Raw genomic sequence first — 46,348 nt, 5'->3', positions numbered from 1 at the left:
CCGTATTGACCACTCACAGGTTGGTCGTGATGGAGACGATCAAGCAAGACGCCACGGACCTCTTGCCGAAGATCGTTGGCGTTGCGCTGGACGTCGGAAAGCAATGTGTAGAGGTTCACGAGTGTCGGCACGTCTAGTTCGGTGAGTGACGTCACATCGTGCTGCTCGAGCGCGTCGATCAACAGGAGGGCGTCTGCGTACACAGGGATATCGGGCTCTTCTCGTGGGCCATTGTCGTGTTCGATTGTGTGCGCATCGACGAGCAGCGACGGTGTTGGCGTCTCGCTTTCGGAGAGCGTGCCGTCCCGGTCGTCGATCGTGAATCGCGGATGTAGACTCATCACGGTGGCATACGGTTCAGCTCCGGGTGGGAGGCGGTCGAGATCGAACGACCCAGTCGCATCGTCAACGCGCTCAAACAGCGTCTCGAACTGCTCTCGCTGGAGCGGGACGGTCTCACTGTCGGCCTGATACTCGATCAGCACTCGGTGTTGCTGGACGTCGGTGATCTGAAACGGCTTCTGAGAGAGCGGAGTGAGGAGTGTAGCGTCTGCTGGAAGTTCCTCCACGTTGTCGAGGAGATTGTCCCACGTCACTCGAAACGACATACTGGCGATTCAGTACTGCGAGACAAAAGCATACGGGCGTACGTGATGGAGCTCACAGTAATTAACCAACAGACAGCAGCAGCAGCGCCAGTTTGTTGGTTAATTCATCGATTGAGTCAGGAGTCAAAACCTGGTCATGACAGCCTTGACTCGTCTCACCCGAAAAGCGTGCCACCGCGCTGTTCATCCAATTCGGTTATTGTATCATCCTCGGTGAGACCGTCAACGATCATTTCAGGGCGTGCTGCGAGCGAGTAGCGGTAGTGGCGACCACCGCGCTGGCCGCGGTTGATCTCTTCCATCTTCGCGACGCCGTTGATCACGAGGTCATTCAATAGATCGCGGACCGTCCGTGCGGTGACCGTATCAGTCTCTGCGAGCCGTGCAGCGTGCTCGTACCACGCGTAGAAGGCGTCCATCTTCGCTGGTAGTTCGCCTTCATTATCGAGTGCAAGCAGGGTGTACGCAACGAGTTTGCCTTGAGGCGATAATGATGCAATTTCGCTCACAATCGCGCCCTGCTGGATCTCCTCTTCGGCCTGCCGGACGTGCTGTTCAGTAACGATATCGTCGTCGCTGGTGCGCGCCAGGTCGCCGGCCGTATACAACAGATCGAGTGCTGTCCGGGCATATCCAGAGCGCTTCGCGGCGAACGCGGCCGTTATCGGAACCACATCGTCAGTCAGCACACCATCATGAAACGCGTCGGCGGCACGATCTTTGAGGATCGTTCGCAGTTCGTTCGCATCATACGGTGGGAAATGAATCTCGTGTTCACAGAGCGTCGATTTGACTCGTGGATCCAGCGAGTCGCGGAACGTCGAGTCGTTCGTGATTCCGATGAGTCCGACTTTCGTATCGTCGGGATCGACAAATTTCGCAGAATTACGATTGTTACACCGCCCGAGCTTGTACAGGACGTTATCACTCGTACCGATATTGTCAATTTCGTCTAGTGCGATCAGAACGTGCGTGGTATCGGCTTTGCGTAACTCGTCGAACAGCATGTCGTACACGTCCCCCTCGGGGTAGCCTGTCGTCGAGATACTCGATCGAGGCGTCGACTCCCGGAGGACGTTCACGAGATTCACAGCGACCTGATAGCTCGTATTGAGGTCACGACATTCCATTTGGACGGCCGTCACGTCGACATCGTCGACGCCATCGGCGTCCTCGCGAACACGATCGAGCACGAGATGGGTGCCAACAGTCTTGCCGACACCGGTCGGTCCGTAGACGAACACGTTACGCGGTCGCTTTCCACGAATCACTTCGGAGAACATCTGGAGGTAGCGATTCAACACCTCATCGCGTTCGAGGATGCGGGACGGATCGTAATCGTCCCGGAGCACGTCTTCATCGAGGAAGATTTCATCCTCGGGCGTGAGGTGACCGAGATTGTCCATATCGGTTCCATACACAGATACCATATAAAACCGGGGCTTCAACTGTTTCGACTGACCTACACAGACACTCCACCGTTTCGAGTGTTCCAGGTGGAACGAGTAGGGGGTCAGTTTCGGATGGATATTCGAGACCCTGTACGACGCTAACATTTATCACAAATGTCTGCGTACCATACCCGCAAACCATTTTTTGTGAGTGTAGTAGAATAAGAGAAGACGTAATAGAGACTCGATCAGCTGAAATCGTACGTAGCACTCGTCACTGTCTACTTGAACACTTGAAATAGTGGAGTGTGGGTGGTCCCGACTGGTGTCTCGTTTGTTCGACGCACTGTCCTGACGACGAACTGGCCTCGACAGGACCGACAGCAGATTGTACGCAATCGCGTCGGTGGTTATAGTTGAACACTTGAACGGGTGGTGTGTAAGGTCGACAATTAGAACGGCTGTTTGGTCATCGGAGACACTTGAAGACGTGGTGTGTGTGAGATCGGCTGGGATTTCAGCGTCGATCGCTGTCGGCGTACAGCTCGAAACACTCGAAGCGCCGGAGGGTGAGGACAGAGACAAGCGAGGTGCCGTCGCGGAGGCCGGTGATCTACTCCTCTCCTCCCGGTGGTTGAACAATATCTCCGAGGGATCGAACCAATTGGATCCCGTTCTCGTAGTCAGTCGTCACCCGATACCCTTCTTCATCCTGCTCGACGGCACCTACGCTGGGATGCGCAAGAAGTTGGAGGGCGGATCGAACCTCTTCGGTGGTTGGGATATCGTTCGAGTCCTCCATGCCCACGACGATCCACCGGACGTCCTCCGCTGTCTCTACGGCTCCGTCGGCACGCTCGAGAGCTCGGATGATCGCAAGCAGGGTCTCTCCAGCATCGATACGGTCCTGGATGTACTCATCGAGGAGGTCGAGCCTGTCGTCCTGGAAGGCTCCTGAGCGTGTCAAGAGGGCCAGTATCTCCTCGGGTGGGACGGCATACTCGTCCCGGCGATTGAGGAGTTCGACGAGGTCGTCAACGGCGATGGTCGTTAGCTCGGTCGTCTCGGCGTTATCGATCACTTTCGGGGCGAAGCCTGGGGCGACCACGATGGCGTGATCGGCTCCACGCTGGCGTCGGTGTTTGTCCACGTTGGTGACCTCTAGAGAGTTGACTCGCCCGTTCCCTCGGGCCTTCACTTCGACAACGACGTGTTCGGGGGATCGGATCTCCACGTCGGTGTCACCCCCTCCCTCGATCCAGTCCGCGGCACAGCCCAGCCGAGAGAAGGCCTTCGCAACGAGTTTCTCGAACTCCTCGTGGGCGTTCCCGTCCGTGCTGGCCGCCCGGAGTTGGTCGGCGAGGTCGGGAGCTGGTTCGTCGTCTTCGTCGTCGACCGGGTGAACACGTTCGCCGGCATTGGTCAGGTCGGCAATGGCGGTCTCGACTGATTCCTCGCCAGAGAGTTGGTTGAGGCGCTTGTCAGCGACCCGGGTGAATCCCTGCGGGCGATAGGTCTCGTCATAGCCAACAAGCTCGTTGAATTCCTCAATGTCGACGTCGACTTCCTCAACATCGGTGAGGAAAGTCATGTACTCCCAGGGGCTTTCTTTGTTCCAACGACCGTGTTCAACGTTCTCTTTCCAGAGATACTCCGCAAGGTCGGGGTCGTGTCGGAGTTGGAGGACTTGACCTCTCGCGACGAACGCGCCATCGTGGTAGACGAGTGCGATGTCGTTACGCTCGACATTCCGCCACGTCCCGTCTACTGAGGTCCCCCAGACGTGGACGAGATCGTCGTCAGATGTCTTCCGAAACAGTTCGAGGTCTTCGTCATTGAGGTAGGACTCAATATCCTCAATTGGGTGCCCATCTCGGATGAACTGTTTGTAGTCCTCAAACGCGTCGTCGCGACCAGCGGGGAGGATCACGATTCCGGTCATGGTTGAGTGGAAATCATTAGTGGGAAGCAAATAATTGGCTACAACTGGCTCTATTGAGATTCTTCAGATCTGATAGGGTCGGCGTACGAGATACAGATGCTCCTACTCCTTCGAGCGCTATTATTGTTAGAAAACCTTCACACCGTAGGTGGAATATGTGTGTCCCAATTAATCATCGTCAGTAAAAATCCCCTTTTCGAATTCATCATCGGACTCGCGGAGAAGTCGGTCAGTTCCCTCATGCTCGGCGAGTGTCCCCTGATCAAGGTCGTTAGCTTGCTCAATAACGTCAGTAGTGACCTTTTCGGTTACTTCGAAATTCTCGACTGGGCTAACGACACCCCAGAGTGCTCCGACTGAGTGGAGGACAACTGCCAACGGTGTGAGAATCAGGAATACTGGCCACAGAATCGGATGCTTCCGATAGGCAACCACGCCAAACAACATATACACGAACAGGATCCCCAAAAGAGCTGTAGAGAGCAGCGAATACAGACCGAGCCCAGGGGCTGTCCCGGGTAACAGGTACGATGCGATAGCCAACAACGGCACAAAGGGTGAGAACGCCCACGCAATGACCCGAGTGAAATATAGTGGCCGGTATAGTGGTGGAAGTAAGTAATCGTCACCGACTGTGCCGGACATCCACCGCCGCCGTTGTTTGATCATCGACTTAAGCGATGGCGGAGCCTGATTCCGAAATCGAGCATCGACTAATTGGTAGGTCAGATCGCGGTTTTTTGCTGCCCGCCAGATCAGATTCGTGTCTTCGGTGATCGTGGCTACATCCCAGCCGACGTCTTGTTCAATCTCACGGCGGATTGCGAAGCCTCCACCCCACGCGTATAGCGGATACGAGAGGCGATGAAATCCGAGCTGTTCAAATTGATACCCCGTACGAAACACTTCACAGAGATACGTGAGTCGTGAACCAGTGTAGATTGGCTTCTCTGTGAACTGAATGAAATCAGCATCCGGAAGACCAGTGAGCCCCGTAACGAGCGTATCTTCGTCTAGATAGAGGAGATATTCCTTATCAGCATCGACGTTCCTTCGTGCCCATTCGACGGCCCGACCTTTGTTAGTCGCGTTACAATCAAATTCATCGGGAACAACATGGACTTGAGCACCGTCGATATTGATGTCTGCTTCGGCGATAACACGTACATCTGCGATATCGTCGGGGAGTGCGTTGACGGTCTGTTGGACAACAGGCCCAGCATCAATCGTCAGTACGCGAACTTGGATGTCATCAAGTCCCCAAACGTTCTCACTATTTTGCTCCCATCCACGTGAAAGCACAGTCACCTCAACGACCCACCACAGCGACGAGAGACCGTAGACGAGCAGTGCTGCCCACAAGAATATGGCTAACAGCCCCTGTAGCGATACCAAGCTGGTCACATTACGTGATTACGACAGAATCTATTAAGCGCGTGGTAATTACTCCGTTACTATCCCACAATGGACTGCTACTACCGTGGGCTAGTTCACCTAACCAGTTTATGGCCGATTCGCGCTGTGTATTCAGCATAGCCTCTCCAAACTATCAGCATCTGAGGTTTTAACAGAGACTCTATGATCGATGGCGACTGTGACGAGTGCTCTAGAGGTATTGATAGAGAGCAAGACAGCGGATCACCCGCCGAGATCGGGTGGCTATAGTAGCCGCTCAACACCCTCGTAATTCCTTATGTAACTCCTGATTTCCGGTATTATCCGTATGTTACATAATGTATTGATAACCGACGTCGTGTGAACGAACCGAAAAATGGCCGTTGCGGGTCTGATATGATATCGAGTGGCGGGGATTAGCGCAATAATCAGGACCACAGATGCTACTCGATAGCTGCTTCTTCGGCTCTGTTGAAATCCTCAGAGAGTTACATGTTCGCCGTGTAATTCGATGAGATGAAGGCCCTCCCGAAGTCGCAGATTCTCCGGTTTACTGAGAAGGCGATCCATCTGGCACGGCGAGCTGTCTCCCAGTATTCCTCGAAATTCTCTAAACACCGCTATACACTTCCGCAACACGTTGTTTTGCTGTGTCTCAAAGTTCGGAAAAACACGACCTATCGTGGTCTACTTGATGAATTAATCGAGATGCCCCGCATTCGTCGAGTTCTTGGATTAGCCGAACTTCCCACGCCATCAACGCTCTGTAAAGCGTTCAATCGACTTGATATGGCTGTATGGCGTGCGATGTTGACTCTCTCAGCGACGCTACTTCCGACGAGCGGTGTCGTTGGTGTTGATGCGTCAGGGTTTGACCGCAGTCACGCTTCGAAACACTACACGAAACGCACCGAACTCACGATTCAGCAGCTCAAGGTGACGTTGCTGGTCGATGAGAAAATAAATGCGATTCTTGATTTACACGTGACGACGACTTGAAAACACGATAGTCAGATTGCTCCGTCGTTGATCAAGCGCAACCCCGAGAATATTGACATTCTACTCGGTGACAAAGGGTACGACGACCAGAAAATCAGACGACTTGCCCGTCAACATGAGGTTCGTCCATTGATCAAGCATCGTGAGTTCACGCCACTCCACAAGGCATGGAACGCGGGCTTAGACGCTGATTTCTACGGCCAGCGGAGTCAATCCGAGACTGTCAACTCAACCCTCAAGCGGAAGTACGGTGCGTTTGTTCGCTCACGACGCTGGTGGAAACAGTTCCGTGAACTCACGATCGCCTGCCTCATTCATAATGTAGACCGATCACTCTGAGCGGTCAATACACAGTTCTCACCGACGGGCTGTTTCTGGCGAAAATATGTCTGAATAATAGGGCTTCAACAGAGCCGATTTCGACAAATCTGCAGTGCCCTATTTTTCCGTAGATGCTACTGAAGATCGGCCCGGGACATACCGACGTAACACATACGCAATAGTAGATGTTGTAACCCCTATTGGTACACCATACAGTATTGCTGTCCCCACACCGGTTAACAGTCCATAGTCAGGTTGGGGGTGATTAAGCGAGATGACACCATACAGAGTAGAGCCGCTCATGATGATCACAGCGATGGCGATACTCAGCAGTATTCCATCGTTGCGATATGTGTGTATCCCTGCCAGAATAATCGCTGACACTGTAACTCCAAGTGGACTCATAAGCAAACCAGATGAGTTCCCCATCTCAGAATTTCCAACAAGATAGAGTTGACCGAAGAACAAGGCCATGAGAATGACGGAGTACCCGAGATACCGGAGCGATAGGTTCGACGACTTCCCCAGAAGGAGCGATTCTAACCGCGAGTCCATATATATTGACGGATCACTTTTCATTGGTTCAGAATGACTTGACTGAGAACAAGTGCTTTGGGGTGAAATAAAATCCCAAAACGAGCAGATACTCTATGACCGAGTTCAATAAGCAGGCACATTCTCTCGGTTGGTTCAGGATCTATGTGGAGAAAATAACGTAGTTCCCGTGCTGACTACAGCCTCTATATTCAGCACGCGGCTTGGGATATATCAGCGTCGAAGGATTTCAACAGAGCCGCTTCTTCCTTTATTTCGATCTCCTCGTCAGTGAGCCCGTACAACTCGTAGACGATCTCGCCGATCAGGTCGTCGATTTTCTCGATCTTCTCATCGAGCTCCTCAGCGCGCTCGACCGTCCGAAGGTAGTTCCCTAGGTCGTCGACCACGTCGTTGACATCGGGCAACTCGATCTCTTCATCCGGTCGACGAGCGAGTTCGTCTTCGTCGCTGTCTCGCAGAAGTTCGCAAAGCCGCCCGCCTCGCCGACGGCCAGAACTGATCCAGCGGCGCAGACTTAGTCGCCAGCTAGCGTTTGTCGATCAGGTCTGTTGGACTTTCCCTGACGTAATTGTGGTCGGATACGACTACGACTGAACGTTGATGTTACTGTAGTACCAGCCTGATCCTTCCTGCTCAATTCCGTGGAAGATGTCCCGCAACGGAATTTCGTCATTTCCGTCGCGAAATACAGGTTCATCCCAGTATTCGAGATCATCGACCACAAATTGGACTCGGGGGTTTTCCGTCAGTAAGAAATTGGCGTGGTCACGGAGCACGTTGTGGATGTACTCGCACGCATCACGTGGGCTATTGGCACCACAAATGAAGTCTTCAAGACCATAGACCGTAACGTCATACGGAAGACTGTTCATCCGGGTGACGCGCCGGAGGAACTCGATGACGCTCATCTCATCGTCGAACGTTCCATGTCGTTCGACTGCCTCCTCCGAGTGTACGTGGAAGCCGAGGTCCATGCTCATTCGCTTACGTCATACTGGTGACGCCTTCCTATATAAACATCAGCACACATAGGGATCCGCATCCGCATCGTTATGAGAAGTCCTCCAGATCCAGCTGGGTGTCTGTTCGATCCTCAACGTACTCCGCGATGTCGACATACTCGTCGTCGTTCTCGACCTCCGCGAGCCGGCGGAGAGCGGCAATAGCCCCTTCATCGGTCCACTTCCCGAACTTCTGAGCTAACTGATCTGTCTCATAGAGATATCGGAGGTAGTGTGCCTTGTCTACTGCGAGGTGATTCTTTTTGTGCTCAAGATCCTCGGCGCGATCAAGTGGGCCACGAACGTTCAGGCTGTCACCCTCCTGTTCCAGTAGCCGTTCGTTGACGAGTTCCGCGACATCGACACCCCGCTGACGGAGATCTTTGTTCAGTGCGTTGTAGGAGACCGTCCCGCCACGTCCGAGCACGTAAGTAAGGTAGATGGCGCTGAGGGTGTCCATCTCGTCACCCATGGTCTGGACCCGTTCCTCCATTAGCTGCTCATCGACGATGTCGCGGATCGTCCCCACGGCGTCGTTGACGGACATCTGTTCGTCTTCGTGGGTGACGTTCGGGAAGTGACGCGAGTACACTTCGAGACACTTGCCCATCGTGACTGCGAAGATGTCTCCCTGCGTGAGCCGGGAGCCGCTCTCTTCAAGCCGGTCGATCTCCTCCTGCGCTCGGAAGTAAATCTCGTCTTCAAGAGATCGCCAACTGACGGTCTCTGGATCTTCCTCACGACTGCGACAGACGACGATCATGTCGTACTCGATGTTGGCCTTGTCGTGGATGTGTGTGGACCCTCGCATCTCTCCCCGGATAGGGTACAGCGAAGTAACGTAGAACCCCGCTTCGAGAACAGACTTCAAGACCGTACTCCACCCTTCGGTCTCCTTGTGGTGGAAGGTGAAGGCCATGATGCCTTCGTCTTTGAGTTTCTGATTGGCTTGGTCGAAGACGTTCGTCAGCCCCGTAACGAAGTGATCCTCATCGCGGTAGGTATCGACACTATCCTCACCAGCAGGGTCACTTACGACTTCACTGGCCTTCGGAGTGAGTTCAGCACTAAAGTGGTCATACTCGTCTTCAAGCACTTGCTTCAGCCAGACGTAATAGAAGTCCGCCGTCTCCGAATACATCACGTTGTCAAAGTACGGCGGATCTGTGATGACAGCGTCAACGCTGTTGTCGTCTATCGGGATATACTCGGAAGTGCCGCAGCGGAGATGGACATTGTAGGTTGCATCTTCCTTCCCCTCAACGGGCTCCCCGATCTTATCGGGGTCGTCAGTGACGTATCCTTCTATTTTCCCGACGCCGTCCCGTTGTTTTGTCTCTCCATCTTCGACGTACTTTTCGTACGGGTTTATACAGAATTCCTTACCCGCCCGCATCTTATCAAACTCGCCTGAGAAGGTACCACGACCGTATTCCGTCCCCCAAATGTTGTTCTCAACGGGGGTATGCCGAGCAGTTATGGTATGTCGCTTATAGATCCCCTCAAGCTTGTTTGCAGACCTATTGTACTCACATAGGATGTTGTTGAACTCCAGTGAACTGGAAAAAGCAAGCAAGAGGAATTCTTTGACATTTTGATCTTCGATACTACGAATCTCATCCAATAGCTTCGAGAGACAGAGTAACTGACGTTCGTTGAACATCTGATCGTAGGTTTCAAATCCATGGTTTCGCACACGATCAGAGCTTCCTCTATATCGTTCTGTGGTAGGGAAAGGTAGCCGGTCACGGTTCTCCTCAAGCTCTGCTTCTGCCTCTCCAAACAGTTCACGATCAAAGTCAGTAGCCGATTTATAGCCCTTCTCACTTGTTTTGGGGCAATAGTACTCAACAGCATAGAGCGACTGTTCTGCTTTCCCGAATCGGTCTATACTTTCAATGATCGACATTTCAGGATGCTCGTCGCAATGGGGGCAAGTGTAGCTCCCCCGAGAGACATTCCCCGCTTCCTTTGGAACATACCCGTGAGAACACTCGGGACAGGTCGTATCTGTACGATAATCATCGGCTTCAAAGACATTCCAGCACTCGGGGCAGACAACATTATTGTGGTCGTCTTTTGAAGAACGAGCGCTGGACAGGCGATAGTCTTTGAACAGAGCGACACTTTCCCCGCAGTTTCGACACGGTAACTCATTTGCCCAGAACGAGTACATCACGTCAGCGTGGTGGTCCTCGCAATGCGGGCACTCCGTACGATAATACTCCTGTATTTCCTCTCCGACACTCTCTTTTATCTCCTCAAATGCGGCATCCAGTTCGTCCAAATCAACGGGCTCAACTTCCTTCTTGACGACGAACCATGCTACAGGATTCAGTTCACTCCCGATAGCGTTACAGCCCATACGGAGCGACTCGACAATGCTCGTTCCACCACCCATGAAGGGATCGAGCACGGTTTTATCTCCGAAGTCGATATCTTCGAGGTAGTAATCCCAGAGAGCGTCAGGGTTCTCCCAGTCGACTTCCGGGAGTCCATCGATGGTTGATTGTCTATCGGTATCGACCGACATTTCTCCGTCGGCGAGCGAGTAGAGTAACATCGTTCGGAAAACCGAACCCAGTCGTCGTGCCCACCACTTGTGCATGGTGTATACAGGGCGGTAGTATCGTTTGGCGTGAGCCTCTTTTTCCGCGATTTCATTCACTTGGTCGATGGGGAACGAGATCTCGATAGGTCGACGACGTGGTTTCTGATCCTGACTCATGGTTAGAGGGTTACCTCAATGCGGGGGGTGATACACTCCAGTAGACTGAGTCCCCCGTGTTGGAACGTACTGTACTTGCCTCGGGCGGGCCACGTGTATCTGCCGATAGGCATATAGTAGCCGTCCGCCTCGACGACGAGTCCCGCGTCGACAAGATGGCTCGCATCGACTTCTCCGACGCTCTCAAACCGTCCGCTGAACGTCTCTTGGAGAGCGGACTTCTCGCCGTCGCTGATCTGGAAAGTGTGCCCAGCGTCGAGACGCGCGTAGCCGTGGTCCGAGCCGATGACTATGCGGTCGGTATCGAGTTGATCGAGGATCGCTCGTAGTGCCGTCTCGGTCTTCTCGTACATCTCCTCGATGGAGGACAGCTTCGTCTTCCCTTCCTGAATGTTTTCGAGGAGTGCATCGGGGTAGCGGCACCAGATGATCTCCTCGTCACCGTCGAGAGTCGGGTCTTGACTCTTGACATCCGCAGTCTTGTGGTTCCTCTTGAGTTCCGAGTAGTTGACGCGGTCTCGGTAGAACTTCGTCTCTGACGGCACGGAGGAAAACGAAAATCCCGTCTCAGGTTCGTACCCTTCCTCTTGGAGCATGTCGACGAACATCGACGCCTCGCGGACGCTCATCGCGTCCATCACAACAAACGTCCCGTCTTCGGGAACGTTGAGGGACGCCTCGTTGACACACTTGTGAGGTAAGACATCGGTGAAGAACTCCTGATAGACATCCAGCAGGAGACGCTCGTAGCTCACGCTCTCAGTCTCCCGTCTGTAGTGCTCGCTGACATCGTCACCAGTGGGGTACCAGATGTCCCAGAGGGTATCCCATACTGCTGGCACGGGATCGTCATTCTCGACCAGTTGGGTGAGTAGTTCAGTTCTCATCTTCACGCTCAACAGTCAATGTTGCGTCAATGTGTTTCCCGCTCGGGAGCTGTTCAAGGAACTCGACCAACTCGTCCTTCGAGAGGTTGTCAACATCGTAGGACAGATCGATATGGGTCGTTTCGTCTTTCTCTCCATTTATCCGCGAGTCTGCCATGCTCCGCAGTACACGAGCATTGTTTCCTTCGAGTTTGATAACCTCCGTGGAGACCGTGACAGAGTCTGTACTGTCGGGCTTAGAAGAGACAGCTTTCGTTTCGGGTTTCTGTGTGAGAGCCGTCGTATCGTTGTTCTCACTACTGCTCTCACCCTCACCTTCGTTTTCGCTACTAGGTTCTGGCTCAGGCTCTTCCTCGAAGATCGAGTCATCGAGGTTGTCGGGATGATGGATCGTCAGATCGTCGGTGAGATCAGGCAGCGCGTCGCTCTTCTGAGGGACATAGAAGTTCGCTCGATCTCCTTCAAGTACGACCTTTTCGTCGCGGTATAGCTGGCTGACTGCCGAGTAGAACACCTCGTCGGAGAGGAGTATGGGCATCCGACGGAACTGCTTGAAGTCGTTGAGCATCGACGCAATTGCGATGCCGTTCTCAGCATCCGCGACTTCCTCGCGGATCTTCTCCCCGACGTAGGTCTTGTCTCGACCCACCTTGTCCTTCACGTCGTCGACATCTGCCGTGACGTCGATCCGACGCATCCGAATACCGTCACCGTTTGGTCCTTCGCTCCACTTCACCCACTTCCCAAATCGGTCTTCGAGTTCGTTCCGAAGTTCTCGCCGCTCGTCGCGGATGATCGACGCAAGTTCGCCACCGTCGTCGACGTTCCCGCGGAGGTTTTCGGCTCCAAGAACACGAGCAGCCTTGCCGATGATCTCACTATCGTCGCGGATCTCTTTCTTGGGAGTAACAAACAGTACTGTGTTCTGGTAGGTCCGTCCCCCGAAGAAGTCGTCAAGCTTCCCGCGGAGCGCCCCGTTAGAGAGATAATCGAGCATCACCACCGTGGTCAGTTCTTTCCTGTCGGGGACATCCTCGTCGGGGTAGACATACACATCGTCACTCCAGACATCGTTACGGACGACGTCAACGAGCGTCTCTTCGATACTGCCACGGTCGTCTTCAAGTACTCGCTCCTGCTCACGGGTCACCAGGGCCGTGAGTTTCGGATCTTCCGTGAGGTAGTAGTTCTCTTTCTGCGAGTCACGATCGAGATAGTGAGCAACCCCGTAAAGTCCCTCCAACGACATGTGGAGCTTGTCAACCGTCGTTTTTTGCGGTTTAAACGTTCCGAGGAGGCACTCGGTCACCGACGCCCGTTGTTCCCGTTCCTCGATAGTGTAGAGGAAGATCGTCCGAAGTAGGTCCTCGCCAAAGTCGATGTCGTCGACGGCGTCCTTGTCGGAGACGTAGCGGTTGAATAGCGTCTGGTTGATCCCTCGGAAGGCGCTCGGTTCAATGTCACACGTGATGAGGAGATCAGTTTCGTTGTACTTACGGCGGACTGTATCAGCAAGGACGTTCATGACACCGCGGACACTCTGTCGCTCCCGACCTGCGTCATAGACATCGTCGAGAAGATCGAGAAGTTCGGGATGGAACGGGTACGTTTCGACCATGCGGTTCTCGTATCGCTTGGGTTCGTCAATCTCGATAGGATAGTTGTAGTGATCGACGTACTCGCTAACGATGTCCCGAACTGCCTTCTCGTCGACGTCATCTTGGCGCGTCTCGAAGAGCCGATGAAGGATGATCTGTTCACGGTCGCCCGTGTCGTTCATGTCGACGGCGTAGGGATTGGTTCGGTTGACGATCCGCTTGATGTCTTGACTCTTGTCGAGGAGGGTAGCAAAAGCGAATAGATCCTCCTGTGGGTCGTTCGCTACCTCGAACAGATGCTGAAGGAAGAACTCGTTCCGTTCGAGGAGTTCCTCGTTTTCACTCTTGTCAAACGATTCCCACCATGTCTCGATCTCGTCGAAGAAGATTGCGACAGGTTCCTCCTCGGTCAATTGTTCGAGATGTTCCGTGGTCGGATATCGCTTGATGTCATCCAAGATATCCTCGCGACCCAAGTCCTCGAAGATTGGTTCCCAAATAAGATCCGCGTCAGTCTCACTGGTCGAGTGAATTGTCGCCTTCGAGCTCTCGGGGAGATTTAACGAGACATCCCATTCTTCGATCCATTTCTGAGCGACGGTCGGTCGATTGAACAGATGATAGAGTACAAGGAGCCCGTGAGACTTCCCAGCACCATACGGGCCAGAGAGCGTGAGGCCCCCTTGGTTATCCCGGCCCTGGAGTTTGTTGTCCACGTGATCGAAAGCCGTCTGGAGGGCATTCGAGGGATAAGTCATGGAGAGCAACCGATCAGCATCGTTCTCCAGTCGATCCTGATCGGAACCTACCTTGTGAGCCTGTAGGACTCCTTGGAACTGACCGTCAATAACTTCATCCCGAGGAGTGAGTAAATCCGCGATGGTCATCATCTAATCTAAATCTAAAACATAGCCTCTTTGGTGTTTCCCATCAGAGGAGTGTCAACAGCACTGCCTCATTATTTCTCCCTCATCACTTGCCATCGATTAGAATTGGTCCCGTGGTGCCGCCTCAGTCGCCAGCCAGTGTGCGCCGATCAACTCCGTCTCGATCTGCTCGTGCTTCATCACTTGTCGCGGAATACTGTCTTTCGGCGACCCGTTTTACCCAACGATAGATCGAATTCGGTTCGACATCGACGATCGATTCGGCGGGATCGTCTTGGTGTAACTTATATTCCGCAAGCCAGATGAATATCTACAATAATATATCATTACTACGAAATTATTTTGAGCATGTTACAGGCCCCGGATCAAGGGTTTAGGTCGATCTATACTCCTGTTTTCGGCGGTACTTATATGGGGGTAGAAACTGTATGTTGACACGTCTCCCACTACGAAAAACAAGACGGAGACGGAGAGCACACTTTGAGTTCCCACGTAGACACAAGAGAACTCGGCAGAGGGCAGCAAACACTACACGAGGCGGTTAACTCTCACCGGATATACAAGCCGGTTAGAGGAGTTCATCCCCGTGTCGAACTTCCTGACGAGGAGTTTGAGGAGTGGCTTGACGGCAACCGGGAAGTCGAGTACGTGATAATCAACTTCTCGGATGCTGAAGAGGTCGTCGATCGGGACGGCGATCTCAGCCAGGTTTTGGAGCCTTGGCATATCCCGGTAATCCTAGGGACGGAGCACGACGAGTACGTGAACAGGCGTACTTTTCAGGACGTAGTGGATTTGCTGGAGGTGGCGCAGCCAGCGATCTACGTTCCGGACGTGGTCTACAGCTACAACTGGATGGACGAGGAGATCCAGGAATATGCCATTGAGGCGTATATCGGCCACGTCAGGAATCTTCAGAAGGAGATTATCGAGCAGGACTTCTACGTCCGGTTGATCCCGACGAACAAGGGCTGGAAGTACGAACACTTCGCGGAGTACCAGAAACTGTTCGATGAGTTCGACTACGACGAGTTTGCGTTCTACGCTGTACAGTATACAGGCGGTGATGCCGGGAACGCAATCAACCTACTTCGGAGCCACGTCAGGAACTCGATAGCCGCCCTGGATATGGAGGATGTTTTCCTGATCGGACGGCTTGCGGAGGATGACCTGTTTGATTTTGCTCCGCGTGTCCGTGGAGCGACCGGGCTTCGGCAGTGGATGGATGCCTGTTCTACGGGTGACGGGCTTTCACAAAGTCTGTGGCCAGAGTTCCAGGAGGGTCGTGAGGCCAAGCTTTCGTTTAACGACGGGCAGGAGCAGAGGCCGATAAACGAGTTTGGCGGCAGGAAGGAGGACAACTGAACGATGGTTATTTTCATGGGTTCATACAGCGGCGGTGACTACTCGTCGGATGACGAAGATTCGCAGGATGAGGGATCGTCGGATGACCACTCGCAACCCGGTTTAGATGATTACGGTGGTGACGACGGAGATGATAATTCTGAGCAGGAATCTGGTGGTGGAGCAGGTTCTGCTGCCGCGGGCGCTGCCGGTGGTGCTGGTGTAGGAGCCGGCGCAGGGGCTGGTGCTGGTACGGGTACAGGTACTGAGCCAGCAGAAGACGGTGATTCCGGAGACACGGAGGAACCCGACGACGGTGAATCCGCTGAAAGGGAAGATGAGGAAGGAGAGCAGCCAGACTTCCCTGACATCGAGGAACCGGATATAGAACCGGAAGACGATGTCGACGACCCCGAGTCAGAGAAAGAACCGGAAGAGGAGGACGCCGAGGAAGACGAGGACGAGGAAGAGGAAGAAGATGAGACAGTGGTCGTGGTACAGGAGATCGATGCGTTGAGCGCGATGTCTTGGGGCGTCCAACCGGTGATGAAACGTGTCGAAGAGTGCTACGGTGAAGAGATCAATCTCTTCTACAAACCAGCTCCCGTCCGTGAAGTTGACCCGGAACAGGAGAAACAGAAGTGGATCAACGCCGGTCAGCAGCTCGGTATGCCGGTTAATCCCTCGTTCTGGGACGAGGATCCGCCGGAGTCCACGGAACTGGTCAACAAGGCCTTCGAGGCAGCCATCGAGCAGTACCGCGGAATGGATTACATCAGGGCGTTGTGGCGTCGCGGTGTTGCAGCTGGCCGGGATATCAACGACGAGGATGTCCTGATCGAGTTGGCGTCAGATATTGGCCTGGATCAGGAACAGTTCGTGGAGGATCTGGATAGAGTAGAGGTGGAGACCGGGGAGCGTGGAGAGCTCCCGTTCACCTTCATGGAGATCCAAGGGAATCCCGCTCCGAAGAACGGCCGTGTCCGGTACTCAGACTTCAAGACCCAGTTCACGTTCCAAGGTGTCGATGAACATGAGCCTCAGGAACTACAGAGATTCATCGAGGAGTACGGGCCCGTTGCTACTCCAGAAGTGATGGAGGTGTACGGAGCCCAACGTGAGGAGTCTGTTCAGCTCCTCCAGGATCTAAATAGTGTTTCGTCATTCGAGGTCGGCGGCGAACAGTTCTGGACGGTCTGAACGACCGCATTCCGGCAGTTGTTGGGAGGGCGCTTCGGAGGATATGTTTTGAGGGTGGGTTTGAAGTAATTCTGTTATGCGCTGAGAGATTTGCTGGAACATGTCTCCGGCTATTTTGAAAAGAGCTTCCGGTGATGACGACCCGTCCGAAATCGAAGAGTAGGGCAACGCAAAGAACTTCTGTAGGCCTGTAAGTTAGTCCAGAGAACGTTCTGGTTCGTATTCCAGTCTTCAAGACCTAATCCGATGGCTAACGCGTTTTGGTTAGTCTCAGACAATCAAACCACATGTGAGGATTAGGGCCGTAACCCCGAAATATGGCACCACAGCTGATCGAGTGCCGAAAGTTAGTGATGTTGTGACGAGAGAGATGCGACGTACATGTGTTACGAGGGGGGGTGTGGAGCAGGGCTATGTCTGCTCAAATTTCGGAATCAAGAGAACTGCGAGATAACTACTCAAAAACCCCAGCGCGTATCCCAAAAAGTGCGTGTACGTGTTCACGACACCGGCCTCCGACAGTGGGTCCGTCGGGAACGCTGCTATCAGCGCGGCCACGAGAATTGCAGTCGACCAAATGCCGAGTTCGAGAAACCCCGGTGGTGGCCCGCGGAGCGTCGAGCGGTCGATCCCGGAGCGTCGCAACCCTACGCCGTACACGACGACTGCGAGGAGCGCGACAACGGTCAGCGCGACCGCGAGGACCCGCTGGACGGCAGCCGCCACAAGCGGAATTACGATCACCAGCCCGAGGAAAAACACTCCCCCGGCGAGGATACGTCGAACGACGTTGACAACATTGAACCGACGGCGGACGTACTCAGCAAGCGCGACTGGGAGGTAGCCGACGAATGAGAGTGTTAGCCCAGACGCCCCGAGCGAGAGGGCGTTGCGGGGGACAGCAAGGTTGAGCCCCGATAATACGACCGGGAACACAGTGAAAACGACGACAAAAACAGTATAAAACAGCTGTCTACGGTCTGCGAGCACTGAAAGGAGATATACCGTCGGGATGACAAAGAGATACGCTGTGAGGTTCCGAAATAGGTGCGTACTATCGGCGTGCGCGAAGTTTGACGTTAGCGCCGTCAACAGTTCAGGGTCGGCGGTGGAAAACGCTAACTGCTCTCGCATCGCCGGCGGAAGGACTCCGACCCCGAGAAACAGTGCCGCAGGAAACAGGATCGCGATGACATCGCGAGGGCGGACGACACGTCGAATTGCGTCGGAAAATGATTCCTTAGCCCGCGTCTCGGAACCGTTTGCCGTGCTGACCTCGTTGTCGGTCGTCGCCGCCATCACTCAGGTCCCCCCGTGTTGTTCGTGAGTCCGCCAGCGACTATCCCAAGGCGGAAAGCGTAACTGAGCGAGAGGATTACCGCGAGTACGCTCATAACAACCAGTGAGACCGGAGTACCGAAGCCGGCAAGTTCGATCAGACTGCCTCCGGGATCAGTGTCAGTGTCGACACTCGGATCAGTAGCGTCGTCACCCGCTCCGGTGTCGTCGTCGTCCGACTCTTGCGCGACTTCATCGCCGTCCCCTGTCGGTTCGTCTGGTGTGTCCTCCTCCCCGTTATCAGGCCCGTCGTCATTGGTGTCTCCCCCGTCGCCGACACCTCCTCCACCGCCGGTTCCGCTGTCGCCACCACCAGTTCCGCTAGTGCCGCTGCCACCACCAGTTCCGCTAGTGCCGCTGCCACCACCAGTTCCGCCGCCACTACCAGTGCCACCAGTGCCGCCGCCAGTTCCGCCAGTACCACTGCCACCAGTATCACCGTCCGTGTCGGGGACATCGACATTGAGTTCAATGGTGGACGAGAAGCTCTGTGCATCTGTCGAGACGACCGCACCGAACAACACTGACTCACCCGGCTGGAGTTCGACCGTCCCGCTGCCGAACGATTCTCCTGTGTCCATTCGAGTTAGCGTAAGGCGGTCGTCGGTACTTTCGAGCTGAACCGTCGTCGCAGCGTCACTGTCCTCGTAGCCGCCGAACCCGATCACGAAGAGGTCGTCAACGCGTGTCTGACTGCCCGGCGGGAGCATATCGAACTGGAGGCGGACCTCGTCGTTTCCGTCTATCCGGACGTATTGCTCACCATTTTCGCTGTCGGCGGCGTCAAGATACACCTCGGAGCCGTCGACGACCTCGTCGCCATCCGTGAACGCCGCTGCGGTGGCGACCGCACCGCTACAGAGGACCGTAAGCGCGAGGATGACGACGAGAGTGCGGTTCATTCGTTTGGAAGTGGATCGGAGGTAGCGGACGGATCGTCGCTTCCAGACCGCTTACAAGACGATGCTCTCGGAACGCTCACGGAGCACGTGGGCGGTATTCAGCTTCCACTGATTGCCTCTACGACGAAGGTAACTTGTTCGATGCTCTCAAGAGTTGTCTCGTTGTTATTTTTATCTCGCAAATCAACGACGATGTCAACGGAGATCGTGTTGCCCGACCCGCTCGAATCTGTCTCCAGCTTCACCGAGTTGCTGCTGCTGACAATCGAATCACCGTCATGTTCACGAAAGTCGAGGGATTCTCCGTCACCGAGGTCATCATTTTCGTCGTCGTCAACGTACACATTGACATCGGGATCATCTGTACTGCCGTTGTTCGTGATATCGAGCGCTTCCTCAAACAGGGTCTTTGATTGCTCGTTGAGGTCATCCCGGCTAAACTTGATCACGGAGGCGGCATCGCCACTGCCGTCCGTTGTTTCGACAATTCTGGTATTCCCCGGCTCAAAGCTGATTCGAGCATTTTCGTCGCTCTTTACGTTGAGTTCGACATCCCGGTCAGCGCTGACCGACGTAAACGCACCTGATCCGAACGCGGCCCCGACACCGATACTAGAGAGACCGATCCCTGCGAGCAGTACACGACGTTTCATTGCTGGGTCTTTGCCACTTGTGGGGTTTATTATTGTACTCCGTTAGCGCGTTAACCCTGCACCCGGCGCGGCTCAGGGTGTCCCTGAAGATACTCATACGAAACTAAATACAGCATTTAGACCGCTAACGCGGGATGTTAATATGTGGTACCCACTCGTTAGTGAGATTACGATGAAACTCAACCGCAGAAGCGTACTGGGTGCGATCGGTCTGGTCGGCGTCGGAACAGGTGCTGCGTTCGGGTCGGGCGCGTTTACCTCCACGACCGCAGAGCGTGCGGTCGAGGTGAACGTGTTTGGTGGTGAAAATATTGGTTCGGATGGATTAGCTAATGGAGATGATGGGAATGGTCTAAATCAATCAGAGACCAATACTCTCGGCGACGAAATTAGGAGCAATTTTGTCGATGTGCTCGTGGATACCTCTGATTTCAATACCGTCTCTTTCAATCAGACAGCTGGTGATGGCGCCCAACTAGACGCCGCGAACTTATTCCCCTCATCGAACCCGACAAGCTACCGTTCCGATATCGACCAGAATTATGTTAGTCTCGTCGCCAATGACGTGCGGATTGTTTTCGGGGACACCGAAAGTGGAAGTGGCGACTCGCTTCCGCCGAACTCCACTGTTGACTACGATGGGCTATTCGCCTTCGAGACCGCGGGTGACTTCGACGTCACTTTCCAAGGAGATGGTGACTTCCTCACTCAGATTGGCGGGAAATCTATCTCTTCGGACGCTGAATTCACCAACGTCACCGACTCGGACGACGCTCAAAAAAATGCAGTAGTTGAAACCGGTAACGGAACGGAGAACGAAGGTCTAAATATCGTGATCGAAAACAACGCATAAGCATATAATCTCTCGGGCCACACACTGCCGGTACTTTGCTTCGGTGTTACCGGTTCACGCTTTTCGATAGGATGTCAGATATTGTTTATTAACTAATAGGTATAAATGGCTACATTTATACGGCGCATAGACTTTCATATGTATAAGAAAATATCCGAGTATCTCGGGTGCTCAGACGCTTTGAACGAAACTCATGAGTTCGACAAAACAGATAGAAAAAAACTCATCGCTCTCCACCGATGAGGTTCACGAGCTCTTGAGTAACCCGCGACGTCGACACGCGATCCACATCATGAAACACGACGACGGCACGACCGACCTCTCGACGCTCGCCGAGGAGGTCGCCGCGTGGGAAAACGACAAGCCGGTCACCGAGGTCACCTCCGACGAGCGCCACCTCGTGTATTCGTCGATCCAACAAAACCATATTCCCCAGATGGAACGAGCGGGCGTCATCACACACGACCGTGGTGAACTTGAGCTGACGGACGCGGCCAAAAGCCTCGATATCTACATGGACATCGTCCCCGAGAACTCAATTCCATGGGGCGAGTACTACCTGGGCCTGTCGGCATTCTCACTCGCGCTCGTCGCAGCCGTGTGGTTTGGCATCTTCCCAGAGTGGATCCCAGGGCTTGCGTGGGCGGCGCTGATCGGCGTGCTGTTCGCTGTATCGGCCACGTATCACGTCTACAAGAGTCGCGATATGCTTCTGGGGAGCGGTGAGGAGCCACCGGATCTCCGACCATGAGCGGTGATAAAAAGTGGACCCGACGGGCCGCTGTTGGATTCATCGGAGCAGGGGCCGGACTGTTCGCGCTCAATACGAACGCGGCGACACAGATATACTCTGATCGGGATGTCGTCCTTGGGACGGAAGATGACCCTGCGGCACTGCTACCGCTGATCGACGAGTCCGGGAATGCGGAGATCTCCGGTGCCGACGACGAAGCTGTAGTCTACAGAATTGGAGAGAATGATCTCGACTGGAGTTTCACAAATAATGTCGGCATCTTGAGCCTACAACACACGAGCGGAGATCATATTGATCAGTCAGACATCGATATTGCGGTATCGGGCAACGGAGAAGAAATCGCTCTCAGCTGCTCGGGAAGCGAATTCAGTGGAGAATATAAAATTCGCTTGAATTTGGAGGCGGAAGCAGAAGATGGAAGCGGATCACTGTCGGTTACAGTAGACCGGGAGACACAAGCTATTTCCATCGATTGTAGACCGTTCTTTGGCCAGCCTATGAATTATAGCGATACTGAAAATGGGATAGGAAAACAGCCCAGACAGGGACCAGGCGCCAACGGTACGATCACCAATCCAAATGGAATTACCACTAGAAAGGGAGAGCCCGCTAAGCTACAAGGAGCAGGGGGAAATCCCGGCCTACGGGTCGGGTTCCGTTTACCGCGTATCAAGAAAGCTGACTGCTACAAACTCACTATCAAGAGAGGAAAAGGCCCAGCAAAGCTGGATGCTTTTATTGTTGATAGTGATTATGAAGGTGAGGACGAACTGACTGAAAGGAGGAATATCGAAAAGAAAGAAGAGTCTCTACTGAGCTTTAGTGATAACGAAAACGCGAGGATACGCAACAATAGGGACGATTTATGGTTGATATTTGAAACGAAGTCTTCAAGCGATCATGAGATAGACCTCATTAAATTCAGCACCTGCTAGCAAGCGAATCTGTTGTGGATGTGAATTTGCGGATAATAATGTGAATTACCGAAGCAGCCGCCTGATCTCCGCCCGTAGCGACATTCCTCGCGCCCGACGCCGAACTCGTTTTCGCCCGAATCCGAAGGCCGCCCCGACCAGCGTGAGCACGCTCCCGAGCACCAACGCGTTGAACGCGCCCGCCGCCACGAGCGGATGGATCGAATGGAGCTGTACAATCACCGACGGCGGCACCACGAGGAAGTACCGGTGTTCTGAGACGGTCACCACTGCCTGCTCACCGGGTGGCGGCGCTGTCACTGCGAGCGTCGCAGTCGCCGATCCATCGCTTGGTACCGCGAGTTCGCCGCCGCGTAACTCTCCGTCCGGGCTGGTCGTCTCCAGTAGCACTAACATCGTGATAAGCCCATTATTTTCAGCAGTGAGGTCGGTCTCGACCGTCTCTCCGGGTGCCGTGCCCGCGGGGAGGTCGTTGCCGTCAACAACCACCTGCTGAGCGCCAGTCGGGGCGAACAACGCCGCGTTGGCGGGTATGAGGATCAGAAACGCCAATATGAGCGCGATCCACCGACCGTCGATACTTTCATCGTCGAAGCGCGATCGACTCCGGCTTCGGTCCCGCTCGTGTCTGCCACGGAGATCGTCGGCGAACACGACAAGCAGCAACACCAGTCCGACCGCGACGAACAGTCCGCTTAGCGTACGCGAGTCAACAGTTTCGACGCCGAAAGCCCCGGCAACGGCCGTCTGGGCGTTTTCAGCGACCCCTCTGACGGACTCAATCCCTGTTCCAAAGCCCGGGATCCGGACCACCTGCCCGTTCACCTGTAGGGCGGTCGCGACGACCCTGTCGTCCGTCACCACTGGTTCGTCACCTTCTTGATCCCGAAATGGATTGTTGTCTCCTTGAGTAATATACCCATTGTCGGTAATGTCAACAACCCGGTGAGTGGTGAGCCCCCCGCCTTGTAATTCAACTGCATCGAAGACAATCACGTCGCCGGATTCAATATCACCTGCTGCCGCGGCCGGGACGGCAATGAATCCATCGCCAGCTTCGAGCGTTGGCGACATACTTTCAGACGTAACGAAACCTAGTAGGACTGGCTGGCCGGTGAGTTGTCCGATAACGAGCGCGATAACCACAAGAACTGCGACAACCGCGAAGACATCTGCCGCGGCTCGTCGCAACATATTATCAGTACCAGCGGGGCCTGTTTGAAGCTAGTGATTGAGCGCTAGACTCACAGACAAATTGCTATTGTTACTATCACGAGCTACTGAAACCACGCTAGCTCGAAACGTGGTACCGCGACCGATCGTCCGGTGGGAGTGGATCGGTAGTATGTTCCCAGCAATCATACAGTCGGCGTGCTGAAACCAGCGGTTATACTCACATCCACACGTTGGATCATTAAGATCTGGCTCTGTCGAAATTCTCAGCAGGTGATGTATTCTGACCCAGTCGCAGCCAGTATAAGATACTCAGGAACCTCAGTACAGGTGAAGCGCTCATCGGTCGGTGCGGACCTACCAAAGAGTAAGTAACCAGCCGACAGAGAATACGGCATATGAGCGACGGCGACTCGAAACCGGATGATCTCTCCTCCGAGTTTTTCCAGCAGATGGTCGAGGCAGTCGGCGTCGGCGTCGGGATATACGGACAAGACGGTCGGTATATCTACGTGAACGACTCTTACGCTGAGCTGTTCTCAGTCACGCCGGCCGATCTGGTCGGAGTAGCGATTTGGGAGGTCGCACCCGAGGTCGACCCCGACACGTTCGACGCGTACTGGGACTCATTCGCTGACGGTGACACACGGCAGGCAGAGACTGTCCATGAGTACAGTGGGAACCGCGTGCCCGTGGCGACGGTCACGACGCAGCGAACGATTGACGGGGTGCCGTACCACTTTGGGACGATCAAAGACATTACTGAACGCAAAGCGCAGGAGCGTGAAATTCAACAGCAGAACGAACGTCTGGAGAATTTCGCCGGGCTCGTCTCACACGACCTTCGGAATCCACTCAACGTCGCGCAGGGCTATGTCGATATGCTACAGGCAGATATCGACCGCGATGAGCTAACTCTCGTTGATAACGCACTTGAACGGATGGATTCACTGGTGTCTGAGCTGTTACAGCTCGCACGGACGAACACACCGGTCGGGGAGACAGACCCAGTGTCGTTGTTCGACACCGTGACGAAAGCCTGGGACTCAGTCGCAACGATCGACGCCGACCTACGGTTGGCAGGTTCCGATACGCGGATACTTGCGGATGAGTCCCGATTACGGGAATTGTTCGAGAACTTATTCCGAAATGCTATCGAACACGCCGGGGCAGATGTAGAGGTAACCGTCGAAGCACAGTCAGACGGCTTCTCAGTCGCCGATGATGGACCTGGAATTCCACCCGAAGAGCGTGATCGAGTTTTTGAGACCGGGTTCACGACGAACCCGGACGGGACGGGATTTGGGTTGAATATCGTCCAGCAGATTGTTACCGGCCACGATTGGGAAATACAGGTTACGGAGAGTATTTCCGGGGGCGCACGATTTGGAATTACCGGCGTCAAGACGGTGGATTAGTACGTGGTAGTGCTACATGCGCGACTCGTTTCTTTCACGCTGTTCGGAACGGGATCCGAATCGCCAGAGTTCAGTCCGGTCAATTCGCACCCTCGTTCTACCAGCTGATTCAGGATCTATTTGGAGAAAATAACGCAGTTCCCTTGCTGACTACACTCTCCGTATCTTACACTGATCGACCTGCCAAGTCCTGAATATATACTGCTGTTTCACCATCCCTCTGTACTGGACAGCGGATCTCAGGATTTGTCGAGAAGGAAGTGGTATACGATGAACCGCAGTAACCCCCACTTGTTTAAGTTAGTGGCGCGTCCTCGAAAACATGAGCGAGAACGGACTCACGACCGCGGCGATCTACGCCCGGGTCTCGACGTCGGATCAAGACGTATCCCGGCAGCTCGACGAGGCACGCGAACACTTGGAACGTCTCGGTGTGGAAGACGTCGAGGAGTATCCGGAGGTCGTCTCCGGCGCCGCCGACACCGACACGCGCGAGGTCTACAACCAACTCCTCGACGACGTCGAGAGTGGAGCGTTCGACCTCGTGGTCGTTCACGAGATCAGCCGGCTCTCTCGCCTCGGCCCGACTGAGATTCACAAATTCATCCAGCACTGCTTGGAACACGACACCGGCGTCGAAGCCCTCGACGTCGGACTGAAGATTCATGTCGACGACGGCGAACTCCAGCAGACGATATACAGCATGGTCGCTCGGTTGATGGGCGACCTCGCCCAGATAGAACACCAGCAAAAGCTCCAGCGAATCCGGTCGGGCGTCCGCGCCGCACAGTCCGCCGGAAAGTGGACCGGGAGGCCGCCGGCAGGGTTCGTCGTCGAGGATGGGTACCTCCGCGTTGATCCGGCCGAGTTCCTACACGTCCGCGAAGCAGTCGCCCGCGTCGACCGCGGCGAGTCGTTCGCGGCTGTCTCCGACGACACCGGCATCGCCGAGTCGACGCTCAGGAGCCTCCACCAAGATCGGCGCGACCTCTACCTCGGCGGCGAAGCCGAGGACGAGCGCGTCGACGAAGCACTCACCGACGTCCGCCCGCTGGAGGACGCCCGGGCCGAAGGTCCCGATCTCGAAGAGCTGCGCGAACGCGTCGAACGATTAGAGCAGGCCGCCGACGTCGACGATCGCTAACGCACTTCCCCACCCCCGTTGCCTGAACTCCGACACGCACGCGAGCGTAGAACGGCGATCTCCCCCCAGGTTGCGGCCACTCCGATACGTGCGCATGCGCCAATCAGGCGGTCCCTCCTCTTTCGCCCGATTTGAAGGCCGGGATCAGCGACGATACCCTACCCCTCGGGCCGTCAGTCCTCGATGTATTTTTGCTTCAGCTTCCACGGTACGTCCCCGCCGTTCCTGTGGACGTATCGGGTAGCCCCCTCGATGTCGGCCAGTTGGACGTTCTCCCGAGCCCCTCCACCCACCTGCTGGATGGACCCCTCTGATTTCGGTAACATCTCGTCTTTTAACAGTCGCCGGGCCTGTCCCTGCTCGCTATCCCGCACCGCGTGGTTGAGAAGGGTATCGATAGATACTTTGTTAGAGCCAGTCACTCGGTCGTTGAGAAGGGTTTCAACAATTCGGTTCTTGATGTCCTGCTCGCTCATTCTATAGTATATACTTATATAGCCACGCACTAAAAACTGTCGGTTTCGTTGATAGTAGTGTTCAAATCATTCCACAGATTTATACCCACACGTGGGCTACCGTAGGATATGTCATCCGTGACGACGGAGCCCAACCATGGCTTGGCCGGGAGAGGAGCGCTACCAACCCTGTTCAAATCGCAGGAACGAGCGCGGATCATCGAGGCCTTCGTCACCAACAAGAGCCGAGAACTCAACGTTAGCGACATCGCGCGCCTCAGCGACACGTCGCGGAGCACGGTGTACGAGCAGCTCGAACGCCTCACCGAGTTGGGGATCGTGGAAGAAGTTGACCACGGGGCCAGCACCTTCTACACCCTGAACGAGGACGACGAGCTGGGAGAGATGCTCTACAAGCTCCAGGGGCTCACGCTCCACCGGCTCTACGAGATCGACGACGACGTCGACCTGTAACCAGCGACGTAGTCCTTTTTCACCCACTACCCCCTCTCCGTAGCGATGGGTATAGTGCCAACACACAGACACATTGTACTACCACCTGACTTTTTGCGGGTTATATCGCCAGAAGGCAGCGGGGACGGTAGCTATCGTTGGGATTGCCGTCTGAAAATACAGGGGGCCGTCGGCACGTCCGCCAGTTCCCGCCTCGCGATGGTCAGTGTGTTCCTCCTCTTCCAGAGCGGCGACGAACGCTGCGAGCGGTCCGTCCCATGCGGAGAGGCTCTGTTGAAATTCTCAACAGAAGACACATTCTGGCTTGCGTTGGTCAGTACAGGATAACGTAGACTCGGTGGCTGATTCGAGTACTTGACAGCAAAACTGATAACCTAACCGCGTTGTAACTTGTTAATCAATGAGCCAACACGGATATGATATAATGCAGGTATGTTTGGAAGGACACAAAATAACCGACTTATACAGCGAGCCTCAGTTCCGTCAATCTGCTTGTGAAGAATGTGGATCTGACACAATTCATCAGTGCCCCAAGTGCGAAACAAATATCAAAGGGCGATATAAGGGTGGTTTCAGCGGTTCTGGCCCAGATGTAAAAGATTTCTGTCATGGATGCGGAGAGCCGTATCCATGGGCAGATGAGGCTGGTGAATTCACAGAAGTCGATTCCTCTGTACTTGATGACGAACTGGTCGAGAGAAGTGTCTCCCAATATGAGAGTGGTCACTACCAAAGCGCAGTTCAGTCCGCATTCATTATTCTTGAAGAACGGGTGAGAGACAGAGGTGGCTTCGGGCGAGATATTCACGGTTCTGACTTGATGACTGAATCGTTCACGCCGGATGACGGACCCCTCTCCTTTGGCGAAACCGGTAGTGAACAACAAGGAGTAATGTTTCTCTATCGAGGAGCGATGCAGTCATTGCGCAACCCTGCAAGCCATCGATTTATCGAAGAGGTCGACGAGGATTATGCCCGGGACGTGATCCATACGGTGAATCTCTTACTCCGATTAATGGAAACGAACACATCCTCGAATGCATCTTCTAAACTTGAGCAACATCCAGAGTCCGGTGTTGTTGATTCGGATAGCTGATTACCAACAATTTTCCGCATCCAATAGGTGTGATAACATGAATCCCACAGGATCTGAGTCAGTGGGTACGCTTTAGCGACTAGCTGTTTCAGACGATAATATGTGTGAAGAATAGGATTTCAACAGAGCCTGCGGAGAGTGTTTCCTGTCGGTGGCCGGCGCCGATCTCGTCTCGATGATCGGCGATGCTCTCGCGGAACTCGACGCTGTCTACCTCGCCGCTGGTGGGGTCGAGCCCTCGAGACGATTCCCACAATGCGCTTGCCGGAGAGGACACTTCATCGACGTGGTGGCTGTAGGTTCTTCATTTTGAAATCCGACCGCGCGACAAACTGTTCGGCCAGTTCAGCCAACTTCCGAGTCCGCTGGATGTCGGCTAAGTTGTGCTGACAGAGTGAGAGCCATTCACCAGTCTCGAACGCGTCAACAGCCTCAGCGCTATCATCGAACGGGTCACACGTCTCCTCTCCAACGAGGACATCATACACACCAACGAGATCGCTGTGGTCATGTGTATTGAACCGGTCTACCAGCTGTATCATATCGGCGTATGCAATGTCGCCGAAGGGCCATCGTAGTCCATGTTGGAGAAATCGCGTTCGACAGAAGGGGAGATCGAACCCACCATTCCACGTCTCACCATTGAATGCGGTCAGGTAGTGAGTGTCACCATCGAGTTGGTTCGTGACAAACGACGCGACCTCCTCGAGGAGTTCGCCCTCGTCAGCAACGATGTCGAGTTGGGCTGTCCCAGTTGACTCCTCATCAAGCGCCCTCACCAGTGTGTTGCGATCAACCTCGCTGTGGCCGCCAGTATTGAGAATAAGCGATTCACCGAGACCGTGCGCGAACCCAGCGACGGTGATGACAGCGTCCGCATCGAATCCAGAGGTCTCGATGTCGAACGCAACTGGAGTGAGTTGTGAATCACTCATCTGTGAGGTCGATAAGGTCCTCGGATTTGAATCGATCTGCCGAGACACCTAATCGCTTCAGTAGGAGGTGCCACGAGATCTGACGGGTCTTCTGTTCGCCCATCGTCACGTGCTCTTCAAGAGACCAGTTATCAAGCACATCGTCAACTACCTCAGCAGGTGCGAGTAATTTCCCTACCTCTTCTTCGATTCCATATCTGACTGAATATACGACAAAAAAGTAAATCGGTGCGCGTGAATCGAACTGTGAGGTTTCAGCTATCAACTGGTCGTGATGATGCTTCCAGATTCGGAACTGTCCATATCGGCCAGGCTTGCTAGTACTACTCTGATAGCGAGCGACACAGGATTTGACCTCAACGTCGTAGGCTATCTCACCAGGGACATAACTATCAATATGTGAATCAATTGTCCCGCGGAAAGCGGTGCCAGACTCGTCAAATATGGCATTAAAGAGGCGTTCAGCGTTGTATCCTCGTCCAGATGCAGTTGACCGTCCATGTCCGTCACAGGTATTGGCATTTACCCTGTAGCGAATATCTTCTAATTTCATCTCGGGATTGATTACATCGGGATTTGGAGAGCAGTTCTCTGTCATCGCTCACACCTCGCTATCGACCTGGAGCTAGCCCCGATAAGGGGTTGTTCATCAGATAGTTCAACAGCTGCTGAACCCATCTGTTGAATGAGTCCATTCCAGGCTACTTCTCGGATCAGAGGCTCACTATGTGATGCCATGGCTCACGAGCTAGTATATGTAGAATAGGTATAAAAACCTCATCTATTAATGAGGTTATTTTCACCAAATAGTTATCACACTTGATATATCGGTTGAAAGAGTGATGTGAAATAGAGGAGAACTTACGTGAGAGAGCCAGCCCCGTGGATGCAAATGCCAATTGACGACCGCATTCTTGAGGCACTAGCAACATCTGGGCTGGTCCTGTCACCCTCAGTAATCGCGTTCAATATCGACAAATCGCGGAGTGAAGTCAACCGTCGGCTCTCAGAACTTGTGGATCATGGTTTTGTCAAGCGCGTCAAGCGAGGATACTACGCGATCACAGAGGTTGGTGAGCAGTATCTTGACGGAGATCTCGATCCTGACGACTTCTAATCCGCCGCCGATAGACCAAACGTAGAGCTAACACCCTCAACGCTGGGTTAGCCACTATCCGAAAAACAAACTGAGAGATTGTCATCCAGTAGGGTCTCCATCAGTAACATTCTGGAGCGCCGTCTGGTCGATAGGCGGTCCAGCGCGAAGAGGAGCAGTACTTATCGAAGGAGCGACGCCCAGATCGTCAACGTACTCGGAGCGAACGCGGACACTCCACAGCGCTGGAAGGACATCGTCAAGATATGGCCGGGGTGTCGAGAGTTCCCGAAGGTCTGGTGGATCACTGACGCCAGTATACGGCCACCCCACCGTCTCGACAGGGTCGCCCGGCCCGTGATGCTCGCGACCAATCCGGAGAGCCTTCGCCGCAACGTGGACTGAGGGCATTTTTGGGTCAGCGACAAGTGCTGGCCACACGTCGGTGTAGCGTTCGGGGTCATCCCCGTCGACATCAGAGAACGAGAGGCAGAGCCGGTAACCCCGGTCTGTCTCCTCGACGAGGCCGACCTCGTTGAGATCGGCAAGGTGGTCTCGTCGCGACCGGCTGGAGACATCGGCCCGCTCGTCGAGTTCGGCATCAGTGACTGGGCGCTCAGCCTCGAGGAGGGCTGAGACGATTTTTCGAGGCGTGGTCCGCCGGCTGTCAAACCCACGGAGGAGTCGCCCCGGCTCCAGTTGGGCAAGAGCGTAGCGCACCTCAGCAGCATCGACACGACGGCCCTCGTTGTCGTCAGCAAGGTACTGAAGCGCATCGGCGACATCGAATGGAGTTCGAGCGAGGCCGTGGAGCACGGACGTCGCCTCTGGAGTAAGCCGGAGGTCTTTGGTCGCGAGCATCCGCCGGGCGGTTTCAGCAACCTGTCGGCGCGTCGGTTCGGTCCGAACTTCACTGCGGATGGCGATCTCCGGGGCATCATCATGGGTGTCGAGGCCGCCGAAGTGCTCGCGAAGAGCGTCGGCAACAACCTCAGTCTGCCCGGCAAAGTCCCCGACCAGTGTCCAGGAACCGATCAGTCGAGCCCACGGGTCGGCAGCGTCGACGGTCGGGTCGAACGCCTGCCGTCGCTTGTCAGAGCGGTCCTCGAAGAGCTGTCGGTAGGCAACGTGGTGACCGTAGCGGCTCCCGATCGCTGAGCCGATAGCAAGTGACCTGAACAAAGCGTCGCGACGGTCATCCTCGAACCGCCGGGAGAACTCGGGAAGCTTCAGAACACGGGTGAGCTCCACGTCGACGAGGTCGAGCAGGTGGGTCAACGAACCGGCCAGTCCAAGGGCGTTCCGTGTTATTGGGCCACGGAGGTCGTCGTCTTCAGCCTCGGCGTATTTTTTCGTGAGTTCGCCCAGTTCGTTCGCAGCGCCGAGGAACGCTTCACGGAGGTCGTCATAGGAGTTGATCTTATCAGGAAGCCAGCCGATGTTTCGCATCCCGCGAAGAACCGTTTTCCCGTCCTTGAGCATATTAAGTACACCATACTCCTCAAGCCGCTGTTTGGTGAGGACCTGGTCGAAGGTCCGGTAATCGGACAGCGCTAACGCCAACGTCGTCCACACCTGAAGAGGGTTGTCGGCCTCAGCAGTAACGATAAGATGATCGTCTTTAGAGTGCCAGCGGCCTTCGGCTCGGTCATCTTGTGGGGTAATCGGGTAGTTGACCACCGAGATCCCCCTTTCAGTCGTGGTTCCAAGGGCTGTACTCGCTGCTCGGTGACTCATGTAGCGGGTTTCGTGGTGCGAGGGCAAGCGGTGGCGGTCAGCGGTGCTGGATGCTGCGGTCTGAGGGCTGTCTGTCCCCTCCCCGTGTGTACGCGGGGTTACACGGCTATCATTGCAGAGTTTTCTGGATTCGCTAACGCGTTCCCCAAGTCGCCGCTGTACTGCGATTTCTGTCTCGTAGAACTGGCGTCCAGCCGTTGTTAACTCGACACGCCGATTCCGTGATGAGCCGTACGTCGCGACCAAGTCGACGTCGGCGAGGTCACCGATAACCTGCCGGACACGCGAGCGCCCCACGCTGAACGCGCTGTACAGCCGGCTGTAAGCGAGCGTCTCCGTGTCCTCGTCGGCAAGCAGGGAAAGCGTCCCGGCGTGGCGACTGCCAACGTCGACGACGTCTAGCGCAGCCGTGAGCGTGTCTTCATTTAGACGTACATCCGACCGTTTGCTAACACCGGGGAGATCGTCGCGATGGTGATGGGCAAGCCACGCCCGATCAACGCCTGAGCAAACCAGTCGAACATCAGCTGCTTGGCCGAGCGCAGCAACGAGGCGACACCACGACCGGCGCGTCTCTGTGTCGACCTCACGGAATCCCTCGGGCAACCGGATCGAGATAGTCGGCGTGTGTGTGCTCTCGACGAGCGGCGCAATCGCTGCGTGGATGTCATCGAGGTCAGAGCGACAGCCCATCGGTCGGCCACTTCCCAGTTGGGGCAACACCACGAGAGCCTTCCAAAATCGACGACGAGACTGACTCGCCGTCAAAGAGCGCAGGACATTGGCCAGTGCTCCGTCGAGCACGTCGCCGACGAGGTCATCGAGCAGTGCGTGAACCTCAACAGGACTCTCATCTGTAACGAGTTCGCGCACAGCCGTAGTGATTGCCCCAGCGAGGCCGGCACCGTTCCACGGATCCGTGAGTTGCGTCCAAAGTCCGGTTGCAGTCGGCTCCGGCTCGCGAACAACGATTCCGTCAAGACTCGGTGTCTGCGAGTACGTGATCCCGGCGTCAACCCCAGGGGTCGTACTGGACGATCCGGTCTCCATCGGAGAGCTATCGGCGGGTTTACTCACAGTAGCCCCCCAACGATAGATTCGAAGCTACCAGGGTGATAAGCAGGTCTGACGTCGCCGTGGCAGTGCTATCAACACTCACGGGTTATCACCTTGGGTTATATTGGTGTCAGCCCGTGGAGTCAGGTCCAGTAACAGTAAGACCCTAATACCCGGGACGACAAGGAACAGGTGGACATATCCCGGCCAAGGAAGTCCACCCGGAGTAGGGCAGATCCAATTTCTCTGCCCTAATCCACTTGCCGCAACCAGCGTCAGCTCTAGGCGTCACCCCCGTCGTCTTCGTCTTCAATCTCCGCCCATTTGAGCTCCACTTCGACCCAGATCTCTTTTCCTTCCTCTGGCTGGATCTTGTGTTTCTCCCGGATGTTAGCTGGGATCGTCACCCGCCCTCGAGAGTCCATTTCGAGGGGCTGCTGGCGACCAATCTCGATTTTCTCAGCCATACTCATACCGAGTAAGTGGGAGACCATGGGTGAAAAGTCTACCCCTGCCCCACATCGCGGATTTCAGTAGTAGTTGACCAAGTTCATTGGATGTAAACCATTTCAAAGACTACTTTATGGATATATAAAATATATAAATGATAGCAATTTGAATCCAGCTAGCTAATAGTATTAGACAAAAGAAATATGCTTTCGGGGTAATATGGTCATAATATGGGTGTAAAAACACTTGGGACTATACCAGAAGAGATAGTAGATAAATATGGTACCGAGGCCGAGCAGCTTGGGCTAAATCGGACTCAGTATATTCGCCAGTGTATCGAGGCTGGCCGAACAGTTTTTCAGAGTTCTGGTCAAGTCGATATAGAGCGACTCCGAGAGATCACAGAGGACAGCCAAGTAACAAACACCAGTAATGACCTCGCAACCGCCGATAGTAACATCACTGAAACGATCTTAAAAAACCTTCCAACAGAAGAGGAGCGCGCCCTGTCTATAGAAGAAATTCAGGAAATTGTCTTCGGCACAGAAGACGAACAAAAGAAGCAGATCAAGAGTACACTTCAGGAACTTCGTCAGCAGGGAGCAATCGAAGCACTTGTGGAGGACGGATATATTAAGAGCAATGACTGACCCAGACGGTTCTGATCAGTCAGGAGATCGAGACCTCTCACGAGTCAATACGCGAGTTCGTGACCAGCGCCGAAATCAGGCTGATAAACTCTGGCGAGAACAGCCAATCGAACGATTTCTTGAGGCAAGGCGTGATGAAATCACGTCCAGCGATTTGCGCACAAAAGAGCACGATATCCGCCGATTTGAACATTACCTTCTTGAAGAGATTGCACCAGACGTCAATACAGATATTCACGGTGTCCGCGATGCGGTAATGGATGATATTGTGTCGTTTCGCGATGAGAACCTGAAACCAGATCCTAATCTTAATGACAGCACTATTGCCGACAAATTGAGTTCTCTAAGCCATTTCTACCGGGTTCTAAATAGGCACAACGCGTTTATAGGTAATCCAGTTACAGTCCCTCTAAAAAAATTTCGAGACAATCATGACCTCAGCTCTGAACGACCGCATATTCCGTTCAGCCGTATGCAGCGGTTTCTAAATTGGCTAACATATCCATTTTGCCGAGCGTTTTGGCTGTGTGGACTTAAACACGGTACGCGCATTTCTGAAGCGATAAATACTGATCTTCGCTGTCTACATCTTGATCATCCTGTCTTTTGGCATCTTGTCGAAGATCATGATGTCGCATTAGACCCACGTATCCGTGACAAACCAGATACTATGTTGATATACGAGGCTTTCAACGAAGGCGATGAGATCCCGAACGAGGACACACCAGGACCAGAAACACAGGGAGAAATCCGAGACTCGGCAAGCGGAAACAAACGAAAAGAAAAAGGGGGCAGTATTCTTCCAGTGGATTCTGAACTCAAAACAGCACTCATCGAATATCTACTGGTTCGACCACCGACCTATACCACCACCGTCAATCCGCTATTCGTATACAGCGGATCAGAGAAGACCCGTCGGCCAGGTATGAGTTCGGTTAATGAGTGGCTATGGTCGACAAAAAAATACGAAGACAGCATCCAGCAGTTCGCTGCCGAAGAGAAGCTAGAAGAATGTCCTACTTGTGGTAGCAATCTGGTTGAAGAAAACCTCACATCAGGGAATAAAACAGGACGTCGCTTCAGGTGCCAGCGGTGTAAAGTCGACTTCTGGCGGTCAATCTATTGGGATAATGGACTAAAGACTAGCCAAAAAGTGACATTCCACCAGGCGCGCCACTACTTCACGAACGCTCACGAACCGGGCAAGACGGGGTTACACGATGGAGCAATACCCGACAAAATCAGAAAAAAGCGTATTCGTGGAGACTCTGATCAAGATGGAGACACCGAGGATGTGACCTATAGTGACGCATCCTATGAGCAGTACAACGATGATATCCGCGAGCCGTATCTGAACGGCATCTATAAGTTCGATATCTACAACACGGTCATTCCCGCTGTGGGAGAGGGTTGGGACGCATGACACCAGATGGTGACTGGCCAACTCCCGGCCCGAACGAGCCGGTCCCAGCATGGCCCGAGTACAAGCAACTGCGTGATGCCGTCAAAGATTATCTCGATCACCAGCCAGACGACCCAGCGTGGAACGACATCTGGCGAGCGCTCGGCGCGATTATGGGCGAATACCAGCGTGATGCCTTCGCCCAAGCGTTCGATCTCGGTGAACCAGCCGAGCAGGCGTGTATACGCCGTCTCATCACTGGCGACGACGAGTGTCCGCACTCTCCCCTCGAAGCCGACAGCGACCCAACTGGGCCGCCTCACAGCCCGCCAGCAGATGACCATTCGACACTTTGGCTCGACGACGAGAGCGGCGAGCCAGCAGTTTACTCGATGCATCTCTATCCCGGCAACGTCGAGCGGTTAGATTCACAAGAGCCACCACACAACCTCTGGTTCGACATCTTCGAGTTCGCTGCCGAGTGGGGTCTTGAGGTTTCAATTCTCCCAAAGTCGTGGTATAACCTCGGTTCCACCGTGCAGGTCATCTTCTATCCGCCAGAGCGTTACCGCTGATTTTCTAGAGAAGAGTTCGGTGCGCCCTCGTGGTACGACAGCCGTTAGCCTCGAATTGAGTTGTTACCGAAAACAAGACCGTCAGTCAGTAGATCCAGGAGTAGCCTTTGCTCAGCGGCACTGAAGCCACGTCGAAGCAGAAAGACTACTCGTCGACGTCGACGACGGTCGCCTCTTCAGGCGGTGCGATATCGAGTTCGGCAGCGCCGCGCTCGATCTCTTCAGGCGTTGTCCCCTCAGCATCGGCGAGCAGCTCGGTAAGCTCCTCGTCCGAGATCATGTCGGCGTCGGCCGGAGCTTCACGGCTCATGTCTCCTTCTACCTGGCGCGAAGGGATAAACGTAGGTGTCGGTTCACCACCATCCGACCACGACGGCGGTCGACCCGGCGACCGACGCTCTTCAAAGACATCGACGAAGTACTCAGCCTCGCGTTTGAGGTAGTTGGCACAGCCGCGGATGACCGATCCTCGACTTCTCGGCAGCGGCGCATGCGTAAGTTGGAGGTGGACAGTCGGCTGCGAGCGGCGGGCGACGTCGACGTGGAGCCCCTCGTGGTACACGTCATGCCCGAGTGTCGACGTCTCGTTGTGGTCCATCCGGGCGATTGCCGTCCACTCGATCGGGTCGGGCGCGAGGCGATAGTGAAGCTGAACGAGGAAGCGCGGGATGTGTTGCTGGTGCTGGTCGAACCCGACCGTGAGCAGGCAGTCGCGGCGGCCAGCTGGGACGTGTTTGGAGACGTCGTAGCCGGTCGGGAGCGACGGGGCACTCATTCGTCCGGTCCATCGTTACCCGGTACGGTGTTGCTTTCGCTTTCGCCCTCGACGCCGATGCGACATCTGGACGGTACTCGCTGGAAGACAGTGGCTAGATACATGGCTCAGATATTGTGAGCCTGTTCGGGTCAAATACTGTATCAGTAGAGGATTCAGATGCGGAACCTCATTTCTGAGCGTACCTCGGCACGTGGGTGATTAAGTTTCAATTCGGCTGATTCAGAGTATGGTCATCTCGACTACAACTGGACTCGTCGCATCATCAGCGTTCATCGAGCTCGTCGGCTCGTCGCTGATCGAGGTTGTTCGATCAAACCCAGTAGCGGTCCTCACTTCGCTAATACTGGGCATCCTGCTTTTCGTCTCCCAAGTGATCGACTGATTAAGAGATCGCCAGAAGAAGAACAGACACGCTATCGATGTGAGTAGAGGCTCGTCGATCACCTGTCTGACGTAGATTTATGTGAGATAGGTTTCTCAGATAACGTGTATGATGTGTAGAACCCGTATTATGCGAGATATACAGGTGAGACAGTAATGCGAATCGACGTCGGGATGCAGAAGGGCGGCGTCGGCAAGACAACGACGAGTATCAACCTAGCTGGCGCGCTCGCTGACAGAGGCCATGATGTACTGGCTGTCGACGCGGACCCACAAGGTGGACTCACGCTCAAACTCGGATACCGAGAACAGTACCGCGAGGGAGAGTATGCACTCTATGACGTGCTGTCCGAAATGGGTCGCCTCTCACTTGACGATCTTGACGAGCTGATCGTCTCCGGTGACGAGTTCGATATAGTGCCATCCCATATACGGAATTTCCGACTGGAGAAGCATCTGTATTCAGAAGCACGTGGGGTAGAAGCATTGAAGATCGCCCTCGACCGGCTTACAGCGGAGTACGATTACGTGGTGATTGACTCTCCACCAAACCTTGGACCACTCGCTGATGGGGCTCTGCTAGCTGCTGAAAACGTACTCTTCCCCAGCAATGCAAACACGATCGCGAAGGATTCACTAGAGATCCTCTTTGACGAGATCGACACTCTCGAGGACAAGTTCGACGACGTACAGATTTCGACAGTAGCCGCTGTGCTGAATGAGGTGGGGCAGGACGGTGTCAGCAACGAGATGCGGACATGGTTCGTTGAGACGTTTGGCGAGGAGTACGTATTCGAGATCCCGGATTGGGCAGCTGTCGAGCACGCAATCGAATACCGGACGTCGGTCTTCGCGTATAACCCGGATGATGCGGGTTACCCGTGGGACGCAGACAAGACAGACCAGCTACGAACCAAGTACAACGCCATCGCGGCACAGGTTGAATCTCTCAACAATGACTGATCCAAAGGAGGAACTCGGCCAACGATTCGAGGACCGTCGAGCCGATTCAGGCGATGAGGAATCAGAGAAGAGCAGCGAAGACGAGGGGAGTGACAGTATGAGTCAGTCAGATACGACGGATAACCCGGATAGTACAGGTACTACAGATAACTCGTATAATACGAGTGATTCGGGTAATACAGATGGCACAGGTAAGCCGGGTCCAGATCCAAACCCAGATTCAACACGAAATCGCCGGCAAGTTCCGATGTACCTTCCAGAAGCGAAGGCAGACCAACTCAACAGCCTCTACGATCGGCTGGATGGGCAGTCCAAAGTAGCCGGTGATGGCGGCATCGAAAAGCATGCTGACTTTATGGAGGCTCTCGTGGAGTTTGCGATTGACCACGAAGATGAGCTCGCAGACAGGCTCGAACTCAAAGAGTAAAAGAATAGATTTGGATATTACGACTCAACTGAGCCAGGTATGAGTGAAGGATCAAAAGAAGTAGAGTACACAGGTGAAGAGTGGTGCCCAATTACCGCGACGTCGTCACTAATCTGTAAAAAGTGGCATCCAGTCATCGTACACCGTCTGCTTGAGAATGGTCCAGTTGGCTTCAACGAATTAAAACGGAGAGTTGACGGCATCTCTGCGAAAGTTTTGACTGACTCTCTTGGTGATCTTGAAGAGTGCGGTATCGTCGTTCGTGAGGAAATCAGCAAAAAGCCGGTGCGCGTGGATTACTCGTTAACTGAGTTCGGTCAATCACTTGATCCAGTCATAACGGAGATGTACGACTGGGGAAATGAGCATCTCGAACCATCCGAGGCGAATTAAAAGTAATCCTGCTCCTTTAGCTCCTGCTTCACGATTCGCTTAGCTGTTCCAATGTCCGAATAATCGATATTGAGGTCTTTCATTAGTTTCCTAAACTCTCGGCTCTCAGAGATGCGATCGGCCTCTGGGTTTTGTTGTCGATAGAATCGGTCGTAATTCACTACTACGACAATAACTCCAAGAGCAACCGTCTCAATGTCTCGCTGATTACCGAAGGCGGCGAGGTTAAGACTGGACATTATCGAGTAAACTTCGCTCGTATGGGCTTTGCTGAGGCTGAGGGACGATGCAAGAGCACCAGCAAACCGTGGTTTATCAGCTTCAGTTGGACTATACCCTTCTCGGCTATTCAACCGCTGTGTCCGGGCAGAGGAACTGTTTTGACTGGGAATCGGTCCGAACTCCGTTTTCTGGTAGTTAGAAGCATCAGCATAGCTGATATCACTTGCCTCCGGCCTATCATCTTCTTTTTTCGAAGAGTAAGGAATCCACTTCGGTCTCTCTTCACCAGCCATTAGTAGTTACTATACGTAATTCATTCAAGTATTTTACTCATCTTTTGAATGCTGGGGCCTGAGAAATCCCAAAAACAGGTTATTACGGGATTACGACTGTCTCAGGACCCGTACCCCACGCGCCCGAGATCAGCAACCAAAACAACAACTCAAAATGAACGTCCACAAGCCCCAAACGAAGCAAGAAGCACACGAAGAGGCCCTAACAGGAAACCTTGAGGAGCAGTACACGGTAGGTGAGCAGCTCGACCTGATCATACACGAAAGCCCCCAAGATAACAACGGCCGGGAAGCCTACGCTCGCCATAATGATGTTTCTGTCTTCGTTTATCCTAACGGCCTTGATCTCTACCCCGGTACCCACGTTCGTGCTAGAGTATCAGAACGTGGTGACAACCATCTAAAGGCAGTCAGTCTCGCAGTTCTAGAGTGAGAAACAGCGAACTCGTACAGAACCTGTACAGAGCAATTCACCGGTCGATCAACAAGAGATATATTGGTTCCATATTACTCTCATGAAGGTTAAAAATTTCCCGCTGGAAATACATCCACAATATAATGGCCGAGAATAGCACTCCTACTACCCACTCAATACGCCGACCTGAGTTGGAGGTGATAGCGAGATATATCGAAGATGGATCAGAACACATCCATATCGCTGGAGAGCCAGGGATCGGAAAGACAACCACACTCCAACAACTTACAACAGACCTCTGTGAGGGCTATGAGATAGACATCCGAAAAATACGACCAAACCACAGCCACGAGGATTTTGTCCGTGAGATCTGTCATACCTTGTTCAACCACCTTCCAGACGAGCAAAAAGAGGAAGGAAAGAGACTCTCCGGCATCAGTATTGGCCCAATAGGGGGTCTGTCTTGGGACGATGATACAGCAGAGGCAACTAAAGCCCATTTCGGCTACAGGGATGCCCTCGTTGAGTTGTCCAAACTGTTCCCCGAAGAACAACCACTCCTGATTTGTATCGACGATGTCCACGAACTGGATGACAACGACAGAGCGATCAGGGGTGTGATCAAAGAAGTAGCTAACAGCCTCCCATCAAACGTCACGCTCACCACCACGGGCCGGCTTGCGTTCCGTGATCTGGAAACCGCCGTTTCACTCAACACCTTCACGAAGGAACAAACAGCGACACTTCTCAATCAGGCATTTCCCGAGATCGATGACAGCCAGATACAACACATTCACAGGGACGTTGACGGCCATCCACTCTATCTCGGTTTACTCATCGAATCGAACGAGGATGCTACAACCCTCGAACTCCCAGATGACGAAGTCTATACGGCTATCGAAGAACGATATCTCAAGTTTCTTTCTCCCGACGAGCGCCGTGTCCTCCGAGCAACCGCCCCGCTGCCTGAACTCAATGAGGCTGTCTGTACATACGTCCTGCCCGATTCCTACGGGCTAGACCGGGTTGCTGTTGCAGAAATTCTTGAATCCCTCAGCACCCGCACTGTTGTTCAACCGATTGGACGAACCCATACAGGCCTCTCCACATTCAAGGTCCATGATGTCTTCCGAGAGTTCCTTGCGGGTCGGTGGGACCGGACCGAGGAAACCGAACAACGAGCGTTCCAATACTACGCAGAAACCACGATCAAGCTGACTGACGAAGACATGGATCTCGAAACGGAGGCCCAGTACATCTCCTCCTGCCTGGAGTTCCTTTCTGACGCCGTCATCCGGGAGCAGACCGAAGCTGTATCCGACCTTATTACACACGTTGTGGAGGACGATGGGTTTAGTTTCTATCCGACCTCGCTACTCGTCACCGAATTCAAAATCCGCGACACGGAACAACTCCCGGAACCAATCGTCGAAGCGATCTTCGCAGCCATCGACTCTAGAACCGATATTACAAACGACTTCTATGATACACAACTCCACCGCTCTTGGGGAGAACGACACCTCAAACAGGGCGCATTCGAAAATCCGTCAAACATTTTGCTCACCTATCTCGCACGGATAACGGATACCCGGCCATCCTTCGTACAACGGGCGATTGACGCAGCCCAGCCAGACGATGAACGGTCAAAACGATACCTCATCTCACTCGGCACCGATCTCCCAGCAACCGGCGCGAGAACAGTTGGCGAGAGAGCAATACCATGGATCCGGGAGACCGATATGTACCACGGCCTCGCCTACCATGGACTGGATCTACTTGAGCACCTTTGTAGCCACAACGAGTATGATACCGCCCTCGAGATCTTGGATGTGATTCTCACTCCACGACAGGTCAACGGTAACGACCAATTAGAGGGGAATCAGGGTATGACGAGATATCGTCTTATCCAAGCGCTTGAAGAGACATTTACCGACCTCCGTGAGGAACGGCCCGAGGGCCTCATCGAGGTGTTTTACACGAATCTCAAAGACGAACTCCGCATCGAATCGGAGAACAGTATCAAGTATGACGTAATAGTCAAGCAGATACCAGTTACAGAACTGGACTACATCGACGAGAACCGCGGAAAGCTGAAACACATCCTTCTACAGTACTTTATTCGTGCCGTCACAGCATGGGTTCGTGAGGATCCAGTTGCTTCTGACAGGCGCGAGTTCGTCAAGGAGTTGCTTGACGGTCCTGTAATGTTCCAGCGTGTCGGCTTCACACTGCTCGCAGCGCACCTCGAATACTACATCGATATCATTGAGACCGAGTTACTGGATAACCAGAACTACCGGAGTCGCCCCGCCACATTCGAATTTTACCGACTGTTGGCAACCGCATTTGAGTATCTGGAGGGAGATGTCGAGACACAGGTCTGCGGCATTATCACTAATGGCCCGTATACAGATATGGCGAACAGAGCTGAACAGCTCGCTGAATGGCGAGAAGAATCTGTAGGATACCTTGAACAACGACTACGGGAAACATGGCGTCGAGACCGGCTCTACCTCATTCAGGATTCGTTGCCTGATTCCTATACAACGCAGCTTGATGAACTGCTGGAGAAGCATGGTGAACCAGATCGGCTTCCGTCTGAATCATCCCAATCCGATATAACTGGCAGATGGGGAGCCGTGAATCAACGGGGGGCGAAGCAGACAGAGGAGTTACGAGACCAACCAGCCGAAGAAGTACTCACCACCGCCGTCGAATGGGAATCTCCGGAAACAGAACGACAGGACCCCGATGAAGACGGAAAAGTTGAGGAGTGGAGCGATATCGGGTTTTCGCGGCAGGTTCGGGATTTGATCGAAGAACAGCCAAAACGATATGCCCGCGAAATCTCAATTCTAGAGGATGCCAATCCTCGGTACACCGAGGCGGCATTTCGGGCATTCCGGGACCTGCTCGACGAGGGACAGACCTTTTCTTGGAGTTCGATCATCGCACTTGGAGAAGCCATTGCCGACGACCCAGATGCGTGGAGTGCCGGCAGTCGTACTTGCCTTGCTATGCTGCTCAATAAGGGCATGGCTATTGAGGAAACACCGTTTCCTGATGGCCACGCGAATAGTGTCCGTGATATCTTGTTGGTGTTAGTCAGTGACCCGGATCCAGATCAAGAACGAGACCAGCCTGCGGAGGGAATGGCCGGCTACGGTGACCCGGTCCAAGTCGCAATCAACTCAGTACGTCCAATGGCGGTCAACGCGCTCATCACCTACATGTGGTGGGTATCAGAAGAGGGAGATACCGAGCCAGATCGAGTACTCTGTGACGCGATTGAGGAGCGCATCACAGAGGATCAGTCGCTTGCCGTCCGCACAGTAATCGGGCGGCGATTCGGGACTCTCTGGAATCTTGACCAGGACATGGTAGAACGACACCTAGATACGATCTTTCCTCGTGGAGATACGACCACAGAACAGCGCCGATTCGTCGCCGCGTGGAACTCATTTACCAGCCATAACGTCATGTGGGGATACGACACCTTCCGACCCTACTATATCCATGCGATAGGCCTGCTGGACTGCAATAAAGACGATGCGTATCAAATCAATACCCGATCCACTGCCGTCCACGTCATGTCATCCTACTTATTCGGGACAGAATCAATTTCCGATGACGAGAGCCTTATCTCACAATATTACCGTTTTGCATCTTCCGAGGAAGCGGCAGAGGTTGCTAGAAGGCTTGCGAACGGGATTGGAAAGCCAGAGGTGGAGAAGCAGTGGGACTCTATTAGGACACTGTGGGACTGGCGGTTAGACCAGTTAGCAGACGAAAAGGAGGCCGTACACCAGGATAATGCAAACGAGGTACGCCAATTTCTGGACTGTGTTCGTGAATCCTCCGTAACCGATATAGCGCAGGAACAAGACCGTGTACGCCGATCTCTTTTTTATATTGCCACATGGAATCTGCACTGGCGTCAGATTGAACAGTGGATCGCGAACCAGTCAGACAGGTATCCGATGATCGCTGTAGAATTGTACGGAGTTCTGGTTGAAGCGGCAGTTCAGGGCGACTGGTCCTCCACGGTGCGAACAAGCCAGGTATCCCACCGAGAACAAATCTATGAAAATGCGATCGCAACCAACGAAGAGGCATTACAATATGCTCGTAGTATAGCGAATCATTTCGCGGCCGAACGGTGCGAGATGGACCGTGGATTCTTAGACGAGACGCTGTAGGTCTCATACCAATCCGGTAGTACCGTTGGGGTAGACTAGAGAAAATCTGAATTTGTGGACCATCGATGTACCGACCGGTTACCAGTCGGTGGTCTCGATAGCAGTCATCCGAGATCTCCTCCAGTTGTGCTAAACGAACCAATAGACCAGCAAGCAAATACGGGTACTCTATCTCACGTGCTTCTTGTTCTTCAGGGTCGACGACGTCAGTCAGTGGGACCCATTTCATTTCGATAGAGGGGTCTTCACTTCAAGGCCGGTAGACATCGATCTGTCTCTGCTTCGAGTTTCCGACTTTGTTAATGAGTCGGAAACTCAAAGAGAGCAACCCGAGTCTGGCTTACGCCCGAGCAGCTGATTTCACGCAGTCAAAGTAGCACTTCTGTGTCTTGGCACCGATCGGTACTGTGGAAGTCTCTCTGAGAAGGTTAGGTTTCAGGAGCGGTTAGGAGTCGCCGCTCCCTACCCAGTAATGAGATGGCCCGTAGCGTCGCTCGGCCCGCTGTGGTGAGCGTCCGGCAGGTCTGTGTTCGGTGTTGGACTTCTACCCAACGCTTATAGCGTTGGCCTGTATCCCAACAGATGAGAGATGGTCCGGGAACCGCTCTTCCAGTACACACACGTCGAGGCCGGTCTCGTCGAGAACGTCGTGCTTCGACCGACCGACGACACCGAGACGTACCCCTCGGGCTGGAAGTACACGCTCCACCTGGGCACTCTCGACGACCTCACGCTCGTTCGATACGACAACTCCCACGAGGACACGAAAGGCCACGAACACCACACCGCAGCCGGCGACCTCGACGACGTCGAGTTCCCCGGAATGGAGGACCGGCTTGTCGAGTTCTGGGCGAGTGGGGACGAGTACTGGGACGCTGTCGGCGGCGACCCGCCCCGGCCGCACTGATCGAATACCACCCGACATACAACATCCCGACTATGACCACACTCCACATCACCGTCGGTGACCGAGAACAGCTCCGTGAGGACGCGCTCCAGTTCGTCCAAGATGTTGAGGCCGACGATATCGACGAACAGGATGGAAAGGCAACGCTCCAGTTCGGCACCTACGACGACTTCGTCGACAGTCTCACGCCGCTGCGCCTTGAGCTCATCCGGGCGATCGCAGAGGAGGCGCCCAAGAGCATGCGCGAGGCAGCGCGTCTCGTCGAGCGTGACGTGTCCGACGTCCACTCGGACCTGAAGCAGCTAGAAGTACTGGGCATCCTCACGCTCGAAGAGGGCGGGCCCAGCGGTGCGATTCAACCCGTCGTTCCGTTCGACCGCATCGAGGTCCACATTGACTACCCGCTCATCGATAGCGGCGACGCCGATGGGACTCCCGTGAGCGCGTAGTCACCACGCACCGCTCTCGGAGTGTCCTCGTGTGATGGTTACTCACGATTCACAATCACGCTGCTGTCCCGGAACAGTACTTTCGCCCCGCTCGCCCGAACTATAAGTCACAGAGCCTCAAATTTTGAAGAGAGGGAGCACCGCTGGGCCGGTTTCAACAAGGATCAGCTCCAATACAGTGTCACACGCTCCCTCTCCCCCTCGAAGTAGCCTGTGAACTCGTGAGAATGACTCCTGATGACCCAGAGACAGTCCGTGGCAGCTGCTCGTTCTGTGGCGAGACAGTCACGGGTCGGCAGGCAATCATCCACTATGAGACCGCTGGCGGTGATCCTGGCGTGTGGGCCGAATGTCCAAGCTGTGGCGAGATCGTTGACCCCACCCATGCTCAGTAAACAATTCATCCAGCAGATTGTGAGGCTCGAGCTGCCATCGACACCGCACTACGAGTGCCGCCACTGTGGATACAGTGTGGAGAAGGACGTCGATGAATGTCCACAGTGTGGCTCTGACGAGATTGCGGCCTACGATCTCGAGTAATTGCTGAAGTGCTCACGGGTGGTAGAGAAACTTCAATACCTTATGTAGCACACGAACGCTGATATGGCTCCGATTGTTACATAAGGTATGAAGCAGCCGTCACCACCCACCTCGCTCCCGAAGTATCTCGCAGAAGGGCTCCCGAAACAGGATACGGAGACACTCCATGAGATACAGAACTACGTCGAGGTGCTCATTGAGTATCGCAACCAGTCGGTTGACACCGACGAGCTTCCGGAGACTGCCGAGCCCGTCGACGAGTCCGATAGCGCAGGAAGCGGGACCGTTGTCAAAGAGAAAGTCACCTGTGGCGACGACAGCTGTAAATGCGCAAGCGGGAATCCCACGGATATGCACGGCCCGTATCTCTACCGCTACTATCGTGAGAATGGGACAATGAAATCGGAGTACGTCGGCAAGCCGGGA

The 46,348-nt window shown here is 54.1% G+C and carries 41 protein-coding genes and 3 pseudogenes; 24 read left to right on the top strand and 20 right to left on the bottom strand.

Going from position 1 to position 46,348, the window contains the following annotated elements; translation table 11 throughout:
- From CK500_RS16015 to CK500_RS16000, 4 genes and pseudogenes are all read right to left on the bottom strand, one after another.
- A pseudogene (locus CK500_RS16015) lies at positions 1–608 on the bottom strand (hypothetical protein); the annotation flags it as partial.
- 155 nt (positions 609–763) lie between these two features.
- Entirely contained in the window at positions 764–2,014 is a 1,251-nt protein-coding gene (locus CK500_RS16010) for a Cdc6/Cdc18 family protein (RefSeq protein WP_095638186.1), read from the bottom strand.
- A gap of 598 nt (positions 2,015–2,612) precedes the next feature.
- Positions 2,613–3,941: a restriction endonuclease gene (locus CK500_RS16005; RefSeq protein ID WP_095638185.1), complete on the bottom strand. Its 1,329-nt coding sequence runs from the start codon at positions 3,939–3,941 to the stop codon at positions 2,613–2,615.
- Positions 3,942–4,109: 168 nt separating this feature from the next.
- Positions 4,110–5,345, bottom strand: coding sequence for a glycosyltransferase (locus tag CK500_RS16000; protein WP_095638184.1), 1,236 nt, complete (start codon positions 5,343–5,345; stop codon positions 4,110–4,112).
- A 507-nt stretch (positions 5,346–5,852) separates the two neighbouring features.
- On the opposite strand from CK500_RS16000, the pseudogene CK500_RS15995 reads away from it, so the two are divergent.
- Positions 5,853–6,674 (top strand): annotated as a pseudogene (locus CK500_RS15995) (IS5 family transposase).
- 728 nt (positions 6,675–7,402) lie between these two features.
- On the opposite strand, the pseudogene CK500_RS17840 reads toward CK500_RS15995, so the two are convergent.
- The 5 genes and pseudogenes from CK500_RS17840 to CK500_RS15970 form a co-directional block, all read right to left on the bottom strand.
- Positions 7,403–7,707 (bottom strand): annotated as a pseudogene (locus tag CK500_RS17840) (hypothetical protein); the annotation flags it as partial.
- 91 nt (positions 7,708–7,798) lie between these two features.
- On the bottom strand, positions 7,799–8,194 hold the full coding sequence (locus CK500_RS15985; RefSeq protein WP_095638182.1) for a hypothetical protein: 396 nt from the start codon (positions 8,192–8,194) through the stop codon (positions 7,799–7,801).
- 70 nt (positions 8,195–8,264) lie between these two features.
- A complete protein-coding gene (locus CK500_RS15980) occupies positions 8,265–10,943 on the bottom strand; it encodes a DUF1156 domain-containing protein (protein WP_095638181.1) in 2,679 nt (892 codons plus the stop codon).
- Positions 10,944–10,945: 2 nt separating this feature from the next.
- On the bottom strand, positions 10,946–11,830 hold the full coding sequence (locus CK500_RS15975) for an alkaline phosphatase (RefSeq protein WP_233139256.1): 885 nt from the start codon (positions 11,828–11,830) through the stop codon (positions 10,946–10,948).
- Positions 11,820–14,318: a DUF499 domain-containing protein gene (locus tag CK500_RS15970; protein WP_233139255.1), complete on the bottom strand. Its 2,499-nt coding sequence runs from the start codon at positions 14,316–14,318 to the stop codon at positions 11,820–11,822. Before CK500_RS15970 ends, CK500_RS15975 begins: the two co-directional genes overlap by 11 nt.
- A gap of 477 nt (positions 14,319–14,795) precedes the next feature.
- Between CK500_RS15970 and CK500_RS17505 the strand changes: the two genes are divergently transcribed.
- The gene (locus CK500_RS17505; RefSeq protein WP_198951598.1) at positions 14,796–15,680 is read left to right on the top strand and encodes a hypothetical protein; all 885 of its coding nucleotides are present in this window, start codon (positions 14,796–14,798) and stop codon (positions 15,678–15,680) included.
- A 3-nt stretch (positions 15,681–15,683) separates the two neighbouring features.
- Positions 15,684–16,859, top strand: a complete 1,176-nt coding sequence (locus tag CK500_RS17655; RefSeq protein ID WP_233139254.1) for a DsbA family protein — start codon at positions 15,684–15,686, stop codon at positions 16,857–16,859.
- A gap of 411 nt (positions 16,860–17,270) precedes the next feature.
- Here the strand turns inward: CK500_RS17655 and CK500_RS15955 are convergent, their stop codons facing one another.
- The 3 genes from CK500_RS15955 to CK500_RS15945 all read right to left on the bottom strand — a co-directional run bounded on the left by CK500_RS15955 (position 17,271) and on the right by CK500_RS15945 (position 19,752).
- Positions 17,271–18,158, bottom strand: a complete 888-nt coding sequence (locus CK500_RS15955; RefSeq protein WP_095638179.1) for a hypothetical protein — start codon at positions 18,156–18,158, stop codon at positions 17,271–17,273.
- A complete protein-coding gene (locus CK500_RS17500; RefSeq protein WP_233139253.1) occupies positions 18,158–19,099 on the bottom strand; it encodes a hypothetical protein in 942 nt (313 codons plus the stop codon). The genes CK500_RS15955 and CK500_RS17500 overlap by 1 nt, the downstream gene beginning before the upstream one ends.
- A 98-nt stretch (positions 19,100–19,197) precedes the next feature.
- Positions 19,198–19,752, bottom strand: a complete 555-nt coding sequence (locus tag CK500_RS15945) for a hypothetical protein (protein WP_095638178.1) — start codon at positions 19,750–19,752, stop codon at positions 19,198–19,200.
- 172 nt (positions 19,753–19,924) lie between these two features.
- On the opposite strand from CK500_RS15945, the gene CK500_RS15940 reads away from it, so the two are divergent.
- From CK500_RS15940 to CK500_RS17070, 3 genes are all read left to right on the top strand, one after another.
- On the top strand, positions 19,925–20,605 hold the full coding sequence (locus tag CK500_RS15940; RefSeq protein WP_233139252.1) for a hypothetical protein: 681 nt from the start codon (positions 19,925–19,927) through the stop codon (positions 20,603–20,605).
- Between the two features lie 193 nt (positions 20,606–20,798).
- Positions 20,799–21,356 (top strand): DUF7344 domain-containing protein, encoded by a 558-nt coding sequence (locus CK500_RS15935; protein ID WP_095638177.1) that lies wholly within the window; start codon positions 20,799–20,801, stop codon positions 21,354–21,356.
- Entirely contained in the window at positions 21,353–22,294 is a 942-nt protein-coding gene (locus CK500_RS17070; RefSeq protein WP_144049596.1) for a hypothetical protein, read from the top strand. Before CK500_RS15935 ends, CK500_RS17070 begins: the two co-directional genes overlap by 4 nt.
- Before the next feature lie 45 nt (positions 22,295–22,339).
- On the opposite strand, the gene CK500_RS15930 is transcribed toward CK500_RS17070, so the two are convergent.
- A complete protein-coding gene (locus CK500_RS15930) occupies positions 22,340–23,488 on the bottom strand; it encodes a signal peptidase I (protein WP_095638176.1) in 1,149 nt (382 codons plus the stop codon).
- Between the two features lie 377 nt (positions 23,489–23,865).
- On the opposite strand from CK500_RS15930, the gene CK500_RS15925 reads away from it, so the two are divergent.
- Together CK500_RS15925 and CK500_RS15920 are read left to right on the top strand one after the other, a co-directional pair.
- Complete coding sequence (locus CK500_RS15925; RefSeq protein WP_095638175.1) at positions 23,866–24,885, top strand: sensor histidine kinase; 1,020 nt, start codon at positions 23,866–23,868, stop codon at positions 24,883–24,885.
- A gap of 322 nt (positions 24,886–25,207) precedes the next feature.
- Complete coding sequence (locus tag CK500_RS15920) at positions 25,208–26,029, top strand: recombinase family protein (protein WP_007997412.1); 822 nt, start codon at positions 25,208–25,210, stop codon at positions 26,027–26,029.
- A gap of 173 nt (positions 26,030–26,202) precedes the next feature.
- Here CK500_RS15920 and CK500_RS15915 read toward each other — a convergent pair whose 3' ends face one another.
- On the bottom strand, positions 26,203–26,505 hold the full coding sequence (locus CK500_RS15915; protein ID WP_007997413.1) for a hypothetical protein: 303 nt from the start codon (positions 26,503–26,505) through the stop codon (positions 26,203–26,205).
- A 108-nt stretch (positions 26,506–26,613) separates the two neighbouring features.
- Between CK500_RS15915 and CK500_RS15910 the strand changes: the two genes are divergently transcribed.
- Positions 26,614–26,958, top strand: a complete 345-nt coding sequence (locus tag CK500_RS15910) for a winged helix-turn-helix domain-containing protein (RefSeq protein WP_095638174.1) — start codon at positions 26,614–26,616, stop codon at positions 26,956–26,958.
- Positions 26,959–27,358: 400 nt separating this feature from the next.
- Positions 27,359–28,054, top strand: coding sequence for a TIGR02391 family protein (locus CK500_RS15905; RefSeq protein ID WP_144049595.1), 696 nt, complete (start codon positions 27,359–27,361; stop codon positions 28,052–28,054).
- A gap of 278 nt (positions 28,055–28,332) precedes the next feature.
- Here CK500_RS15905 and CK500_RS15900 read toward each other — a convergent pair whose 3' ends face one another.
- Positions 28,333–28,989 (bottom strand): 3'-5' exonuclease family protein, encoded by a 657-nt coding sequence (locus CK500_RS15900; RefSeq protein ID WP_095638172.1) that lies wholly within the window; start codon positions 28,987–28,989, stop codon positions 28,333–28,335.
- A complete protein-coding gene (locus CK500_RS17065) occupies positions 28,982–29,587 on the bottom strand; it encodes a hypothetical protein (protein WP_144049594.1) in 606 nt (201 codons plus the stop codon). The genes CK500_RS15900 and CK500_RS17065 overlap by 8 nt, the downstream gene beginning before the upstream one ends.
- 288 nt (positions 29,588–29,875) lie before the next feature.
- Here CK500_RS17065 and CK500_RS15895 point away from each other — a divergent pair, with 288 nt between their 5' ends.
- Positions 29,876–30,106 (top strand): winged helix-turn-helix domain-containing protein, encoded by a 231-nt coding sequence (locus tag CK500_RS15895; RefSeq protein ID WP_198951599.1) that lies wholly within the window; start codon positions 29,876–29,878, stop codon positions 30,104–30,106.
- An 81-nt stretch (positions 30,107–30,187) separates the two neighbouring features.
- Here the strand turns inward: CK500_RS15895 and CK500_RS17060 are convergent, their stop codons facing one another.
- Positions 30,188–32,872: a winged helix-turn-helix domain-containing protein gene (locus CK500_RS17060; RefSeq protein ID WP_144049593.1), complete on the bottom strand. Its 2,685-nt coding sequence runs from the start codon at positions 32,870–32,872 to the stop codon at positions 30,188–30,190.
- A gap of 287 nt (positions 32,873–33,159) precedes the next feature.
- Entirely contained in the window at positions 33,160–33,351 is a 192-nt protein-coding gene (locus tag CK500_RS15885) for a division/cell wall cluster transcriptional repressor MraZ (RefSeq protein ID WP_095638169.1), read from the bottom strand.
- A 207-nt stretch (positions 33,352–33,558) separates the two neighbouring features.
- On the opposite strand from CK500_RS15885, the gene CK500_RS17055 reads away from it, so the two are divergent.
- From CK500_RS17055 to CK500_RS15875, 3 genes are read left to right on the top strand one after another with little or no spacing between them, the layout of a single operon-like run.
- On the top strand, positions 33,559–33,978 hold the full coding sequence (locus CK500_RS17055) for a hypothetical protein (RefSeq protein WP_144049592.1): 420 nt from the start codon (positions 33,559–33,561) through the stop codon (positions 33,976–33,978).
- Positions 33,971–35,401 carry a hypothetical protein gene (locus CK500_RS17050; RefSeq protein ID WP_144049591.1) on the top strand — a complete coding sequence of 477 codons (1,431 nt, stop codon included), beginning with the start codon at positions 33,971–33,973 and terminating at the stop codon, positions 35,399–35,401. Before CK500_RS17055 ends, CK500_RS17050 begins: the two co-directional genes overlap by 8 nt.
- Positions 35,398–35,955, top strand: coding sequence for a hypothetical protein (locus CK500_RS15875; RefSeq protein ID WP_095638167.1), 558 nt, complete (start codon positions 35,398–35,400; stop codon positions 35,953–35,955). Before CK500_RS17050 ends, CK500_RS15875 begins: the two co-directional genes overlap by 4 nt.
- Before the next feature lie 145 nt (positions 35,956–36,100).
- Here the strand turns inward: CK500_RS15875 and CK500_RS15870 are convergent, their stop codons facing one another.
- Positions 36,101–36,730: a DUF7718 family protein gene (locus tag CK500_RS15870; RefSeq protein ID WP_095638166.1), complete on the bottom strand. Its 630-nt coding sequence runs from the start codon at positions 36,728–36,730 to the stop codon at positions 36,101–36,103.
- 229 nt (positions 36,731–36,959) lie between these two features.
- Here CK500_RS15870 and CK500_RS17245 point away from each other — a divergent pair, with 229 nt between their 5' ends.
- The 4 genes from CK500_RS17245 to CK500_RS15855 all read left to right on the top strand — a co-directional run bounded on the left by CK500_RS17245 (position 36,960) and on the right by CK500_RS15855 (position 38,897).
- Positions 36,960–37,115 carry a hypothetical protein gene (locus tag CK500_RS17245; RefSeq protein WP_158224053.1) on the top strand — a complete coding sequence of 52 codons (156 nt, stop codon included), beginning with the start codon at positions 36,960–36,962 and terminating at the stop codon, positions 37,113–37,115.
- A 155-nt stretch (positions 37,116–37,270) separates the two neighbouring features.
- A complete protein-coding gene (locus CK500_RS15865) occupies positions 37,271–38,077 on the top strand; it encodes a ParA family protein (protein ID WP_095638165.1) in 807 nt (268 codons plus the stop codon).
- Positions 38,070–38,504 carry a hypothetical protein gene (locus CK500_RS17045; protein ID WP_144049590.1) on the top strand — a complete coding sequence of 145 codons (435 nt, stop codon included), beginning with the start codon at positions 38,070–38,072 and terminating at the stop codon, positions 38,502–38,504. Before CK500_RS15865 ends, CK500_RS17045 begins: the two co-directional genes overlap by 8 nt.
- Before the next feature lie 39 nt (positions 38,505–38,543).
- On the top strand, positions 38,544–38,897 hold the full coding sequence (locus CK500_RS15855; RefSeq protein WP_095638163.1) for a winged helix-turn-helix transcriptional regulator: 354 nt from the start codon (positions 38,544–38,546) through the stop codon (positions 38,895–38,897).
- Here the strand turns inward: CK500_RS15855 and CK500_RS17040 are convergent.
- Positions 38,894–39,412 carry a hypothetical protein gene (locus tag CK500_RS17040; protein ID WP_144049589.1) on the bottom strand — a complete coding sequence of 173 codons (519 nt, stop codon included), beginning with the start codon at positions 39,410–39,412 and terminating at the stop codon, positions 38,894–38,896. The genes CK500_RS15855 and CK500_RS17040 overlap by 4 nt on opposite strands.
- 154 nt (positions 39,413–39,566) lie before the next feature.
- Here CK500_RS17040 and CK500_RS17035 point away from each other — a divergent pair, with 154 nt between their 5' ends.
- The 6 genes from CK500_RS17035 to CK500_RS15835 form a co-directional block, all read left to right on the top strand.
- Positions 39,567–39,845 (top strand): hypothetical protein, encoded by a 279-nt coding sequence (locus CK500_RS17035; protein ID WP_144049588.1) that lies wholly within the window; start codon positions 39,567–39,569, stop codon positions 39,843–39,845.
- A gap of 125 nt (positions 39,846–39,970) precedes the next feature.
- Positions 39,971–44,026, top strand: a complete 4,056-nt coding sequence (locus tag CK500_RS15850; RefSeq protein WP_095638162.1) for an AAA family ATPase — start codon at positions 39,971–39,973, stop codon at positions 44,024–44,026.
- Positions 44,027–44,615: 589 nt separating this feature from the next.
- Entirely contained in the window at positions 44,616–44,933 is a 318-nt protein-coding gene (locus CK500_RS15845; protein WP_095638161.1) for a toxin-antitoxin system TumE family protein, read from the top strand.
- Positions 44,934–44,965: 32 nt separating this feature from the next.
- Positions 44,966–45,382 carry an HVO_A0114 family putative DNA-binding protein gene (locus tag CK500_RS15840; RefSeq protein ID WP_095638160.1) on the top strand — a complete coding sequence of 139 codons (417 nt, stop codon included), beginning with the start codon at positions 44,966–44,968 and terminating at the stop codon, positions 45,380–45,382.
- Between the two features lie 227 nt (positions 45,383–45,609).
- On the top strand, positions 45,610–45,777 hold the full coding sequence (locus CK500_RS17875) for a DUF7837 family putative zinc-binding protein (protein ID WP_449404438.1): 168 nt from the start codon (positions 45,610–45,612) through the stop codon (positions 45,775–45,777).
- Between the two features lie 232 nt (positions 45,778–46,009).
- Positions 46,010–46,348 (top strand): DUF6788 family protein (locus CK500_RS15835; protein ID WP_095638159.1); only part of this gene is annotated, 339 nt, incomplete at its 3' end.

This window comes from Halorubrum salipaludis (assembly GCF_002286985.1).
Lineage (GTDB): Archaea > Halobacteriota > Halobacteria > Halobacteriales > Haloferacaceae > Halorubrum > Halorubrum salipaludis.
Note: the sequence above shows the minus strand (reverse complement) of the source record. Positions and strands in the feature narration are given on the sequence as shown.

What these genes read in the sequence shown, in the direction of transcription:
- CK500_RS16010 (WP_095638186.1), bottom strand. Translation starts at nt 2,014, where the DNA reads ATGGACAATCTCGGTCACCTCACGCCCGAGGATGAAATCTTCCTCGAT.
- CK500_RS16005 (WP_095638185.1), bottom strand. Translation starts at nt 3,941, where the DNA reads ATGACCGGAATCGTGATCCTCCCCGCTGGTCGCGACGACGCGTTTGAG.
- CK500_RS15985 (WP_095638182.1), bottom strand. Translation starts at nt 8,194, where the DNA reads ATGAGCATGGACCTCGGCTTCCACGTACACTCGGAGGAGGCAGTCGAA.
- CK500_RS15980 (WP_095638181.1), bottom strand. Translation starts at nt 10,943, where the DNA reads ATGAGTCAGGATCAGAAACCACGTCGTCGACCTATCGAGATCTCGTTC.
- CK500_RS15975 (WP_233139256.1), bottom strand. Translation starts at nt 11,830, where the DNA reads ATGAGAACTGAACTACTCACCCAACTGGTCGAGAATGACGATCCCGTG.
- CK500_RS15970 (WP_233139255.1), bottom strand. Translation starts at nt 14,318, where the DNA reads ATGATGACCATCGCGGATTTACTCACTCCTCGGGATGAAGTTATTGAC.
- CK500_RS17655 (WP_233139254.1), top strand. Translation starts at nt 15,684, where the DNA reads ATGGTTATTTTCATGGGTTCATACAGCGGCGGTGACTACTCGTCGGAT.
- CK500_RS15955 (WP_095638179.1), bottom strand. Translation starts at nt 18,158, where the DNA reads ATGGCGGCGACGACCGACAACGAGGTCAGCACGGCAAACGGTTCCGAG.
- CK500_RS17500 (WP_233139253.1), bottom strand. Translation starts at nt 19,099, where the DNA reads ATGAACCGCACTCTCGTCGTCATCCTCGCGCTTACGGTCCTCTGTAGC.
- CK500_RS15945 (WP_095638178.1), bottom strand. Translation starts at nt 19,752, where the DNA reads ATGAAACGTCGTGTACTGCTCGCAGGGATCGGTCTCTCTAGTATCGGT.
- CK500_RS15940 (WP_233139252.1), top strand. Translation starts at nt 19,925, where the DNA reads ATGAAACTCAACCGCAGAAGCGTACTGGGTGCGATCGGTCTGGTCGGC.
- CK500_RS15935 (WP_095638177.1), top strand. Translation starts at nt 20,799, where the DNA reads ATGAGTTCGACAAAACAGATAGAAAAAAACTCATCGCTCTCCACCGAT.
- CK500_RS17070 (WP_144049596.1), top strand. Translation starts at nt 21,353, where the DNA reads ATGAGCGGTGATAAAAAGTGGACCCGACGGGCCGCTGTTGGATTCATC.
- CK500_RS15930 (WP_095638176.1), bottom strand. Translation starts at nt 23,488, where the DNA reads ATGTTGCGACGAGCCGCGGCAGATGTCTTCGCGGTTGTCGCAGTTCTT.
- CK500_RS15925 (WP_095638175.1), top strand. Translation starts at nt 23,866, where the DNA reads ATGAGCGACGGCGACTCGAAACCGGATGATCTCTCCTCCGAGTTTTTC.
- CK500_RS15920 (WP_007997412.1), top strand. Translation starts at nt 25,208, where the DNA reads ATGAGCGAGAACGGACTCACGACCGCGGCGATCTACGCCCGGGTCTCG.
- CK500_RS15915 (WP_007997413.1), bottom strand. Translation starts at nt 26,505, where the DNA reads ATGAGCGAGCAGGACATCAAGAACCGAATTGTTGAAACCCTTCTCAAC.
- CK500_RS15910 (WP_095638174.1), top strand. Translation starts at nt 26,614, where the DNA reads ATGTCATCCGTGACGACGGAGCCCAACCATGGCTTGGCCGGGAGAGGA.
- CK500_RS15905 (WP_144049595.1), top strand. Translation starts at nt 27,359, where the DNA reads ATGAGCCAACACGGATATGATATAATGCAGGTATGTTTGGAAGGACAC.
- CK500_RS15900 (WP_095638172.1), bottom strand. Translation starts at nt 28,989, where the DNA reads ATGAGTGATTCACAACTCACTCCAGTTGCGTTCGACATCGAGACCTCT.
- CK500_RS17065 (WP_144049594.1), bottom strand. Translation starts at nt 29,587, where the DNA reads ATGACAGAGAACTGCTCTCCAAATCCCGATGTAATCAATCCCGAGATG.
- CK500_RS15895 (WP_198951599.1), top strand. Translation starts at nt 29,876, where the DNA reads ATGCAAATGCCAATTGACGACCGCATTCTTGAGGCACTAGCAACATCT.
- CK500_RS17060 (WP_144049593.1), bottom strand. Translation starts at nt 32,872, where the DNA reads ATGGAGACCGGATCGTCCAGTACGACCCCTGGGGTTGACGCCGGGATC.
- CK500_RS15885 (WP_095638169.1), bottom strand. Translation starts at nt 33,351, where the DNA reads ATGAGTATGGCTGAGAAAATCGAGATTGGTCGCCAGCAGCCCCTCGAA.
- CK500_RS17055 (WP_144049592.1), top strand. Translation starts at nt 33,559, where the DNA reads ATGGGTGTAAAAACACTTGGGACTATACCAGAAGAGATAGTAGATAAA.
- CK500_RS17050 (WP_144049591.1), top strand. Translation starts at nt 33,971, where the DNA reads ATGACTGACCCAGACGGTTCTGATCAGTCAGGAGATCGAGACCTCTCA.
- CK500_RS15875 (WP_095638167.1), top strand. Translation starts at nt 35,398, where the DNA reads ATGACACCAGATGGTGACTGGCCAACTCCCGGCCCGAACGAGCCGGTC.
- CK500_RS15870 (WP_095638166.1), bottom strand. Translation starts at nt 36,730, where the DNA reads ATGAGTGCCCCGTCGCTCCCGACCGGCTACGACGTCTCCAAACACGTC.
- CK500_RS17245 (WP_158224053.1), top strand. Translation starts at nt 36,960, where the DNA reads ATGGTCATCTCGACTACAACTGGACTCGTCGCATCATCAGCGTTCATC.
- CK500_RS15865 (WP_095638165.1), top strand. Translation starts at nt 37,271, where the DNA reads ATGCGAATCGACGTCGGGATGCAGAAGGGCGGCGTCGGCAAGACAACG.
- CK500_RS17045 (WP_144049590.1), top strand. Translation starts at nt 38,070, where the DNA reads ATGACTGATCCAAAGGAGGAACTCGGCCAACGATTCGAGGACCGTCGA.
- CK500_RS15855 (WP_095638163.1), top strand. Translation starts at nt 38,544, where the DNA reads ATGAGTGAAGGATCAAAAGAAGTAGAGTACACAGGTGAAGAGTGGTGC.
- CK500_RS17040 (WP_144049589.1), bottom strand. Translation starts at nt 39,412, where the DNA reads ATGGCTGGTGAAGAGAGACCGAAGTGGATTCCTTACTCTTCGAAAAAA.
- CK500_RS17035 (WP_144049588.1), top strand. Translation starts at nt 39,567, where the DNA reads ATGAACGTCCACAAGCCCCAAACGAAGCAAGAAGCACACGAAGAGGCC.
- CK500_RS15850 (WP_095638162.1), top strand. Translation starts at nt 39,971, where the DNA reads ATGGCCGAGAATAGCACTCCTACTACCCACTCAATACGCCGACCTGAG.
- CK500_RS15845 (WP_095638161.1), top strand. Translation starts at nt 44,616, where the DNA reads ATGGTCCGGGAACCGCTCTTCCAGTACACACACGTCGAGGCCGGTCTC.
- CK500_RS15840 (WP_095638160.1), top strand. Translation starts at nt 44,966, where the DNA reads ATGACCACACTCCACATCACCGTCGGTGACCGAGAACAGCTCCGTGAG.
- CK500_RS17875 (WP_449404438.1), top strand. Translation starts at nt 45,610, where the DNA reads ATGACTCCTGATGACCCAGAGACAGTCCGTGGCAGCTGCTCGTTCTGT.